Raw genomic sequence first — 54,963 nt, forward strand, 5'->3', positions numbered from 1 at the left:
CGCCCGAGTCCCGGCACCGCATTTTCTTCCAGGACTGCGACCAGCTCGGCCACCTCAACAACGCCCGCTACCTCGACTACTTCCTCAACGCCCGCGAGGAGCACACCCTCCAGCACTACGCCCTGAACCTGGGCCAGCTGGCCCGCGAGCAGCGCGCCGCCTGGGTTATCACCAAGCACCACATCAGCTACCTGAAGCCCGCCAACCACGCCGAGCAGGTGCTCATCCGCACCCAGCTGATCCACTTCGACAACTCGCGCCTGGTGGTGGAGATGCAGATGCTCGACGACGCCGGCCTGCGCCTGAAGTCTCTGCTGTGGTCGGAAATGGCCTACGTGAGCCTGACCACCGGCAAGCGCACTGAGCACACCGACGCCGTGATGGACATGCTGGAGCAGCTGGACGTGGACGACATCAACTACGACCCCGACGGCTTCGACGAGCGGACCCACGAGCTGCGCCGCCACTTCAAGCAGCTGCGCAAGGCCGCCGGCCACGAGGGCGACGAATAACCCCGGCTTCCCGTTTGCCGTTAAGCCCAAACCGGAGCTGCCCCACGCGGGGCGGCTCCGGTTTGCTTTTTTCTACCACACCAAACACCTGACTGACATGAGCATTTTTGGCACCGACCCGCTCAAGGGCAAGCGCGTCGCCTTCCTGGCCACCGACGGTTTTGAACAATCCGAACTGGAAAAACCCCTGAAAGCCCTCAAGGACGCCGGCGCCGACGTTGAGGTAGTGTCGCTGAAGAGCGGCTCCATCAAGGGCTGGGACGAGAAAGACTGGGGCGACAAGGTGAAAGTCGACAAAACCCTGGACGAGGTAAAGCCCGCCGACTACGACGCGCTGGTGCTGCCCGGCGGGCAGATGAACCCCGACGTGCTGCGCACCGAGCCCAAAGCCGTGGCGTTTGCGGCCGATTTCGTGCGCGCCGGCAAAGTGGTGGGCGCCATCTGCCACGGCCCCTGGACGCTGGTGGAAGCCGACGTGGTGCGCGGCAAGAAGCTCACCAGCTGGCCGAGCCTGAAGACCGATATCCGGAACGCCGGCGGCCAGTGGGAAGACGCCACCGTGGTGGTCGACGGCAACCTGATTACCAGCCGCAACCCCGACGATATTCCCGCGTTTAACGAAAAACTAATCGAGAAGATCGGGGCCCGCTAACGGCCCCCAACGCCTCACTCTGTACCCAGCCGCCCGGCCGCCTTCCCGCAGCCGGGCGGTTGTGTTTCGGGCGCCCACGGGCTACGGCACCAGCGCCAGCAGCTGGTCCGCGAAGCGGTGATACAGGCCGTAGAGGCCCGCATCGAAGAGCAGCAGGAACGCGCCCTGTACCGCCACCGACTGCCCAAAGCCCAGCAGCCGCTGCGGGCGCTCATCGGCCTCGGTAGCGGCGGCGCGGGCTCGCAGCCACGCGCCCACTACCAGGTAGGCCACGTCGAGCCCTACGTTGACCAGCAGCAGCTTCTCAAAATTGTACTGAGCCCGCAGGCTTTCGGCCAGCGTGAAGCCCGTGGCGTGCAGGGGCTGCGCCTGAATGATGCCCCAGGTAGCCAGGCACGCGTTGATGGCGCCCCAGCCGATGTTCATCTGGTGGAAATAATGCCGCGCCAGCTGGGGCGAAGTGCTTTTGACCAGCCAGCCGCTCAGCAGCAGGTTCAGCAGCGCCCACGTGCCGAGCACGCCCATGCCCTGCTGGGCCAGCAGTTCGCGGTGGTGGTTGATGGCATCGAGCGTGGTGGTAGCGGCAGAGTCGAGCATGGCGAAAGGTAATGGCCGGGACCAAAAAAGAAGCCGGCCCTTTGGGGTCGGCTTCCTGCGGAGCATGAAGGAGTAGTAGCGGCTATTGCGAGAAGCCGAAGCCTACGTACACCTGAATCAGGCTGTTCTTGATGTTGTTCAGGTGGCCATCCGGCGTGGCCATGCCGTTTTCCATCTTCGGGTCGTTGTAGATGTTGGCCAGGCTCAGCACGTAGCGGCCGCCCACGCGGGCCGGCCCTACGCGGGCCTCAATGCCGCCCACCGCACCGTAATCCAGCGAGTTGTAGTTGCGGTCTGAGACGTTTACCTGCTGGCCGTTTTCCTTGGCGTTGACCAGCAGCGACACCTGCGGGCCCACGTGCACGCTCACGTTATCCACGAAGTTGTATACGAACATCACCGGCACCTGAATGTAGTCGAGGTGCGTGGTGTAGGAGCCGGTGTTGGGGCGGTAAGCCGAGGCCGCCTTGAAGCCCTGACGGCTGTAAAGTGCCTCTACCTGAATGGAGGTTTGGGGCGAGAAGCCGAACTGCGCGTAGGCCCCGGCGTGGAATGCCTGGCGGTTGGCGTCGTCGGTGTAGTTTTTTTTGTCGTCTCCGCGGAAGTCCGAGGAGTTCCAGCCGCCCTTGATGCCGAAGCCGTTGTTGCGCGAGTCCGGTGTGGTTTGGTAGTCCGACGATTTGCGGATGCCTTCGACGCCGCGCTGGGCCAAGGCGCTGCCGCCGCACAGGGCGCACAGCGAAAGAATGAGTGCAATTTTTTTCATGGTGAAAGAGTCAGTAGGGAGTTTGGCGGACCGCATTAATTACAGCGGCATTAGCAGGGTTCTATACTTGGCAGGCCGTAAGCGGGTTACAGCCAAGCCCGGCAGTTTTAAAAATTTTCTTGCCGAGCCTCTTGCTACGCATTATATTGCTGGGTTATGTTTGCAGCTTCGAACAACACCCCGTTCGGAGCGTTAGCTCAGTTGGTTTAGAGCACCACCTTGACACGGTGGAGGTCACTGGTTCGAGTCCAGTACGCTTCACGAAAAAGCCCCCTCGGTTGCCGAGGGGGCTTTTTTATTGGAATGGGCTTAATCAAACAGCTTCGGTATCAGCCCATTACCACCAGCAATTCCACCCTTACAAATCTGTTATTGAGCAACTTATAGTTTTTAAAAACTAACCCACATGCGGAAGGCTAAAACGGTAAAAGGGGGTCGGTTATCGAACGGCTGGCTGTCACCCTTCTCCTGAATAACGTGGTAATGGTTGCCAGCTGTAGAAGTTGTTTTGGTTACCGTGGTGTCAAGCGTACGTCTTCTATTACCACCTGCGTCGGTTTCATTTTCTTCCGCGCCGAATCGGTCGGTATAAGTGTGAGTATGAGCACCGGCACTGTCCATTAGGTGGGTGTGCTTGGGCATTTGCTCTTCAGTCAGGGTGACTTCTCTGGCTCCGCCTGTCTTACGGGTGGCGTTGTAGTCGCTCCCGAGCGCACCGCCCGTGCCAAAGCCCACCGGAAATTGTCCCGCCATGTTAGGCGTGTTGTTGTTGCCGTTACAGAGTGCCCAACCATAAGCCGGGGTTCCGTACCTGCCCTTACCGGTGCTGTCGTAGTACGGGCCAAAATCAGCCATCAGGCCGATTTCGGCTACTTCGCGCCATTGCCGTTCGCGGGCTTTGTTTACGCGCAGTGCTCCATCAGCAGTGACTAGCACTTTTTCCCCGGGGGTGGCCGCGTCGTAGGCGCGGGCTAGCACCACGGCTTCGCCCATCGTGGCTTTACTGCCGCCCGTTTGGTAGGGACGTTGCTCGGTGGTTTGGTAAGCATCAGCGTATAATTCCTGCGGCAACGTCACGTTGCTTGCCCCGCTGAAGCGCTTGATTTCACCGTCAATGTAGACAAGCCCAGGGTTGATGTCGTACTGATTATTACCCCGCACACTCACTTCGCAGCCAGCCACCACGCACGCTAGCAAGCCTGTCAGCTGACCATTGACAGCGTCGTAGATTTCGTCCTGCAGGACGACCAAATCATCACTATTGAGAGGACGTCCACCGTCCAAAAATTCAAGCTGTTTCATTTTAAACGTACTGAATGCGGTATTTGACAAGAGCCAGTTTCAGTTGATCAATCCGGGCCTTCAAGGCCGGTTCTTGACCACTGAGAGTAGCAGGACAGCGCACCACAAAGCCAATCAGGCTGGCCTCTTCCGCTACCGAGTTAAGCACCAGATGCGGCCCGGCTTCGCGGGCTGATTTGATGTTCTTTGGGGACTCGGGCTCCCGAACGAAATTGATGTAGACAGGCACCGAAACCGCGTCAGAATTAATGATTCGGATACGGGCTAGTACTGGATCAAACCGGTCGTTCAAGGCACGCTGAAAGGCCAGCGTTTGGCCGTTGTAGCTCAGTTCGCGCCGGACTGTAGCTTGAAATTCGATGAAGACCTGGTACAGACTGGCTAGTGGTGCCAACAAGCTGTTTAGGTAGGCTAGCATCCGGGGCTTCCGCAGTGTGCGAGGCAGCAACCCAGCCACGAGCGTTGGCAGCGCAAAGCGGTAGCGCACGGGTACCTTTACCAGCAGCGAGACCAAGTGAGGTGGTATTACAACGGGCCTAGCCATAAGGGACGAATGAAATGGTGTCGACAAAAAGAGCCAAGGGGTCTTCCACGATGTAGCCTGCCTCGGTTTCGTAGACGCGCCGAATGTCAGTCAGAGCAGTCGAGCCATGAGCCCGTGCTTGCACGCTGGTTATCAGCAAATCTTTCACACCGGGCACACGCTGAATGGCGTCTTCTATTCTGGCTTTGAAAACCTGCCCATCAAATTCAAGAGCCAGGAGGTAGTCTTGAACGGCGGCCCTCACGCGCGTCTTAAGTGTGTTCAAATCCTGAAGCGGGTCGTAATACACTTCCCCTATTACTCTCAAGTAGTCTGGATTTAGTGTAACCACTTCAATCCGAGTTCCAGGATAGCGAATGGCATTTACGTAGCCGATGACCTGATTTTTCTCCGCAACGGTGAGCGGCTTTAAGCCACCAACCGACAAGGTATCCGCGGTGGCGACCTTGATGTAAAGCTTGCCCGTGCTGACGTTTTCCTTTGCCGTGGCCTGGCTGACGATTTTGTCCCCGGTAGAGCCGGCCGGGTAGTGGATACCGTCATCATCGACCAGCAGTGTATCACCAGCCTGAAATTTCTTCACCTGGTCAGCGTACCACTTGGCGGTACCGGGTTGTGCCCGGGCCAAGGCGGTTTCGACGTCGGCCCGATGCCGGTCGAAGATGGTTTCGTGTACCCATAAGGCCGCAGCCACCGCGGAAGCAAGCAGCTTGTAGATGGCCACTGCGGAAGGGCTGTTAAGCAGTACAAGCTCGGGCTTGGCCGCAATGGAATCCAGAATGGATTGGTAGATGGTTGGAATGGTGCGAGCCATTAGGAGAACATATTGAATTGGTCACGGATGAACAGGTCCACATCGTAGGCCACCGACACCGATTCGCCACCGAGAATCAGCAGAGTGGACAAGTAGGCTTCAGACGCGGGAATGATGGAACCGTAAGCGTAGCCGCCCAAATAGAGTGGGCCGGAAGAAGCCGGAAACGCGCCTTTGATGTAGTTCGCGTTTACAATGCACGGGAAGCCGTTGCCCAGCACAATGCATTCCGGGTCGCGGTTGGCCCGAAAGCGGGCAGCGCACCGGATTTCTTGCCCGACGTAGTTCGGTGTAGCACCTTCGCCACCGTAGGGCAAAATGGATTCGTGGCCTGAATAGTAGTTCGTATGCTGAAAACGCGGTGCGCCGTATTGCGATGCTACGGCCACATAAGAGGCACTAGGGCCACCGGGCGAGTAGCCCCACCAACACTGGTCAGCCGGAGTGCTGCGGCCCAGGCTGAAGGCCATATAGGTGGAGCCGACCGGAATATCCGGCACGTAGATTGGCGAAAGCAGAAACTTCAGTTCAGGATGGTTGGCGTAGCCTAGTTGCAGGATCGGACCGGGGTACCCATCAAGGCTCACCGCGTCACGCTGCACTGGGTCAATGGAAAACAACTGACTAACCCGGCTACTGTGATTCAGCTTGAAGCCGAAACGAGGGTCAAGCCATACCGCGCAATCCTGAAGAACGCCCCGCGTCTTCAGCAGCTTGTAACAGGCATCGACATAGCGCAAATCCAGCCCGATACCCCCAGCCGCCTGGACACGGGCCTGGTGGGTTATACTTTCCGGCTCCGGTGAGAAAACGGTGCTGGTGCGGTAGCCGGTAAGCTTCGGCAACGCGCCGCCGTTTTGGCCCTTCAAAGGGGTTTTAAAGATGCTTTGTGCAAGGTAGGACATGGCCACTTTTCACTACATATTGTGGGTACACTTCATTCTAACCACCTTGTTTCCAGGCAGGAACTTGATCCAGTAGCCGGGTTGCTGCGGGTCATCAAACGTGGGAAGAATGAAGTACTCTTTCAGGTCGAGGCCGTTGGGAATAGCCGGGCCGTTCCAGCGGTTTGATGCAGTCCAGTTATTGGGGTTAGCCACGTCGGATTTTGTCTGGGCTGGTATATCCTGCAGGTAAGTTTCCAGCCCAATGCTCCCGTCGTTTAGGGCTTTTGGCGTGATGTACCTACCATCTTCTACCCCGGCCTGCACTTCGATACCCGTAGCTTTGGCTATCTTATCAAGCTTTAGATTCAGCGCATCAGCGGTAGCCTTCACGCTCGGTGCGTTAGACGTGCTGTTGGAGGTGAAGTCCTGCTCCACGTTCACAGCCGCCCCGGTGCTGGCGCTAGTGGGCGGCGTTCGGTAGGTACCATCGTTGGACAGAAACTTGGTGCCATCCCCGAAACTGGTGAGCGTCACCCCGTTCAAGCTGCCCGACCCGCTAGAGCTACCACCATCCGGCGAGGTAAAGCGCAGACGCCAGTTCGTTTGAACGGTGGATAAGTTGCCTTCAGAGATAGGCATGGCGAAAATGGCCGGGCCAAGGCATTCGTAAATGGCTACTTTACTGGCGCTGATGGCGTGGAACCAGACATCACCCACCGTGCCATTTTCGGTAGTAGGCGCGTAGGATTCGTAACGGTTTTTGTTACCGATAACGCCGTTTGCGCCGTCGGCCCCTTTCAGGCTGGCCAGGAATTGCGCAGCAGAGCCGGTGTTGCCTTGATCAAGCCATATTTGGTAAGCGGATCTTCCGTCCGCTCCATTAGTCACGGTGTAATCGACGCCCAAAACCGGCGTTTTTCCATCCCGACCGTTTCGACCATCCTTGCCGTTTTGCCCACGCAGCACCACCCGTAGCCCCCAATCATCGGCTTGCTTTAGGTAAAAGTCGCCATTGGTCAGGTTTAGGTAGGCGTCCCCATTCAGCCCGTCAGCCGGGTTGGGCTCAGCATCTCCGTGCAGGATGCGCGCGCCCCGTTGAAGTCCCTCCAGGAACGCTACAGCGTCGGCAATACCCCCATAGATGATTCGCAGGTTGGCAGCCGTGTTTTTGCGGCCGCTGATCAGGTTTATCCCGACCAGATCCAAAATCTTATTAGACCAGTATCCCATTAGTGAAAGTCTGTTTCTAGGAAATCGTTTGGGCTGAAGTCATTCAGCTCATCTTCCTCCGGTGCGGGCGCCAGGAGGTAGTTATCGGTGTTGATCCGCACATTTCTGCTCTTCAGCAGCTTTACCAGTTCCACATCCGCCGTGTCACTGGCGGGCACCATGAGGAGTTGCCCCGGCACCAGGTCATCGGTAATAGTCAAGCCATTGGTGGCAGCTAGTTCAAATAGGCCATCCACGCAGCCCATTTCTTGTATCACTATATCGAGCAACGATTGCCCAGCTGACGCTTGAATCATTTCCGTTCGACGTTAAAAGAGGCCTGAGTAAGGTCATGCACATCCATCGCCAGGATTTGGTATCCGTCGCGTTCAAGTTGGATCGTCGCCTCGCGGCTCAGCTCCGAAGCCTGGGCCGGCCCGTACGGAGCCATCAGGTAGCGGGCAATGCCGATGCCGGCGAGTGGGTCGGCGCGCCAGTCGCCCGGGCGGGTACGCAGCAGCAGGTCCACGTGCTGTGCGTCGGCGGCGTCGATGACAAAGTCGTTCCGCTCTACGAGCAGGTCGTCGTCGGCATCGAGCAAAAGGTCGAAGGCTTTCATTGAATGGTTCCGGTTTGGGCAGTGGCGCTGCCGGTGGTCATGACTTGGCCGGTGCGCACGTAGGTATCGATGGCCGTGGCCAGCTGGCGGGCCGCATCGGCGCGGGCCTGCTCGGGATTGGTGGTGCGGGCAGCCAGATCGGTGAAAATGCCGAGGATGGCCGCCTCCAGGCCGGGTTTGTTCAGGGGCATGGCTTAGGCGCGTAACAGGTTATCGAGGCGGTTTTTCAGGACCGTGAGCGGGGCCGCGTTCAGCGGCGGTCCGCTTGGGCCCAGGGGCGTGCTCACCGTCAGGCGCAGCAGCTCGTCGAGAAAGTCCCGTGTCCAGGTCAGGAGGTTTTCCCGTTCGGTGGCCACGCGTAGGTGCGTCACGCGCTCGGCCGAGAGCAGAAAGGCGTCGGTGCGGCGGTTCTCAATCAGGCCCACCAAAACCGGGGAGCCCACGGCTGGGTACACCCCGCTCAGCAGGGCCACGTCCAGCAGTTCGGCATCGTCGTTGTCGGGCTGCACGTCGCACTCCCGGTCGGCGGGGCGCACGGCCGTTACGGTGCCGGCCAGCACGGCTACGGGCAGCATATTGCCCGTTAGTTGTTCGAGGGCTTCTTTGATGCTGCTCATGGCGTGGCTTTGTCGTTGGTGTCGATTTGCTCCTTGGGCCCGAGGGTGATGACGCGCCGGCTGCCGCTCACGCCGAAGGACTTGACCACCTTGTTCACGGAGTAATACCCGTCCCGGTCCGTGTAGTCCGGGTCCTGCACTTGCACCACGTGCCCGTGCTCCACCAGCGGCTCGCCGAATGTGGTGATGGTGCCGCGGTAGCCCGTGAAACGCAGGTGCGCTAGCTCAGCCTTGCCGCGCTTGATCAGCTCGTCGGCCGGCACGTCGGCGAAGTTGAAGGTGCGCAGCTCCCCGTCCTGGTCGCCGAACTCCTTCACGATGCGCTGGCGCCCTTTGCCCCGGCTGGCCAGGTGGCTGATGCAGCGCACTTTCAGCCGGATGTTTTCGGCGGCGGTGTACTGCAGGTCGTTGCTGATGACGTTGCGCCGAAACGCCAGTGTGTGCCTGGGCGCCGTTTTCAGGGCCTGGTACGGGTCGCCGGCCACCAGCACGCCGGCCCGGAAAAAGCAGAACAAGCCGAAGTCCTTGCGCAGGCGGTCCAGTAGCTGCGCGCCGGTTTCCTGATTGGCCGCGAACCGCCCCAGGTTGGTACTGCCCAGCGTCTGGATGGCGAAGTGCTGGCCGCTTTGGCTGCGCACGTACTCCAGCAGCTGCTGCAGCGTCACCTGCCGCCAGCTTTTGGTCAGGGGCTTGCGCTTGAGCAGCCACATGTCGTCCTCGCACTGGATTTCGCAGGGCGGCCCTTCCTTCACGCCCACCACGTAACCCGTGAATTCGGGGCGTACCGCGCCGTAGCCGTATTCCACCCGTACCCGTGCGCCTACTTTGATGGCGCCGGGCAGTTGTCCCTGGCGGTTGAGGTTGTGCACGTTGCGCGGCAGCTTGATGGTGCACGTATCGGTCAGCGTCTGCCAGCTGCTTTCGATGTCGATGGCGTGCACAAAGTCGACCGTCAACTTCTCGTCGAAGGTGATTTTGCAATCCAGGTGTAGCATATCAGAATTGCAGTTCGGGGGCTTCGTCGGAAAGGCAGGTCAGCTCGTAGGCTTGCAGGTTGGTGAAGCCCGGCAGCGTGGGCCAGTTCACGGCCTTGATGACCACGTTGTGAATGCCGAAGAGGGCAAACAGGCGGCCGGTGATGGGCAAGGCCGCGGGCGCGTCGCAAATGCGCTTCAGGGCTTTCACCTCGTCCTCGGGGTAGCGCCGGGCGTAGCGTCCGTTTTTGGGGTCGGAAGCCAGCACGCCCTTGATGGATATCTGGAAGTCGCCCTGGCTGATGTATTCTTTCACGGTGCCGTCGCGCCCCTGGATTTCCGTCGTCACGATGATCTTGTCGCGGTTAATTTCCACGATGGGCTCGTCCAGAATCAGCTGCTGGCCCTGGGGCCCGAGCTGCACCCGCTGAAACACGGGCAGCCCCAACAGCCCGGTGCCCTCCTGATCGGGCGGCAGCGGCAAGCCGTACAGGTCCTCCCGGCCGCGTTCTTGCAGGTAGCGGGTTTCGGTCTGCCCCAGGTTGTTGTGCGGCGGTGGGGCGTAGCGCAGCAGCGCGCTGTAGCCGAAAGCCTCGGCCGCCAGGGCGCGTAGATTGACGTTAAACTGCATGTTAGGAAGCGGTGGTCATGGCGTTGGCGTCGTTGAGCACCGAGAGCAAGGCGGCCTGCACGTAGGCCTTCATTTTCTGGGCGCCCTCCTGCACCGTGGCCGCGTGGATGGTAGTTTGGCCCAGCTGCTGCACGTTGATGGTGATGTTGGTGTGGCCGCTGGCCGCGGGCGTGGCGCTGCCCCGTCCCTTGGCGTCGGGCAGGCCGATGCTGGCCTTGGGTGCCGCGGCAGGCTTGGCGCCGGTGGCTGACCACAGCTGATCAGGCTTTTTGATGTCGCCCAGGGAGTTGGCGGGCTTTTGATCGGCCTGGAAGGAAGCCACGCCCTGCGCATACCCTTCCTTGGCCTTCTGACTGATGTTCATCAGCTGCGTCACACCTTGGGCCAGCTGCGCCGGATCCATCGTGAAAGCGCCGGCAATGACGTTGCCCAAGCCTTTGAATAGCTCCATAGCGCCGAAGGCAAACCCGTAGATGAAGCCACGGAAGCTTTCAAACTTGTTCCAGCAGTACAATACCGCCGCCCCCAGCGCTACCACGGCAGCCACGATGAGCCCCACCGGATTGAGGTTCATGACGACGTTGAGGATTTCCTGCACCGCTGTCCAGGCCTGAGTCAGCATCACGGCACCTTGCAACACGGCCAGAAAGCCGCCGATGGCCACCGCCACGATGCCGATAACGTTGCCCCATTCCTGAATGAACGGCCGGGCCTGATTGATCAGCTCCAGCAAGCCCCGGACCCAGCCCAACACCTCCACCACGACCGGAATTAGTGCCTCGGAGAGCATACTTTGGGTGGTGCTCCAAGCATTATCAAACCGTGCCAGATTGGCCGCGGCCGAAGTTTGCGCAGCCGCCAGATCCGGCCCGGCCACCTGCGCCAGCTGCGCCGCAAACCGGGGCAGAAAGTCCTCGGACGATACCTGGCCGGCGTCCAGCATCTTCTCGAACTGCTCGCGGCTCACGCCCATGGCGTCGGCGGCGATGTTCAGGGCGTTGGGCAACTGATTACCGATTTCCCCGCCGAAGTCGGCCATGGACACGGTCCCGTTGCCCACGACTTCGCCCAGCTGCTCGAACAGGGCCTTCACGTCGTCGCCGGGTGCGCCCATCACAGTGGTAGCGGCGGCCACCTGCTGAAAGATGTCGCGGGTGGCCTGGCCCTGCAGCCAGGTACCGTTCAGCGCCTTTTGCAGCGTGAGGAAGCTTTCTTTGGCCCCGCCAATGCCGAGCCCCAGCTCATTGCTGGCCTGGTCCAGAAACTGTAGGGTTTTGGTGCCCTCCTGCGCCGAGCCGGCGAGGTAGCTGATGGCTCCGTCCAGGCCCTGTTGCTCTACCACCTCGCGCACGCCCGAGAGCACCGAATCAAACTTGCCGGGCAAGTCCCAACCTTCCACCGTCTCGTGCAGGTCGAAGGGCTCTTTGTCCTTCGATTGCGGGAGGCCGCGCAGGGCGCGCTGCGCTTTGCCGATGCCTTTTACATCGATGTTGATGGTTCGTTTTTTCGTCAGGTCGTCGAGCGTCGTGTTGAGCGCCTCTACCTGTTTGGTAGCATCCGCCACGGCGCTGCCGATGTCGTCGGCCGCGCTTTTGACGTTGCCGGCCAGGGCCTCGAACTGCGCCGTGGCCCGCCGGGCGGCCGCCGTCAGCTTGCTAAGAGCCGCCGCGCCGGCGTCGCTGGCCTTGCGCAGCGGAACCGTCATCAGGTCCTGAAACTGCAGCGTGTAGTCAATTATCAGAGTAGCCATAGGAGAGAAAGAAAAAGGGGGAGCTTCCGTGCGGCCGCTCCCCCTCGTCACGCGGATTGGTGCAGCTGCCGGTGTAGCCACTGGGCTTGGCCGGCTTTGTCGCACCACACCTCGTCGGAAAGCGTCTCCGGATGTGGAATGTGCAGGTAGTGGCTGATCAGGGCATCGGCTTTGCGGATGCCGTCTTCGCCGTCCCGTTCATCCACGGGCAGCACGGTTAGAGCTTTTTTAGCGCGCCATCGAGCACTTTCACGGCCTGCACCGACTGCATGGCGGCGGCGCAACGGATTTCGTCGTCGGCCAGCAGGCGCGCATCGGAGCTATCCTGGATGAGCAGGTTTTCGAGCAGAAATTCGCCGGCTTCGAACACCTGGTGCTGGGCAATCAGCGACATGGAGCGGGCAATGTGGGCGCGTTGCGGCTTGCGCAGGTAGCCCGTCACCTGCCCGCCGCCTTCGGTGTCGACGACAAGCTGGTAGTGGGCGTCGGCGGGCTTGGGCGCCGCACCGACGGTCGAAATGGTCAGATCAGTCATGGTTCAGCGGGATTATTTCCACTCGATGTGGGAGATGATGAGCTCGTGCTCCACCTGGATGGCCGTGTCGCCCGACTTCACGTCGCGCTTGTTGCCCTTGAACTGGGCGTTCATCAGCTTGTGGGTCACCAGGCGGTTGGCCGCGTTCTGGTAGCTCACCACGATGGGAAAGGGTGGAATGTCCTGCAGGCGGCCCGAGCCGATGGCCTGCGCCAGGCGCTCCGATTCCTTGGCTTCCACGGTGATGCTGGCCTTGCACTCGTTTTTGCCGTAGCCGCGGCTGACGGGGAAGATGCCGGCGCCGAAGTTGTCGGTGATTTCCTGCGTGTCTTCGTAGGAAATGGCCGTGATGCCGAGGATGGTGCGGCCCAGGGCCTGGGCGTTGATGTCGGCCCAGCCGTAAGCCACGCCGTTGATGAGGGGTTGTGCCATGATGCTTAGGCCTGAATGGATTTGGTGAACCCGACGGTGCCTTTGATTTGCCGGGCCGTGCCCACGGGCACGATGGAGAAGTTGATTTCGACGGTGGAGGTGGCCAGCACGTCCTGGTCGGGGTTGACGTACACGTCTTCGGCCGATATTTCACCGGCGCGGGTCAGATTGGCCTGCAGGGCGGTTTTGCCCTTGGCTTCCAGCTCGCCCACCAGCTGCGGCTGCAGCTGGCCCTCGGGGGTGAGCAGCAGCGGCCCTTTCAGCCCCGGCAGCAGGGCCTGCCGGATGACGCGGGCAGCCTTGTTGATGGTGCGCACGTTTTCGATGTAGGCGTAGTCGCTGTCGACTTTGGCGCAGGTGTGCGAGTCGTTCCAGTAGAAGCCATCGAAGCCCGTGTGCTTCACCGCGAAGACGTAGCCCTTGTCATTAAGCGCGGTGATGTCTCCGTCGGCCAGCGCCGTAATCTTCTGCCCGTTGCAGAGGCCAGCAGCCAGGAACTTGCCGTCCGAAGCCAGGTTGAACTTGTCGAGCCAGCCGATGTTTTCGTGCACCTGCGCCACCGACAAATCGCCCAGCAGGGTGCCCACCGCGGGCACTGCCGGCCGCCCCGTTCCGGGCGTATGGTCCGAGCCAATGACCACCGACACGCCTTCGGCTTCGCCGCCGGTCATGTTGCGCAGATTCAGCAAGCCAGCCAACGAGGTGGCCAACCCATGCCCTCCCAGCAGCACAAACACGGGGCGGTGCTGCTTGAACTCTTCGTCGACCAGCTCGGCCGCTTTGGGGATGGCAGCCACCACGTCGGCGTTCAGCCCGTCGAGGGTGGTAGCGGTGTAGCCCGCGGCCGAATCCAGGCAGATTCCCAGCTGCTTGATAGCGCCACCGGCATCGAGCAGCAGCTGCTTGGCGTGGGAGTTGGCATGGTCGGCCATATCGGCCATCGACACGGTGCGAGACACTACGCGCAGCCACAGTACGCCGGCCGGGCTCTGGCGGAAAAACTCCGAGACGTGGTAGAAGAGCTCAGCGCTGTTGGCGGTGTCGTACACCGCATCGATGCCCAGGTCCTGCAACTGACGCAGGGAACGGATTTCCACGGAGGTGTTCAGCGGAAGGTCAGTAGTGCCTACGCCTTGGGTTACGAGCCCGCTTACACCGTCTTCGGTGGGGCGCTGACGGCCCAGGCCACCGCGGCCTTTGGTAATGATAACGTCTGGCTGTGCCATTAGTTAAAAGGGTAAGAAATGAGGGTTTGGGTATTGCCGCAGTTGTAGTCCGCCGCGGCCTGGCGGGTGGTGAAGTAGTTGCCGTCGCCGGTGCCGTAGAGTTCGGTTTTGCCCAGGCTGCGCATCAGCTGCTGGGCCATGGCACGGTCGGCGGCGGTGGGTTTGGGAGGTTTCGCGCGAGGCGTTTTCATGAGGTAAAGAGGGGGTTATGGGTACCGCCAAGCCAGAAAGTCAGGCCAAGGCTTCGCCCTCCAAGCCCTCGGCCAACCTTCGCTCGATGGACGGTCGGTGGGGAGCTGCTTGGCGCTTGGGGCGTGGGGACGAAGCGGAATGGGGCCCGGGCTGACCGGCTTAGTGGTCGTCGGTGGTGGGGCGGCGGGCGCGGCTCGCGTCGGCGCAGGTAAACTGAGCCGTGACGGTGATGGTGGTCAGCACCGTAAAGGCGTAGGGCAAGAGCGGCCGCCAAACGGCGGGCACGCTGTCGGCGTCGGCCTGCAGCACTTTGGTGGTGGCCAGCAGGCCCAGGCACAGCAGCTGTACCCGGCGCCAAAAGGCGGGCGTGGTGGCCCGCAGACGTTGCCAGAGGGTTTTCATCGGAGGGCGCGTAAGGAGAGGTTGAACAAAGCGTAGCTGCAGACCACGCCTGCCGCGGCACCCGCTACAAATACCCACCACCAGGGCCAGCCGGCCGGTTGGTACCACGCGTAGTGCGGGGCGGGTGGGCAGGGCCGCAGTTGCTGGCGCACCACCTGCGCCGGGGCCGTGGTGCGCAGAGCTTTGCGCACGAGCTGCAGTTGGTAGCCGCCGGACTGGTACCACACCCGCCCACGCACGCCCAGCGTGTCGAAGCAAAGCGTATCCAGGGGGACGGGCCGGCTGTGCACCCACTCCCGCACGCGGCGGGTGGCGGCACGGCGCTGCACGCTGTCGAGCGACACTTCTGCCTGGCGCAGCAGGGAGTCGAGGCGGCGCACGTCGAGCACATGGCGGGCCGAATCGGCCGGGCTGGGGCGGTACACCACCCGCGCTTCGGCGGCGGGTAGCACCACCGGCACCTGCACCCGCACGGTTTCGGGCACCGTCAGCTCAGGGTGCTCGGCCAGCAACTCGGCCACTTGCTGCTGAGGCGTCGGGCGCTCCAGCAAGCGGCAGCCCGTGAGCACCGCCAGCAGTATGAGGGTATGGGTGGGTTTCATTTGGCGGAGGGTTTGGGAATGCCGAGGGCGCCGCGGATGGCGGCCATGTCTACTTTCACGTCGTTGACGGCCTGCAGCACCTCTTTCTGGGTCTGGTCCTGGGCGTTGAGGCGCTGGTACACGTCGGCCTTGGTTTCCTTGGCTTCGGCCAGGTGCTGGGCCACGGTGGTTTCGGTATTGGTGAGGCGGTGCTCGGTGCTGATGGCGTAGCCGAAGGCGCTGGCGCTGAGTAGCATGCAGATGCCAGCGGCCCACTTCACCCAATCCGCCGTTTGCTGTTGCGTACTCATGCTGCGCGGGCGTTTATCAGGGCGTAAAAAACAGCTTGGCTTCTTGGCGGCGGCGCTTGAGCAGGCCCGCCAGGATGCGCTTTTCGCCGGCCTCATCCACCAGCCCGTCGCCGTCGTTGTCCACGCCGTCGCGGGTGCCATCGGCCTTGCACCACTGCTCGAAGGCCCAGCGGATTTGGGCTGATGGGCGGCCGTTGTTCACCAGCCAGATCAGGGAGTTCTTGGTCTTGGCCGACTTGCTGCAGGCTCCGGTGCCCACGTTGAAGCACCACGACACCAAAGCATCGAACTGGTTCTGGGTGTAGGGCACCCGCAGGGCCGCGGCCACGGCGGCTTCGTAGCGCACCAGGTCTTTGGCCAGCAACTCGGCGGCTTCTTTTTCGGTGAGCACCGCCTTGCGCAGCGCCGCCTCCGCTTCCTGAATCACGTGGCCGTACCCGATGGTGGGCTGGTAGGCGGCGCAGTAGTACAGGCGGGGCATGAAGGTTTCAAACCCTTTGATGAGGCGGATACCGTTGGGGGAAGTTTTCATAGCAGAAAGGCTGAGTGGAAGAGGAATGGTGAGCGGTTCCCGGTCCGGTGGTGGGCCATCTGCGGCCGGCCGAAGCGGCGAGCAGTGCAGTGGCGCCGATACCGGGGTGGTTGTGCCGGATTGGTGACCCAAAACTCCTTCCCGGCGGCGCCAACGGCAAATCGGCCTCCGTAGTCGTGGGAGATTTTGCCACAACTAATGGCAAAATCTCCCACGACTACCAAAGCAAAATAGGCCAAATGGACGCCTGCAACGCAGATTTGCAGCAGTTACACCGCCACAGCCTCACGCAAACCGCCGCCGCACCCGGCTAAAACCATTAGCAAGACCAACTCCTGGTCCGGCGGCTACCCAGTGCCCGGCGTTCCTCACCTTTTTTCGACATCCTTTTCACCCGGCAACAGCCACTTTTTTCTTACCTGTACATGTTACACACCCTTCTCCCCCATTTGGCCGATCATCTGCTGGCCGCCGTACCGGCCCTGGCCACCGTGGACCTGGATCGGGCGCAGCTGGACCGCTCCGACCTGCCGACGCCGCTGGCCTACCCCGCCGTGTTCCTCGATCTGGAAGATGCGCCGTGGACGGATCTAGCCGCCGGCATCCAAACCAGCCGCGCGACGTTGCGCCTCACTGTAGCCCTGGCCTTGGACAGCCTGGCTACCGATGGCAGCACTGAGCGCAGCACCGCCGTGGCGCAGTTGGAACTGCCGCAGCTGATTCACCAGGCGCTGCAGCACTACCAGGGCCCTGGCTTTGGCCCGCTGAGCCGAGTGAGCTACCGCCGCGACCGGCCCCAACACCCACAGGCGTACTGCCTGACGGTGACGTACGCCACCCAATTGCTCGATCAGGCGGCAGCGCCCGACTACCGTCCCATCAGCAACGTGGAATTGCAGCCGCAACTGGCCAGCCGCCCCCTGCCGTTGCCCGAAGCCGAACCGTACGTGCTGCCGCAGTAAAACACCAGCGCCCCGCCGTGTGGTGACGGCGGGGCGCTGGTGCGTGGCGTGGGCGTTTGGCGGCCGCGCTGCCTCGGCATGGCGACGGGTGCTCAGACGGCTCCTTTGGCGTAGGTAATGTTCTCGACGGTGCCTATCGACAGGCAAAATTCTTCGGCCAGCTGGGCCAGCACAAATTCACGGCTGAGCTTGCGCGGCCGGGGTGCATCCAAGTAGCGGGCTTTGAACAGGGCGCGAATTCGCTCGTCGCGCTTGGTTCGGTTTTGTTGGCGGGTGGTCACGCGTGTAGGTAGGTGGAGTGCTGGCCACTAAAGAACCCAGGGACTCACCGCGGCCAGAACGGTGCGCTCCAATCAAACAAGTAGAAAATACGGCTCCCTCACGCGCCGGCGCACCCACCATCCCGACGGTGGTCCGGCGTACAATTGAGCACCTGAACGGTCGGCCTAGCCGGCTGGCTCCGCAAGCATGCTGCCCGCCGCAGGCCGCGACGTTTGCACGACGCGCGCCGTGTACGCAGCATTAAAAGCCGCTACGATAACGCCTTCTATCTGCTTGCGGGGCGCCGAAGCGGGTAAATTGGTGACGGCCGCCAGTACGTCGGCAATGGCGCCGATCCGGGCGGCGTGTTCGGCGGGGGTAAGTGGAATGATGAGGGATGAATGGCACATGGCAGTCAACTACAGGGGTGGAATGGGGGTCAATCAGGCCAGCGCCCGAGGCCGCTTCCGCTTTACCTCACCAAGGCATGGCCTACAACTCAGCAAAAAATCGTTACAATATTTTACATAACGTTAAAAAGCGTTAAGCAGTTGCCAAAAAATAGGCTAACATTCTACTCCCAGCGGAGGTGAACAAACATGAAGTTGCCTAAGAAAGCAAATTTTGTCGATTCCACGAACTGCTCCAAGTACAACAGCGAAGAATAAAACGATGCAAGTTTAAGTTAAATTCAGTTACTTATCAATAATTTTTAACACATTTAGTTAATTAACGTTAAAACATCATGTACCTTCGTTCCCAGGCCTTAGCACCTACCCCCATGTCTGATCCTGCCACACCTAACAAAGCCACCCGCCTGGAGCGGCTCCGGCGCGAATCCGGAATGAGTTTGTACGAAGTAGGCGCTATAGTGGGCAAAAGCCACACGACCATCGCCCGCTACGAGTCCGACCCCCGAGCCGGCATAAAGCAACCCACCTTACAGGCGCTGGCCCGGGTGTACAAGACTACCCCCGAGTTTATCGAGACCGGCCAGTCGCCGGAAAGCAACATTGCCATTCCCGACACCAACTACGTAGAATTGCCCTTTTTCACGCATACTGCCTACGGCACGTTCGCCGCCAACTGCCTCGACGACCTGCCCGAGGACTACACCACCATGTGGGTACTGCGCCGCGAGGGCCGCGACTACCGCAATGCCCGCGTGCTGGAAGTACGCGGCAACAGCATGGCCCCGCGCTACCCCCACGGCTGCTGCGTGGCCGTACGCCCCGTGCAGGACGGCGACTGGCAGTATGCCACCGGCGTGCACGCCATTTCGCTGCGCAATCAGATGTTCATCATCAAGCGCATTACCAGCAACCAGAATGGCATTTTGCAGCTCAGCAGTGACAGCAACGGCGAGGTGATGACCATCGAGCTGGGCGACATCAACTGCATGTGGAAGGTGGGCGAGAAGGTGTACGAGCCGGGCGAAGACTAGGCCGCCGAGGTTGCGGGCCCTAGTGGCTGTGCAGCTCCAGGAAGCGGCGCAGGCTTTCCTGGTCCTCAAACTCGCCGCGGCCGAACACGCGCGGGTGCGGGCCGGAGCCAAACACGACTTCGGCCGAATGCCCGTCGTCGGCGAGGAATACGCACAGCAGCTCGGGCCCGAGGTGTTGCTCGAACTGATTGCCGCCCGGGCGGCTACGGCTGGCTTTGATGCGCTTGGTTCGCTTCAGGCCGAGGCCTTGGAGTAAGGATGTAAGCATACGCGGGCGGCAGGGTGCCAGTGCGCGCGTAACTCCCCTCCCAATCCGGGAAGTTCCGGCCGCCGATGAATTAATTGTTAACTGTGCTACCCGCAGCCACAACTCCTTGTAGCTCAGCACAGCGGCGGTGCCGCCCGTAACCCGCAGGCAGGTTTTGCGGTTGGGAAGTTCTGTGACGCCTCCCGCCGCCTTTCCCTTCCACCACGCCCTGCCCGTAGCCTGGGCGCCGCTGTACGCCCACCCGCTGCCCGCCGGGCACCGCTTTCCCATGCTCAAGTACGAGCTGCTGCCCGAGCAGCTGGTGCGCGAGGGGACCATCCCGGAGGAGAGCCTCTTCGTGCCCATTCCACTGCCCGAAAAGTTCACGCTCGAAACGCACGACGCGCAGTACTACCAGCGCCTCAGCCAGGGCCAGCTCACGCGGCAGGAAGAGCGCGCCACGGGCTTTCCGTGGTCGGAGCAGCTCGTGCAGCGCGAAATCACCATCCTAGGCGGCACGGTGCAGTGCGCCCGTCTGGCCCGCCACACCGGCGTGGCCCTGAACGTGGCCGGCGGCACGCACCACGCCTTTGCGGCCCGCGGCGAGGGGTTTTGCCTGCTCAACGATCAGGCCGTAGCGGCCAACTACCTGCTGAACCACGAGGGCATCGGCCGCATCCTGATTGTGGACCTCGACGTGCACCAGGGCAATGGCACGGCCGCACTTTTTACTCACGAGCCGCGCGTGTTCACGTTTTCCATGCACGGCGGCCGCAATTACCCCGCCCGCAAGGAACAGTCCGACCTGGACCTGCCCCTACCCGATGGCACCGACGACGCGGCGTACCTGCGCCTGCTCACCGACACGCTGCCGCGCCTGTTCGACGAAGTACAGCCCGAGTTTGTGTTTTACCTCGCGGGCGTGGATGTGCTGGCCACCGATAAACTCGGGCACCTGGGCCTCAGCCGCGAAGGCTGCCGGCAACGCGACCAGCACGTGCTCGGGCTCTGCCACCGCCACCGCGTGCCCGTAGTAGTGTGCATGGGCGGTGGCTACTCCGAGCGCGTTGCCGACATCGTGGAAGCCCACGCCAATACCTTCCGCGTAGCCGCCGACCTGTGGAGCTAGCCCGCGGGCTTACTGCACAATAACCACCATGCGGCGGTTTTGCTCGCGGCCGGCGGGGTTGTCCGTACCGTCGGGCTGGGCGTTGGGCGCTATGGGGTCGGCTTCGCCGAGGCCCTGCAACTCGGCCGGCAGCGTTATCTGGTGGTCCTTCAGCCAGTCGGCTATGGCCTGCGCCCGGCGCTGCGACAGAATGAGGTTTTGGTTGTCGTCGCCTTGGGCATCGGCGTACACTCGGATGAGCAGCTGCCGGCCGCTGCTTTGCTGAATGGCCCGCGCCAGTTGCAGCAGCTGCCCGGTGGCCTGCTCCTTAATCAGGGCATCGGTTGGGCCGAACACCGCGTCGGTCGGCAACGTGAAAGCCGTGCCGTCGGCCGTTTGCTGGCCGTGCAGCTCGGTGGGAGCCGGGGCGGCAGCAGTCGTTGGCTGGTCTTGCTGGCAGGCGCTCAGCAGCAAGGCCAGGCCGATAACCGGGAGAGGAAGCTTCATAACGGGCGTGGGTGAACCCAAAAATACGCGTCGCCGGCCCACCGCCTACGCCTGTCCCGCCAGGATTAATTGCCAGCGAAACGCCCAGCGCCAGCGCAGCTGGTAGTTCTGCACGCCGGCCCGGCTCAGCAGCCGCTGCCAGTCGTGGCGCTGGAAGCCGCGCAGCACCGATAGCGGCGCGTCGTTCTGTACCAAATACGAGCCGCCCAGCAGCCGCGTCAGCCAGCGGATGCTGTGGTAGGCCAGCGGGTGCCGGTGCAAATCGTTGATGACGACGGCCACGCGGGCCTGCTGCTGCCACTGCCTTAGCATCTGCGTCAGCTGCTCGTCGTCGAAGTGGTGGCAAAACAGGCTGCACATGATGATGTCGGGCCGAAGGGCGGCGAAATCCGGCGCGAAGATGTTCTGCTGCACGTAATGGATTTCGGGGTACTGCGCACTGCGCCCGGCGGCGTATTCCACCATGAAAGCGTTGGCATCGACGCCGATTAGCGCTACCGGCAAGCCGCGGCTCCGGGCCCAGCGCGCTACGTGCCGGAGCGTGTCGCCGCCGCCGCTACCTACGTCCACTATCTGCACGGGGCGCTCGGGCGCAAACTGCGGCTGCAGCCCGGCCAGCGCGTGCGTTATCACCCCGTAGCCGCCCAGCCGGGTGTTGATGACTTCCAGCTCGTCGAGGTTCTGCCGCAGCGCCTCAGAAGCCAGCGTCAGGTCGTCCATCAACTCCGCTTCGGCCGAGCGGGAGGCAAAGTTGGGCATTGGAGATAAATCAAGAAGCCGGAGAAACGAGGAAAAAGAAATGAAGAAGCTGTTTGAGAACGGTCATGTCGAGCTTGCCGAGACATCTCGCGTGCTGATGCCGGATAGTAACCCGATTCGTTCACCGAGAAGAATAGTACGCGAGCGAGATGTCTCACAGGGCTCGACATGACGGGCCAAGGACTTCCCGAAAAGCTTCGAAAGGCAGAATGTGGTAATCAGGCATTCTTCCTTCATCATTCCTCCTTCTTTCTTACTGATAGGCCACGCGCAGCAGCATGGCTTCCAGGGTCAGCCCCGGCCCGAAGGCGAAGCTGAGCACCGGGGCGCCGTCGTCGGCTTTGAGCAGGTGGCGCTGCAGCTCGCGCAGCACAAACAGCACCGTGGCCGACGAGAGGTTGCCGACTTCGTGCAGCACGCGGTAGGCGTGGCGGTTGTCGGCAGGGGCCAGGCCCAATTCCTGCTCAATGGCTTCCAGAATGCGCCGCCCGCCGGGGTGAATGGCAAAGTGGCGCACATCGGGCAGGCGCACGGGCAGGTGGCGCAGCAGGCCCTCGGTGAGCTTGCGGATGCCCTGCTTCACCAGCCGCGGCACGTAGCTCGACAGGGTCATTTCAAAACCAAAGTCGTTCACGTGCCAGGCCATGTCGGCCTGCCCGTCGGGCTCCAGGCCGCAGTGAAAAGCCGTCAGCTCCAGATTGGGGCGCCCGGGCACGGGCTGGCTGGTCACCAGCGCAGCGGAGGCCCCGTCGCCAAACAGCGCGTTGGCCACCAGATGGTCTTCTTCGGTACGCTTCTGAAAGTGCAGCGTGCAGAGCTCGGTGCACACCACCAGCACCCGCGCGCGGGCATCGGCGCGGCAGAAGGCGTCGGCCAGCTTCAGGGCGTTGAAGGCCGCGTAGCAGCCCATAAAGTTCACGCAGGTGCGCTGCACATCGGGCCGCAGCCCCAGGTGCTGCACCAATTCGATGTCGAGCCCCGGCGCGTACATGCCCGTGCAGCTCACCGACACCAGGTGGGTGATGCTCTGTGCATCTACCTCCGGCGCCTGGCGCAGGCAATCCAGGGCGGCTTCGGCGGCCAGCGGCAGGGCTTCGCGCCGGTACACGCGCATGCGGGCGCCTACCGTGGGAAAGGGCTCCAGATCAGCCGTGTTCGGAAAGAAGGTATACGCCCCCAGGTCGCGGCCATAATCGGGCAGCACCGTGTGGCGGTAGCCGATGCCCGACATGCGGTAAATGGCCCGCAGCTTACGCGTACCAGCCTCGTCCATACCGTGGGCGCGGGCCATAAATTCGGCAATCTGCGGCTGCGGCAGCCGGTGCGCCGGCGTTGCCGTTCCGATGGCGCTGAGGTAACTGGTGGTCATGCAGGGGCAGTATACGGGAATTACGCAGGAATGAAGAAAGCGCCGCAAAAAGCCCGGCACCACACGCGCCGGGCCTTGCCTGCTGCTGCCGCCCTGCTCATCAAAACGCGCTTCCGTGCGTCTGACGCACCAAGGCGCGCACCACGCCCGGCGCGTAACGCAGCGTACCGATAACGGCATCGGTGAGGCGCGGCCCGCCGAACAAGCTCTGCACCCAGCGCCCGACCTGCAGGCGCTGGGCAAAGGTGCGCTGCCAGTCGCGGGTATAGCCCGTTTCCAGCGCGGGCCGGACCACTTGCCCGCGCAAAAAGCCATCGGTGTGCCCGGCAGCCAGGGTGGCCCCGTGCATGGCCATGGCCATGCCGTTGCCGCACAGGGGCGTAATCAGGCCGGCCGCGTCGCCGCACATCAGCACGTGCTGCTCCACGCAGGTTTTGGGCGCGAAGGAAATTTCGTTGATGACTTCGGGCGCCGTGTACAGCCGCTCGCTCTCGGCAAACACGCGCTGCAGGTGCGGGTTGCGGCCGAGTACTTCCGCCTCCAGCGCCGGAATGCTGCCATGGCGGCGCAGCTGTTCGCGGGTGGTCAGGTAGCAGAAGCAGTAGCGGCCGTCTTCTATTGCCGAGAGGCCCGCGTAGCCGTCTTCGAAGTTGTGCAGGGCGATGAGGTCGGCGGGGAAATCCAGCCGCAGGTGGTATTTGACGCCGACAAAGGGCGAGCGTTGCCGGAAAAAGGCGCGGTCGAGCTGCCGGTCCAGCGTGGCGCGCTTGCCGTAGGCGCCCAGCACCACCCGCGCCGCGAGCTGTTCGCCCCCGGCCAGCGCCACCCGAAACTCATCCGCCGCAGCGTCGAACTGCACATCGGTAACAGTAGCGCCCAGCCGGAATGTTACGCCCCGGGCCGTAGCCCGCTGGTACAGAAACTCATCCAAGGCGTAGCGGCTGATGCCGAAGCCGCCCAGAGCCAGCGCGGCCGTGAGTGTGCGCCCGCCCGGCGCCGACACCAGCAGCCGGCTGATAGCGGCCGGGTTCAGCGGAGCCGGGTCGGCGCCGAGCCGCTGCAGGTAGGGCCGCACTTCATTCGACACGTACTCGCCGCACACGCGGTGAAAGGGGTAGTGTCGCCGTTCCACCAGCGTCACCTGCCAGCCCCGTTGCGCTAGGTCCAGGGCTGCCGTCAGGCCGGCCAGGCCGCCGCCTACAATTACGACATCGGAACGGTCGACCACGGAATAATTCAAGGAGAGTAAGCCAATAATCGGTGGGCAACGCCGATTGGTCGGGAAATATTGTGCGATTATAGGAAAGCTACCACAAGAGCCCTATATTTTGATAACTTATTTCAAAATAAGCCGTTACTTTTGCGGATGATTTGCGCTGACCGCGCGGCGTCATTCAGTTTCCCCAACCCCTGACGCACTACTCGCTTACCTTTTTTTATGCCCAAACGACTACTTTACGGTGTACTGGTGACTGCTTTTAGCGTGTGCTGTTTGCAGAGCAGCTTGCCAGTAGTAGCCGCCCAGAGCCAGTCTGCTCCGCGGGCTGTTGCAGCTTCTTCTCCGGACGAGAAGAACATCGTGGTGTACCCCAACCCCAGCTCCGGCGTAGTGCACATCTCCGTCACCGGCTTCGAAGGCCGCAAAACGGAAATGCGCGTGCTGAACGTCATCGGCACGGTAGTGTACCGTGAAACCATTACCGAACTCGACAACCGCTTTACGCGCACGCTCGATCTGAGCCGCTTTGCCAGCGGCCTGTATTACGTCAAAATTGACGCAGACAACAACAGCGTGATGCGCAAACTGGTGATTCGCTAGGTACCTGTTTTCCTTAAGATCCGCGCGGGCGGCCTTCCTTCGGGAAGGCCGCCCGCGCTTCTTTTGCCCCGTGGCAACCCGTTACCGGTGGCTAGCCGCAGCGCCCAACAAAAAAGCCCTTCCGCCGGGGCGGAAGGGCTGATGATGCAAACAGAAGAACCCGAGTTAGCGGCGATTATTGGCGCGAACCGGTACCGGCTGGAGCTGAGGTTTCCGGCCACCCAAAAGGCGGTTCAGCAGCGCGGCCAGTTGTTCGGCGAGCGAATTCAGCGTCATGGAAAAGTACAGAAAAAGTGAAAGCCTACACACCAAAGTACGTAGATTAACCATACCGGGCTAACTCTAGTTTCCTTTTTTTCGCTCAACGGCCGATTCTGCTCGCAGAAGCTGCTTTACCACTCGCCGGGCATCGTGAGCCACACCGCCCATCAGGGCCGAGCCGCGGCTGTCGAGCCACGGCAGCCCGAGGAAGGCCAGGCCCGCCGGCTCGCTGAGGCCGCGGTGGTGCCGGGGCAGCCCGTCAGCTTGTATGATGGGTAGCTCAATCCAGCTATAGTCGGGGCGGAAGCCAGTGGCCCACACCACGGCCCGCAGGGGCGGCGTGGCCCGGCGCTGGCCTTCGATGCTGGCACCCGCCACCCCGGTTGCCCGCCCGATAAAGTGTGCGTTAGTGAAACGGCGCAGCGTGCGCAGGGCATCGGCTACCACCGGCTCGGGCTGGCCGTGCATAAAGCCGCCTACCAAGCCGTGGCGCGAAGCCTGCAGCAGGCCCAGGCTCTGCAGCGTTACCCACATCAGCGTGTTGTTGGGCATGGCTTTGGTACGCTCGTCGTAGGCTATGTACACGGGGCGGCCGGTAGCGGCCACATCGGCGGCAATCTGCACGGCGGAGTTGCCGCTGCCTACTACGGCCACGGGACCCGTACCCGGCAGCTGGCCCGGGCGCTGGTAGGCGCTGCTGTGTAGCTGCAACACGTCGGGGGCCAGCGCAGAGGCCCAGGCGGGAATTTTGGGTGTGGCCAGCCCCCCGGTGCACACGATTACCCGCTGCGCGGCGTAGCGCGTGCCGCTGGCGGCCGTCACCTCGAAAGCGTACGGCCCGGCGGCCCTGAGGCGCACCACCTGCTCGTTCAGGCGCACATCGAAGCCGAAGTGCGCGGCGTACCGGCGTAGGTAGGCAGCCGCTTCGTCTTTGGTGGGGTAGCGCCGCTGGCTACCGGGCCAGGGCAGCCCGGGCAGGCCGCTGGCCCAGGCTGGCGAAAACAGCCGCAGCGAATCGTAGCGGCTCGCCCATTGTGCCCCGATGGTTGGAGCCTGCTCCAGCAAAATGCTTGATACCTGCGCCTGCTGCAGAAAGTAAGCCGCTGCCAACCCAGCCTGGCCTGCGCCAATTATCAGCGTATCGGTGTGAACGAAGGAATCGGGAGCGAGCATACGACAGCGGAAAGTGGCGCAAATAACGGACCGCGCGCCGACTTAGAGCCGTGCTGGGATTTTCGTTTTAGGTCATGCTAAGCGAGGTCGAAGCATCTCTACCGAACAACGAAGCGGTAGAGATGCTTCGACTTCGCTTAGCATAACGGGCTTTGACCAAATCCAAACACGCTCTTAATCATGCTTTGACAGGCGCGCGGCAAATGAGGCATGACGGCCTGAAGCTCTTTGGGGCACAACCCAAGCCCCACTCTCTTACCCGGCCGCAACTGCCACGCGCGGAACAGCCGTGGCCAGATCAGCTTTCAAGTGCTGGGCCGTGTAGTGCGCCAGGGCCATAATGGTGAGCATGGGGTTGACGCCGCTGCACGCCGGGAAGGCCGAGCCGTCGGCTACGTATAGCCCGCGCAGCTCGTAGGTTTCGCCGGTGGGGCTGACGGGGTGCGTGGCGCGCTGCCCGCCCATGCGACAGGTGCTCATCTGGTGGGCGCTGTAGAGCCCGAAGCGGTTCGGGGACCAGTCGAGCTGCGGCAGGCCGTCGAGCACCGCGGGGTTTTGGATGCGGCCGTCCTGCACCTGTAGCGTGGGCAGGGTGCCGTGGGGCAGGAACACGGTATGGGCGCCGGCGGCCACGTGGATTTCGGCGGCGGTGCGCACGGCGGCGAGCATGCTGCGCCGGTCGAAGTCCGAGAGGCGGTAGCTGATGAGGGGCTGGCCGTGGCGGTCGGTGCGCACGCGGCCCCCGTCCCGGTCGCGCGTCAGCACGATGAAGGAGCCTAGGTGAGCCGCCTGCTGCATCAGCTGCTTGTGCTGCGCCCCCGAAAGCCACGGCAGCGTCATAGCCATCAGCCCCAGGTGCGCGGGCGGCGTCTCGATTTTGGCGCCAAAGTTGGTTCCGTCGAGGCGGGTGCACGAGTCGTTGACTACCGACATGCTGGGCCCGTACCACGGCTCTATTGGCCAGGGGTACGCGCCTGACACGGCCACCGTGGGGTGCAGGTGCAGGTGCTGCCCCAGGTGCGGGTGATGCAGGCCGGAGCGCAGCAGCAAGGCCGGCGTCTGGATGGCGCCGCCGGCTACCACCACGCGTTTGGCGCGCACCGTCACACGCACGGCCTGGCCCGCGGCCGTGGTGTGCAAGGCCTCGGCACCGGTGGCGCGGCCGGCCTCCTGGGTGATGCGCGCCACCCGGGTATCGGGCAGCAGGCGGGCACCGTGCGCGGCGGCGGTTTTCAGGTAGGTATTGAGCGTGCCCTGCTTGATGCCGTACCGGTCGCCGAAGGTGCTGAAGCCCAGCCCGCGGAAGTGCTGGTCGGAGTCGTCGAGGCCCAGTTCGTTGCGCGGAATCAGGCGCGTGGGCTGGCCGAGGCGCTGGGAGCCGTCGAGCAGGGCCTGGTTCTGGCCGTTGTGGCGCGCATAATCGGTGTTGACGTGCAGAGCGGCCGTTACGGCATCGAGGCTGGCCTGGAAGGACGGCTGCGTGAAATGCGGCGCCTGATGCTCGCGCGCCCACTCCTCCAGCACGTAATCGGGGGTGCGGAAGGAGCCAGCCCAGTTGACGGTGGTGCCGCCGCCCAGACAGGAGCCGGCCAGCAGGGTCACACCGCCGTCGGTGGTGCTCAGGGTGCCGCGCCCGTCGTAGAGCTTGCCGATCATTTCGGCCTCGCGCTGGTTGAAGTCGCAGCCGTGGCAGTAGGGGCCTTTGTCGAGCACCAGCACGTCGTGGCCGGCGGCAGCCAGCTCGCCGGCCACCACTCCCCCACCGGCCCCGCTGCCGATAACCAGCACTTCGCAGCTGTACGTCACGTCGCGGTCGGGCTGGAGCGTGGGCAGGGGGCGTGGGGTATCCACCAGCCCATCGGTGAGGGCCAGCGGGCCGGGGTAGCCGGCGGCGGCCCAGGCGGCATTGGGCGCGGTAGCCACCGAATCGGCATAGTACAAAAACGTCAGCAGCTTGCGCAGGGCCTGAAAGCCCTGGCGCAGCGGCGGCAGCGGGCTCTGAGCCCAGCACTGCAGCAGCCGCTCGCGCTCCGCCGCCGTGAGCTGCCCAAATGGCCGTAGCGGCCCGCCCCAGCTCAGTCCCAGCAGGCGGCTATCGAGCAACGCGAGCAGTTGGCGAAACTGGCGCTGCGCCCGCTCTGGCTGGGCCTCGATGGCTGCGGCAACCAACTCCAGGCGGATGCGCTCGGCGCCGTGGCCTTGCAAGAACCCGGCGTGGGCGTCGGCAGCAGGCAACGACGGAATAAAGGTATCGGCAAGGACCAGCAGAAGTTGCTGATGGGCAGCGGTAAACATGATATAAGCGAGAAGCGGCGCGGGCACGGCCGGGGCCATACCAGTGGCGGTGGGATGGCACAAAAGATACGCATTCCGACCGAAAAGCTCGGCATGCCGACTATCAATCAGCGCTGTTCAGTAGGCTTATTGACAAAGGACTTCGTCAGGATGAGAGGCGGTTTTGTTCGCTTTGTCGCGCCTTCACAGGCCCATATCGGTCCAAGTGTCACTCCACCCACCTCAGCCCAGGTACTTCAGCAGCATATCCACCATATGACGCACTTTGGGCGTGTAGGGCGGGTAGAAGAACTTGATGCCCGTGGCCCCAATGCGCTGGCGCAGCACCGCTTTTTCGTTGGAAAAGGCCACAAAGCCGTAGTGGCCGTGCGCCCGCCCGATGCCGCTGTTGCCGCTGCCGCCGAAGGGCAGTTCGGGGTGGCCCAGGTGCACGAGGGTTTCGTTGATGCAGGCGCCGCCGGCGGGCACGCGGCCGAGCAGGTAGCGTTGGTTTTCGTCGTGGCCGGAAAAGAGGTACAGCGCCAGCGGCCGGGGGCGGGCGTTGATGAAGTCGGCGGCTTCCATGAGCGTGCTGAACGTGCACACGGGCAGCAGCGGGCCGAAGATTTCCTCCTGCATCACGGCGCTGTCCAGGGGCACGTCGAGGAGCACGGTGGGCTCGATGAAGCACTGCGTCTGGTCCACGCTGCCGCCCACGGCCACGGTGGCGCCGCGCCGTTGCGCGTCTTCGAGCAGGCGGGCCACGCGCTGGAAGTGGTGCCCGTTGACGATGCGCGCCAAAGAAGCCGACTCGCTCACGCTGCCGCCTTCGGGCTGGTAAAAGCGGGCCAGCACGCCGCGGATTTCGGCCACCAGCGCGTCGCGCACGCTCTCGTGCACCAGCAGGTAGTCGGGCGCCACGCAGGTCTGACCGGCATTCACGCACTTGCCCCACACGATTTTCTCGGCGGCGTCGCGCAGGTTGGCGGTGGCGTCCACCACGGCCGGGCTTTTGCCGCCCAGCTCCAGCGTCACGCTGGCCAGGTGCTCGGCGGCGGCGCGCATCACCACCTTGCCTACCTGCGGCGAGCCGGTGAAAAAGATGTGGTCGAAGGGCAGGCTGAGCAGCTCGGTGGCTACGTCCTTGCCGCCTTCCACCACGCTCACCTCGGCCGGCTCAAACACCTCTCCCACCAAGCGCGCCAGCAGGGCCGATACGCCCGGCGTCATTTCGGAAGGCTTGAGCACGCAGCAGTTGCCGGCGGCCAGGGCCGAGGCCAGCGGCCCCACGGCGAGGTAAAACGGGTAGTTCCAGGGGGCGATGATCAGCGCCACGCCCTTGGGCTCGTACTGCACCCAGGAGCGCGTGCCGAGCAGGGCCAGTGGCACACCCACCCGCCGCGGGGCCATCCACTGCCGCAGGTGCTTCAGGGCGTGGCTGATTTCGGCCTGCGTAGCGTAGATTTCCGTGACGTCGGTTTCGGTGGCGGGCTTGCGAAAATCCTGGTACAAGGCCTGCTGAATGGCTTCGCGGTTGCGGGTAATCCAGTCGTGCAGGCGCTGCAGGCGGGCGGCGCGGGCGGTAGCGTCCTCGCGGCGCAGCACGGCGCTACGGGCCTGCTGCTGGGCCAGCAGCACTGGTAACGTGCCGACGGCTGGCGGCGGTAGAAGCGTAGGAGCGGTGGGCGAGGCAGTGGTAGCGGACATAGCAGCGCGGCCCCAAGCGGGGCCCTGGCCTAAAGTACGCGGAAATATTGGCGGCGCTAAACCGGCGGCTACGTATAGGGCCCTTATCTTAGCCCACTTACGATTTGTCTCGCTCTGCTTGCATGGATACTGTCCCTTCCCAGCTTCAAGGTGCTGTGGTAACGCTGCGGCCCCTGACCCCGGCCGACAAGGAGTCGTTTTACCAATGGGCAGTACGCTCCGACGCCACGCCGTACATCTTCGGGCCGCAGGGCACTGAGCAGCTGCCTACTTGGGAGGAGCTGTTTACCGATTACCAGCCGCACTACTTCGACAGCTCCGACCCGCTGCAGGGCCAGTCATTCGGCATTCTGGTCGACGGGCGCCTAATCGGGCAGATCAACTACGACGGCATCGAGTCGCTGGACAACTCCACCGAGCTGGACATCTGGATTGCCAGCAGCCCCGACACCAGCCGCGGCTACGGCACCGACGCGCTCAATACGCTGGTGGATTACCTGTTCGCGCACCTGGGCGTGGAAGTGTGCACCATCGTGCCGGCCGCGTCCAATACCCGCGCCGTGCGCACCTACGAAAAGGCCGGCTTCCGGCTGGCCCGCGAGGTAACGCACAACCAGGTGCGCTGGCTGCACATGGAGCGGCAGCGCCCCAGCTGACGACCGGCCTAAATATTAGACCAGTCAGTTATACACAGAGTTATCCACAGCCTGTGTATTACCGCAGTTACGGTCGGCAAGCCGCTTGCTGCCTGCATTTTGCTAAACAATTGTTGGCGGCAATAATTTAGCTTTCCGCCTGACCCAGCGGGGGATTATGCACGCTACCGAGCTTAGGATACCCTCGTGGCGCGGCGGCAAAATATCCAGGTGCTAACGCCATGAGCATAGCTTTAGTCCAAGCGCCTCATCGTAACTTTGATGCCGCCGACGCCAGTCCCAAACCAGCCGCCGAAACCCCGGCTTGCTCTTCTTCGTGGTGACGAAACCCGCCGGCTAACGCTTACCAGATGGCTGCACTCCTACCCGATCGGGAAACTGTTTACTTCCGCAACGCTGCCGGCCGCGTCGTGTTCCACGCGGCGGGGTTTGTGCGTTTGGCGTGGTCAGCAGAGCGCATCGAGCTGGCCGACCTGCAGGCGTTTTACGAACAGGCCCTCACGCTGCTTGTTGGGGTGGGCGTAGGGCGCATACTTTCCGACCACGGCCAGCGGCAGCCCCTGCCCGCCGCGGCCCAGCAGTGGCTGATCGATAACTGGATTCCGCGCGCCATCCGGCAGGCCCACGTCTACTACTGCGCCATCGTGGAAGGCAACGACCCGGTGCACCGCCTTTCCACCCAGGGCGTGGTGGGCCGCGCGCCGTCGGACATGCAGTTCAAGCGCTTCAGCAACCGCGCCGAAGCCGAGGCGTGGCTGCTGAGCCAGGGCGAGTAGCACCAGCGCGACAGCGAAAAAAACGTGCGGCCAGCCCCCGCGCCTGACCTTTCTGCCGCCGGGCGTTGTTAGGCCGACAGTCTGCCGGCAAGCCGCCGTGGCCGTTGCCACCGGGTGCTGCCGCGGCAAGCCTGCTCTGTGTTTTCCTTGCTGTTTTCTTCCTTTTCCGTTTCGGGGCGTCGCGGCTGGCGCCCAGCCCTGGGGCTGCTTCTGTTAGCTACGGCGGTGCTGCTGGTGGGGCGCGTAGCGGCGCAGCGTCCGGCCCCCGTTGAGCCGCCCTTTGCGCTGCAGCCTGTGCCCAGCGCCATCGTACCCACGCAGTTTTACGTGGCCGCCGTGCGCGACGAGCGGTCCGACCGCCAGGCCGTGGCTTACCTGCTGGCGCACCCCGCCAAGCCAGGAACCACCGCTCCAGTGAGTGTCTTGCCACTCGATTTGCAGGGCGGTGGCCTCAACGGCCTGCGCCAGTTCTTCAGCCTGAGCGTGCCGCGCAACGCGGCTCTGCGCCCCGTCACCATCCGGGTGCGGGAGTGCCGCCTCAACGAGAAACCCGGCACGCCGGGCTATTCCGTCGGCTCGCTCACCCTCAGCCTGAGCTTCGACTGGCAGCGCGACGGGAAGGTGATTCACCTGACCGATTACCGCGGCACGGCCCGGTTTGCGCGGCCGCTGCGCAGCACTTACGCCTCGGCCGAGCCGGTGCTGCGGCAGGCCTTGGTGGAAGGGCTGAAGTATTTCGACCAGTGGATGAACCGCGAGGCTGTGCTCAACAGCAAGCTGGCCGGCCGCCTGCAGGTGCACCGCACCGATGCGCCCTACGCGGCCGACGGCGGGGATACGCTGTTTTACTCCGTGGCCCACCCGCTCACGCTCGAGGACTTCCGGGGCGTGCCGCGGCCCAACGGGCGCTACGGCGGGGCGGTGTTTCCGAGCTTTTCCTACACCGCCGAGGCCCAGACGCGCAACGGCGTACTGCACCTGAACCTGAACACCAAGGTCTTCGTGGTGCGCAGCGGCTCCTGGATTTCGCCGACCTCGCGCGACGCCTATACGCTCAACCACGAGCAGCGCCACTTCGATCTGGTGAAGCTGGTGGCCGAACGTTTCAAGCGCAAGGTGACGCCCGACAGCCTCACGCTCGATAACTACAACGCCCGCATGCAGTACCAGTATTTGCAGTCGTGGTGGGAGATGAACCGCCTGCAGGAGCGCTACGACGGCGAAACCGGCGGCGGCCAGAACCAGGCCGCGCAGCAGCGCTGGGATGTGCGCATCGAGGCGGAGCTGCGGCAGTACGGCGTAAAACGCTAAGCGCTGGTCTGCGTACTGGCCTACTTTTGCGCGTCCGCGGTGGGGCGGGCCTTTTGCACTGGTTTCAGGTTATGACGACGGCGGCTTCGGGGCCGGCCGTGGCCCCGGCGCGGGCCCGGCTGGCTACCACGGTATTTTTTCTGGTATCCGGGTTTGGGTTTTCCACGTGGGCCTCGCGCATTCCCACCATTCAGCAGCAACTCGGGCTGAGCGAAGCCGAGCTGGGCAGTGTGCTGCTGGCCCTGCCCGCCGGGCTGATGCTGACTTTGCCCGTAACGGGTGCCCTGCTGCAACGCTTCAGCAGCCGGCAGATCATGCTGGTGGGCGCCGTGCTCTACAACTTGGCGCTGGCCCTGCTCGGCCTAGCGACGCACACCTGGCAGCTGGTGGTGCTGTTGTTCTGCTTCGGCTCCTCGCGCAACCTGCTCAATATCTCCGTCAACGCGCAATCGGTGGGCGTGCAGGCCCTGTACCCGCGCTCTATCATTGCCACCTTTCACGGCATGTGGAGCGTGGCCGGCTTCGCGGCCGCGGCCGTGGGCGCCGGCCTGATTGGGCTGCGCATCGGCCCGGGCTACCACTTTCTGGCGGCCGCCGTGGTGCTGACGGGCCTCGCGCTGGCCTTTTACCCGGGCACGCTGGCTTTGCCCCCTACCCCTACGGCGGAGCGCCGCCCGGCCTTCGCCCTGCCCGACAAAACGCTGCTGAAATTCGGCGTCATGGCTTTTGCCTCCATGGCCTGCGAGGGCACCATGTATGACTGGAGCGCCATTTACTTCGCCAAAGCGGCCCATGCTCCCGTCGGCACGGTGGGTTTTGTGACGTACATGGTGGCCATGACGCTGGGCCGCTTTCTGGGCGACGCACTGGTGAGCCGCTACGGCGTGCGCACCATGCTGCGCGGCAGCGGTCTGCTGATGACGGCCGGGCTCTTGCTGGCCGCGCTGGTGCCGCAGCCGCTGGTAGCAGGTGCGGGCTTTGTGCTGGTGGGCCTGGGCGTGTCGTGCGTGATTCCGTTGGTGTTCGGCATGGCCGGACGCTCAGCCACGCTGGGCAGCGGCTCGGCCATAGCGGCGGTGTCTACGGTGGGCTACTTCGGCTTTTTACTGGTGCCCCCGGTGGTGGGCTTCGTGGCCCAGGCAGCTAATCTGCGCTGGGCGTTCGGGCTGATGGCATGCCTGGGCGTGGTGCTGTACGCGCTGGTCAGCCGCCTACGCGAGCCAGACAACGTAGCGGCGCCAACCGCGGCTACGCCGGTGCTCGAATAAGCTTGCTGCTGACAAGAGGCCACGTTTTTCGAGCGGCTTCGTCTAGGTCCAACAGCGGGCTGCGCTTTTGTAGCCGGACCTGAACGCCCCGAAAACACGGCGGCCCGACTTCCAGCAGGAAATCGGGCCGCGGGTCTTTCAAAGACGGGGCAGGCTAGTTCTTAACTTTCACCTGGCCGTCATCGGCGTCGCGCTTGACTTTGGTGCCGTTGGCGTACTCCACCTTCCGGTCACCGTCCTTGTCAATCTTGACGGTGGTGCCGTTCGAGTACACGATTTTCACCTCGCCACCCTTGTTCTCGTACTTCACGATGCGCGGCCGGCGCCGGCGCGGACGGCTGGCCGTTTCGGTGGTCGTGGTAGTGGTGGTCGTCGTGACGGAGCCGCCGTCGCCGTAGTAGCGGCTGCGGTTGGTTTCGTAGGTGCGGTACTTCGCATCGTCGCCCACGATGGTGCGGACTTCGGTGTCCGTATCGGTGTTGATCTGGCGGGTGGCGGCGTAGCGGCCGGCGGTGTCGTCGGCGTACTGCGCATCCAGGTCGCCCACGCGCTCGGCGCGGGTGTAGTAGGTCGTGCGCAGGCGCCGTACGCGGGCCGTGTCGTTGGTCAGGCTCAGGTCGGCGGCCACTTGGTCGGCGGTGCGGTAGGCCTGGTCCTGGTACACGAGGGTATCGGAGTCGTTGCGGACCACCACGGCCGTGTCGGCCGAGGGCGTTTGGGCCGCGTCGACGGCGGCGGGCTTATCGCGGTTGCAGGCGGTGGCCAGCGCGAGGCTGGCGGCACCGGTAAGCAACAAGAAGGTGCGTTTCATGGGGAGTAAATTCAGGAGGGGGATGCCACATAGCCGGACGGCTATGTTGGGCGTTGGTACGCGCCCTTCCCGGTTGAGGTTACTCCCCGCCCCTGCCGCTTACTTCACCAGGCCGTTCAGATACACTTCCAGCATGGTGTAGCCGTCGGGCCCGGTTTTGCTGCGGTCGGCGGCGTCTTTGGGGTTGAGCTTGCGGCTTTTCTCCCAGGCATCGGGCATGCCGTCGTGGTCGGCGTCAGCAGGCGCCGGGGCCGATTTTAGCTCGGGCCAGGCCTTCTGCGTGGTGGTGTAGGGCGTGCCGTGCGCGTAGTGGCCCTGCACGTCGATGATGCCGCCGGTGCGCTGCTGCACCTGCCGCACGATGCGCTGGTCCATGGTGTCGCGGGCGGGCAGGATGGCGCCGGCACCCTTGAGCACGGCGTTGTAGGCCTGCTCGGCGGTTTGCGTAGTCACGGCGCCGAGGTCGAAGGGCTGCTCGGCACGGGCCTGGGCCCGGTCGCCACCGCCCTGCAGGTCCACGCCGCGCCAGTTGTCGGCGGTGCGCTCGGGCGAGCCGTCCACGTAGTTGCCGGCCACGTAGTACTTGCCGAAGGGCAGCGCGTCGGATTTGTAGGGGTTCAGTACGCGGTAGCGCACCGATTCCTTGGTGCTCGGGCCGTACTTGTAGTAGTTATTCACCACGTTGTAGTTGCCGCCCTCGCCGCCGTACACGTTGTTTTCGCCCCAGTTGTAGAACACGTTGTTGCGCAGGTCGCAGTTTTCCCAGCCGTTCTGCTTGGCCTGGCGGCTGCCGTTGAAGCGCGGCGTGCGGGAGTTGCAGTGGGCCAGCAGGTTGTGGTGAAACGAAGCGTGGTGCCCGCCCCAGATGCCGCCGTAGCCGTGGCGCTCAAAGTCCTTGTCGCCCTGCTCGAAGTGGTAGGAGTAGTTCAGCGGCTCGGTGATGAGGTTCCACTGCAGCGTGAGCGAGTCGCCGTTGTAGAACGAGAAGGCCTCGTCGGTACTCCAGCTCATGGAGCAATGGTCGATGATGATGCGCTTCTTGCCGAAGCCCCCGCCGAAGGCGTCGTCGCCGCCGGCCCCGTCCACGAAGCCCTTGTTCTGGTTTTTGTCGCCCATGCGGAAGCGCAGGAAGCGCACGATGACGTTGTCGGCCTTCACGCTCACCGGGAAATCGGCCAGGCAGATACCGTCGCCGGGCGCCGTCTGGCCGGCCACGGTGGTGTTGGGCTTGCTGATGACCAGCGGCTCGCTGAGGTGAATGGTGCCCGACACGCGAAATATCACCGTGCGGGCGGCGGCTGGCTGCGTGAGGGCGTAGCGCAGCGAGCCGGGCTGGTTGTCGTCGTTGAGGCTGGTGACTTCAAACACCGTGGCGGGCGCCGCAGCCGTGCCGCGCCCGCCGCTGGTGAAGCGCCCAGCGCCTTCGGCCCCGGGAAACGCCAGCTGCTGGGCAGCGGCCGGTGCGGCGGGCGCAACCAGGCCCAGCAGGGTGCAAATGGCAAAAGCACGCCCCGCAGGCCGCGCGTCAGACAAGGAAAACCGGTGGTATTGCAAAGGAAGTAGCAGCAAAGGAGAAACGGCGCGCCAGCCGACGTGGCCGGACTGCCCGGATTGATATTACCGAAATACCCTGCCAAAGACGGCCGCGGCCCAACCGTTTTTTTGCGCAATCGATGTCGGCAACGTTGCCAGCCAGGCTGCCCGGAAGCGGATACCCAGCGGCGGCAGCGAGCAAGTAAGTGGGCGGCAGATGTGCGGCGCATGAACGGGCAGCGCGGACGGAATTCCGCGCTCTAGTAGTTTGCCAGCTGTATATTTGATTTTTACAGCCCGCCCACATGCCCAGCAACGCCCTCGAAGAGTTTTACACCAAACTAGCCATAGAACCAGGCGCGGCCGGGCCGCCGGACCAGCAGCGCGAAATCGGGCATTTCAACGTGTTTGACGTGGCCGTGCTGATGCACCGCCGCCAAGAGCGCCCGCCGATGACCTTCGACCGGCGGCCGTTCGTCAAAATCAGCCTGGTGGCGGGGCGCAGCCGCATCGAGTACGCCGACCAGCACGTGGAGGTAACGCGGTATGCCCTGTGGTTTGCCACCTCGCGCGTGCCCTACCGGTGGCAGCCCCATGACCAGGAGCAGCGCGGCTACTTCTGCATCTTCACCGAAGAGTTTTTGCGACCCGGCCAGGGCAGCGCGCTGCTGGAAGAACTACCGGTGCTGCAGCCCGGCGCCTGCCCGGTGCTGCTGCTCACCCCGGTTCAGTACACGGCCATCGAAGTGATTTTCGAAAAGATGACGCGGGAAATGGCCTCCGGCTACGCCTACAAATACGACCTGCTGCGCAATTACCTCTGGGAGCTGATTCACGCCGGGCAGAAGCTGCAGCCCGCCCCGGTGCCGGCCGCCGCGCACAACGCCTCGGCCCGCCTCTCGGCGCAGTTTGCCGAGCTGCTGGAGCGGCAGTTTCCGCTGGCCACTCCGCAGCAGCAGCTGGGCCTGCGCACGGCCCGCGACTACGCCGATGCGCTGGCCGTGCACGTGAACCACCTCAACCGCGTGCTCAAAGAAACCACCGGCCACACCACCACCGCGCTCATCGGCAGCCGGGTGGCGCAAGAAGCCAAGATGCTCCTGAAGCAAACTACCTGGACCGTCTCGGAAATTGCCGACAGCCTGGGCTACGCCGATACGGCCCATTTCTGCAACTTCTTCAAGCGGCAGACCGGCGTGGCACCGGGTAGCTTCCGCGACTAAAGCCGGTTGTTTGAATTGCGCAGCAGATGGTTTGAGCCGCGCAAAGCCGCCGCGCCCGGCCGCCTTCACCTTTGCGGAGTAGTCCATTACCACACCCTCAAAGGATCAACCATGCGAATTTTCGTTACCGGCGCCACGGGCTTTGTCGGCTCGGCCGTCGTTCAGGAACTACTCGGCGCGGGCCACCAAGTGCTCGGCCTGGCCCGCTTGGAGGCAGGAGCCCAGGCCCTGGCAGCGGCCGGGGCCGAGGTGCATCGCGGCACACTCGAAGACCTCGACAGCCTGCAGCGCGGTGCCGCCGGCGCCGACGGCGTCATCCACACCGCTTTCATCCACGACTTCACCCGCTACGCCGCCGCGGCCGAGGCCGACCGCCGCGCCATTGAGGCCCTTGGGGCCGTTTTGGCCGGTTCCGACCGCCCACTGCTCGTCACTTCCGGTTTTGCCGGTTTGCAGAAGTCGGGGCCGCTGGCTACTGAAGACGACGCGCTCGACCCCAACGTGCCGGCCATGCGCCATTCGGAGGGCGCGGCCCAGGCCCTGGCCGCGCAGGGCGTGCGCGCCATGGTGATACGCCTGGCCGCCTCGGTGCACGACGCGGGCGACCATGGCTTCGTGCCGTACCTGATCAGCACAGCGCAGGAGAAAGGCGCCGCGGCCTACGTGGGCGACGGCCACAACCGCTGGCCCGCCGTGCACCGTCAGGATGCGGCCCGGCTCTACCGCCTCGCGCTGGAGCAGGGCACGGCCGGCGCCCGCTACCACGCCGTCGGCGACGAGGGCGTGCCCATACGCGACATTACCGAAGTCATCGGCCGCCACCTACAGGTTCCCGTCGTGTCCAAGACGCCTGCGGAGGCCGCCGACCACCTGGGCTGGATGGCCCACTTCGTGGCGCTCGACATCCCGGCGTCGAGCACGCTCACGCAGCAGCGGCTGGGCTGGCAGCCCACCGGCATCGGCCTGCTCGCCGACCTGGAGCAAGGGCATTATTTCGTCAGCTAATCGGCGCAGCAGGGCGGCCCCGCGCAGCATACAATACACCAACAAGCCGCCCCGGCAGGTAGTCAGCACCTTGCCGGGGCGGCTTGTTTTTATCGAATCGTACTCAGCCCTTAAGCATTGACGACCGAGCCGCCGTTGGGGTGCAGCGTCTGGCCAGTGAAGTAGGAGCCGTCTTCGGAGGCCAGAAACACATACGCCGGGGCTACTTCCGAGGGCTGGCCGGCGCGGCCCATGGTGGTGTCGCGGCCGAAGGTAGCCGTCTGCAGGGCGCTGGCCGTGCTGGGGATAAAGGGCGTCCAGATGGGCCCCGGCGCCACGGAGTTGACGCGGATGCCCTTGCTGCCCAGCTGCAAAGCCAGCGAGCGGGTAAAGGCAGTGATGGCGCCCTTGGTGGCGCTGTAGTCGAGCAGGCTTTCGTTGCCGCGGAAGGCGTTGACCGACGACGTGTTGATGATGCTGTCCCCCTCGTTCAGGTGCTTCATCGCCGCGCGGGTCAGGCGAAACTGGGCCAGGATGTTGACCTGAAACACCGATTCCAGCTCCTCGTCGGGCAGTTCCTCCAGGCTTTTGTGGAAGTGCTGCTCGGCGGCGTTATTCACCACGATGTTCAGCCGGCCGAATTCCTGCACCGTGCGCTCCACGACCTGCTGGCAGAACTCGGGCTGGCGCAGGTCGCCGGCGAGCAGCAGGCAGCGGCGGCCGGCACCCTCCACCAACTCCCGCACCTTGTCGGCGTCTTCCTGCTCCGATGGCATGTACACGATGGCCACATCGGCCCCCTCGCGGGCGAAGTGCACGGCCACGGCCCGGCCGATGCCGGAGTCGCCCCCGGTGATGAGGGCCACTTTGTCGAGCAGCTTGTCGGCGCCTTTGTAGTTGGGGCGGATGTATTCGGGCTGGGGCGTCATCTCGCTTTCCAGGCCCGGCTGCTGGTCCTGGTGCTGGGGCGGAAAGAGCGTGGGCTTGTCAGACATAGCTTCAACAGGTTGGTTGTGAGTTAGTGCCTAACGGGCATGCGGCAAGCGGGGTTATGGTCGACGGCGGGGCAGCTAGCGCAGCCGGCGCAGGGCGGCGGCCAGGGCGACATCGTGCGTGGAGCTACTGGCGGCGGGCGGCACCGGCACTTTGGGCACGTAGTTTTCGCGGGGTGTGCCGTCGACGTGGTACAGCTTTTCGGTGGGTATACTAAAGCCGATGCGCGAGTTGGGCAGGCGGAAGGAATAGATGGCGCCGTTGAGCCGGGCCAGCTCGGTGCCGAGCACGGTGGCCCTCTTCATGCCATCAAAGGCAATGGCAAGCCCCTCGCCCATGCTGCCGGTCCAGCGCCCGGCCAGCAGCACCACGGGCCGGGTGTACGGCTGACCACGGGGCGTCACGAGCTCCACCCACTTGCGCTTCACCCCGAAGGCTCGCTCCTCGCCTACCAGCTCGTGCTGTTGGTAGTATTGCTCGCGGGTGATGAAGCGGCTCAGGATGGCGCGGGCCACGGTGGTGTTGCCGCCGCTGGGCGTTTCGCGCAGGTCCAGAATCAGGGCTTTGGTGTCTTGCAGCGCAGTCAGGGCGCTGTCGAAGGCCGGAATAAGCGCGTTGTCGCCCAGGGAATTGTTGATTTTGAGGTAGCCGGTGCTGCCGATGCGGCGGCTTTCAAGGCTGCGGGCAAAGCGAATGTTTTCCAGCAAGGGCTGCGGACGGTCGGGCAGTACCTCCGCTTCGGTGCCGGCGGTGCGCACGAGCCAGCGCCGCTCGGCGTTGTGGGCCCCGGCCAGCAGCAGGTTTAGGGCGTAGTTGCGGGCGGCTTCGTCCGGGCTTTTCAGGTTTTGGGCGAGGTAGGGCCGGATGGCTTGCTCCACTAGTACCCCCTCCACTTGCACTATTTCGGCGCCCGGCCGCACCCCTACCCGCTCTGCTCCAAAGCCGCGGCGCACATCCACCACTACGGCGCGGCCGCCCTGCCACTGGGCGTATACATCGGTGGCCGAGGGCACGAGGCGGCGCGAGTCGGGCTGATTGGTACCGAGGCCGGCGTGGTGGTCGTACAGCTCGCCGAGCATGGTTTCGAGCAGCCGCACGAGCGAGCGGCGGGAGCTGAGGGTATCGGCCTGGGGGCGGTACACGGCGTGCACGCGGGCCCAGTCGGTCTGCTTTTGGTCGAAGTAGGCGTAGTTGTCGTTGACGGTTTGCCAGAAATATTCCACGTCCTGCGCGTACTGCGCGGGTGTCAGTTTGGTCTGAGCGGCGGCCGAAAGAGACAGAACCAGCAACGAAGCGGCAAGCAAGTGCGCAATAGCCTTCATAAATAGGTATCAGCTAAGGCCGCAACCTACAACAACGCCCACGGACTCAAAGCGTGTTGGGAGTTCGTTTTAGGTCAGGTTGAGTCCCGTTGAAGCGTCTCTACCGCTTGGTTGCCCAGCATCAATAGAACGTCATGTCGAGCTTGCCGAGACATTTCGCGGGCTGACGTCAGGTACTATCCTATTCGGTGGGGTTATTCTAGGACGTCAGCCCGCGAAATGTCTCGACAAGCTCGACATGACGGCCTTGCGAAGCGGCATAGCTGCTTGGCTTGCGCCTTCCTCTGCCCCTTGAGTCATCTGGCGGCAGAGGGGACTCGACTCATAATGCCAGCCCGAAGCTTGGTCTGACGCCGCGGGAAAAATACAGGCAGCCCGGCGGCAAAAGAAAATTTCTTCGCTTCAGGCAACGCTGCCCGCGGCGGCGGCATCTACCGCTTCGAACCCAGCCACTCAACTCCTTTTCCAAGCTATGAATACGTTTCGCTACTCCCTGGCCGCGGCCGCGCTTGTTGTTTGTTCGTCGGTAGCGGCCCTGGCCCAGCAGGTACGCCCGGTTTCCTCCTTCGAGCAGGTGCACGCCAGCGGCGCCGTGAATGTGGTGCTGCAGCAGGGTGCCGCCACCGAAGTAAAAGTGGACGGCCCGACCGATGAGGTGGCCCACATCATCACCGAAGTGCAGGACGGCAAGCTGCGCATCCGCCACGACGGGCACGACCATAGCGTCTTCTCCAAGAAGGATAAGGTGACCGTGTACGTGAGCTGCCCGCGCCTCACCGGCGTGCAGCTCAGCGGCGCCAGCGACCTGAAGAGCGTGGGCGCCTTCACCGCCGACAACTTCCAACTGCAAGTGAGCGGCGCCAGCGACGTGACTATGCAACTCAACGCCAAGCAGCTGACGGCCTCGGCCAGCGGCGCCAGCGACATCCGCCTCACCGGCCGCGTGGAGCAGCAGCAGGTGCACGTGAGCGGCGCCAGCGACTACCGCGCCTACGACCTGCACAGCCAGCAGGCCACCGTGCAAGCCTCCGGCGCCAGCGACGCCTACGTGTACGTGGACCAGGAGTTGAGCGCGCGCAGCTCCGGCGCCAGCGACGTGCACTACAAGGGCAAAGGTCGGCTGGTGCGCTAGTCGCTACTCCGCTCCAAAGTACTGACCGCCCGGCCCCGCAGCCGGGCGGTTTTTGCTTGCCCCGCGGCTGCCAGCCCGGCCGTTCGCGCCGGCGGGGCTATTTTTGCGTTTCAGCTGAGTCCACGTTCCGCATGGCGCACCGTCATTTCATCCTGCACAAGCCCTGCGGCTACCTCAGCCAGTTTGTGAGCGAAGACGCCCGCGAGGCGCGCAAAAAACGCTTCCTGGGCGAGCTGTACGACTTTCCGGCGGGCACCATGGCCATCGGGCGGCTAGATGAGGAAAGCGAAGGACTGCTGCTGCTCACCACCAACGGCCGCGTGAGCGAGCAAATCCGCAACGGTGGGGTGGAAAAGGAGTACTACGCGCAGGTCGACGGGCTCATCACCGACGAGGCTGTGGCCCGGCTGCAGCAGGGCGTGGAAATCGGCGTGCGCGACGTGAAATACCAGACCTCCAGCTGCCGCGCCCGCCGCCTGGAATCAGCCCCGGCGCTGGGCCCGCGCGGCAAGCGCATCCGCGACGAGCGGCACGGCCCCACCAGCTGGGTCAGCCTGACGCTGACGGAAGGCAAGTTTCGGCAGGTGCGCAAGATGACGGCGGCCGTGGGCTTTCCCACGCTGCGGCTGGTGCGGGTGCGTATCGGCGGGCTGTGGCTGGGCGGGATGGCCGCCGGGGAAGTGCGGGAAGTAGCCGATCTGGATGCAGCCGGCCCGGCAGCGGACTACCGCCCGGGGCGGTAATACAGGCGCCTGCCGTGGTAGCGGTAGTGGCCGGCGCGCAGGCCCGGCAGCTGGCAGCGTTTGCCGGTATCGTTCACGTCGTAGCCCCCGCTGATAAGCACCTCGCGGCCGCGTACCTGCACGGTCCGCTCGCAGCCTTCCGTTATTTCCTCGGGCGCGAGGGTGTCGCCGTGCAGCAGCGCGTAGTCGGGAAAGGCTTCGGTGAAGTCGGCCAGGGTCGTGTGCAGCAGCAGTTGCTGCCGCGCCACGTCGATAACGTTGAGGGTGCGCCAACGGCTGCCCCCACCCGATCCATTGACTTCGCTGTGAATTTCCACGACGGCTTCGGGCGCGCCGCGGCCGTCCAAGTTGACCTCTGCGAGGGTAATATCGCCCCGCTCACCGGAGGCCTTGTCGTCGTCAAATGTCAGCTCAAAGGACAGCCAGGCCGTGTCGCGTGGCGACGCCCGATACAGCAGATACTGGTCATCAAACGCCAGCCAGCGGCCTTTGACTAGCTCAGTGGGCTCCCCAAGTTTCTCCCGCATATTGCGCAGCTCCGTGGCGCCTACCGTCTCGACGGCCAGCGGCCGGGGCCCCACCCGCTCGCCCATGGGCAGCAGCTGCCAGGGCTGGCCGGCAGCCGTTGGCGGAAGTGTTGACGGGAAGGTGTCGGTGGGCGGCGCGGGGGCTGGCGCGGCAACGGTGGCGGCGGGGCTTTCGGGCGCCTTGTTAGTGGCGCGTTCCGCAGTTTGGCCGCAGGCGCTCAGCAGCGCGGCGGCGCACAATGCACGGTATTTCACTAGCGGATAGGTAACGGCCCGGAACGAGGCTTAGCAAAGATGCAGCTGGTCGTTTTATCTTCCGGCATGTTATCCGTGCTATTCCGCGTTCCAGCCTTATTTATCCTGCTGAACCTGCTGACTGCGCCGCTACGGCTGGCGGCCCAGTCCTCCGACGCCTACCTCACGCGCATTCCCGACCCCAAACGCCTGGGCGAAACCTACGTCAGCAACCCCGACGGCATCCTGGCGGCCGCGACCGTGGCCGAACTCAACACCACGCTGCGGGCCCTGGACCAGAGCGGCCGCGCGCACATCGACGTAGTGGTGGCGCAGAGCATCGGCGAGGCCGTGCCCAAAACGGCGGCCACGGCGCTGTTTAACCGCTGGAAAATCGGTGACCCGACCAAGAACAACGGCCTGCTGATGCTGCTGGTGATGGACCAGCGGCGGGTGGAGTTCGAAACCGGCTACGGTCTGGAAGCCGATGTGCCCGACGTGGTGTGCTACCGCATTCAGCAGCGCTACATGGTGCCCGCCCTGCGCGCCGGCCAGCCCGACGAAGCCGTGCGCCAGGGCGTGGCGGCCCTCATTCGCCAGCTCGGCACCGGCTCCTTCGAGGAGGAAGCGGCCTCGGGCGTGACCCTGGGCCTGACTGAGGACACGGCGGAGGCGGGCAGTACCGACGCGGAACTTTACCCCGAAGCCCCGACAAGCTCCCCGCTGCTGCCTGTGTTCGGCACGCTGCTTATCGGGCTGGCGGCCCTGGTGCTCTACAGCACGCTGTGGTACCGCACCACGCAGGGGCACCCGCACCGGGAGGCACTGGCTTTGGTTATCCTGCTGCCGTTTGGCCTGATTCTGCTGGCGTTTTTCTCAACGGGTGGCCTGAATGGCTGGCTGCTGCTGGTGGTGGCATACCTGCTACCAGGGGCGTATTTGTGGGCCTATTTTCGCCGTGTGGGGCGCACGTTGATCCAGCAATACGCCGGCCGCAGCCGCCACGCCCAATACACCTATCTGCGGCAGGCCCACCACGGGCTGGGCTTTGCGCCCTACGTGTTTCCGCTGCCGCTGGTGTGGTACTGGGCCCGGCACCAGCAGCAGCTACAAGCCCTACGCGAAACGCCGTATAGCTGTCCGAGCTGCAGCCGGCCCATGCGCCGCCTGGGCGAAGACGAGGAAGATGCGTTTCTGCAGGCGGGTGAGCAGGTGGAGGAAAAGCTCCGCTCCGTGGACCACGACGTGTGGCACTGCGACGCCTGCCAGCACACCCTCAAGCTCAACTACCCCGACCCCGGCACCGAGGCGCAGCCCTGCCCGGCGTGCCACTACCGCACGCTGCTGGATGCCGGCCGGCAGGTGGTGACGCACGCCACTTACGAGGCCGGCGGCTGGGGCTGGGACATGACCCGCTGCCGCCATTGCGGCCACGAGCAGAAAACCCGCTTCACCACGCCGCGCCTGACCCGTAGCTCGTCGGGCGGCTCGTCTTTCTCAAGCGGGTCCTCGTCCTCGTCAGGCGGCTCGTGGTCCAGCAGCAGCGGGGGCTCGTCGGGTGGCGGCGGGGCGGGCAGCAGCTGGTAACGGCGCCGCAGCCCAAAACGGTGCCGGGGTGGGCGAAGCAGTACCGGCTGCCTCGCCCACCCCAGCGGAATCATCGTACGGGAATCAGGTCACTAAGAATAAAAAAGCGGCAGCGCACCGGACTTAGTTCAGATCCATGCGGCCTTTTTCGCCTTCCACGCCCGTGTCGCGGCGCTTGCTGGGCTTCACCGTCTTCTTGCCGAATTTGTAGTTGAAGCTCAGGCGCACGAAGCGGCTTTCGGCCTTGCCCACGTTCATGGAGCGCACGCCGGCGTTCAGCACCTCGTAGCGGTTGCGCTGGGTGTTCAGCACGTCCGAGACGTTGAGCGCGAAAGTGCCCGCGCCCTGCAACACCGACTTGGACACGCCCAGGTCCAGGCCATAGCGCGACTTGAAGGCCAGCCCCCCGAACGTCATCGGCGACATGTACATGCCCGACACTTCGGCCTTGAAGCCCTTAGGCAGGGTGATGGTGTGATTGGAGGACAGGAACACCGAGGGCCGGGCGCCGCCGAGGCCGCTGCTGGCGCTCAGCTTGGCGTACGACACGCCCAGCGTGGTCACCGTCGCCCATTTGTTGTTCAGCAGCGGCTTCACCAGCGTTACCGAGCCGTCCAGGCTTTCGGCGCTGCGAAAGTTCTGGTAGGAGTTGATAACCACGTTCGTCGCCTCGTCTTTGCGGTAGGTTTCCATCAGCACGTTGGTGTGGTGGCCGTAGCTGATGGCGGTGCTCAGCAGCCCCTGGCGCACCGCTCCTTTATCGTGGCCGCCGCCCACATCAAGCTGCTGCAGGCCGAGCACGTCATCCTCAACGACAACACCTACATTCCCATCGGCAGCTCCTACAAGCCGGAGCTGCTGGCTTATTGCAAGAAGTAGCGCCGACTGTGAGGCCTGAAATCGTCCGTCATCCTGAGGCGCAGCCGAAGGCCCTTCTTGCCCTGAACGAGTCGTTTGGACGATGGTCGGTCGGCAGTGAGAAGGGCCTTCCTGCGTCAGGGTGACGGGGTAAACAACGACTTAGGTCGTCCACATAGCTGGTGTCGTTGCTGGCCCGCTTTGGTATCTTTGCTCGCTTCCCACGGCGTATGCGGCGCTTTTACCCCAGCCTTTACATGGAAACCAAAGACAGCAACGGCAACCTGCTCAACGACGGCGACGCCGTCACGCTCATCAAGGACCTGAAAGTGAAAGGCTCCTCGCAGACGCTCAAGCGCGGCACCGTGGTCAAGAACATCCGCCTCACCAACAGCCCGGCCGAAGTGGAAGGCCGCGCCGGCGGCTCGATGATGGTGCTGCGCACGGAGTTCCTGAAGAAAGCCTAAGCCGCCGTGGCCGCCCCCACCCTTTCCGTGCGCGAGCTGCAGCCGGCCGACATCGAGCCGCTGGCCGACTACTGGCTGAACTCCTCGCCGGCGCACCTGACGGGCATGGGCGTGGATCTGGCCAAGATGCCCGGCCGCGCCGAGTGGATAGCCATGCTCACCGAGCAACTGCACACGCCGGGGCCGGCCAAACAGTCGTACTGCCTGATTTTCGAGGTAGACGGCCGGGCGGTGGGCCACACCAACATCAACCAGATCCGGCCTGGCGAGCAGGCCCACATGCACCTGCATTTATGGGACGCCGAAGTGCGCCGCCAGGGCCTGGGCAGCGCCTTGGTGCGGCTGGCGCTGCCGCGCTTTTTTGCCGCCTACGAGCTGCAGCGGCTGTACTGCGAGCCGTACGCGCTGAACCCCGCGCCCAACCGCACCCTGGCCCGGCTGGGCTTCGCCTTTGAGCGGGAGTACGTGACCACGCCCGGCTGGCTGAATTTTGAGCAGCCGGTGAAGCGCTGGATGCTCACGCGCGAGCAATTGGCTCAGCTACCAGCCTAAACCCGGCGCCCAGCCTCCGTATAAACCCTTAAAGCAGTGCTGTCGAGCCGGCTCACAGCTTAACACCCACCCGCGCATTGCGTAGAGCCAACAGCGGCGCCCCGCGCCGGCCTGTTACTCCTGTTGACTACGCGATGAAACACCTGCTTGCTCTTGGCCTTGGCCTGCTTCTGCTGCTTACCGGCTGCAACAACGATGACGACGACGCGACAACGCCAGGCGTCACGTCGCTGAATGTGACGCCCACGCTGGTAGCCACTTCCGCCAACGTGCTCTGGACCGGCGTAGCCGTGACGCCGCAGGGCCGGGTGTTTGCCAATTTCCCGCGCATGGATACCGACACCATCCCGTACTCGGTGGCGGAAGTGAGCGGCAGCCAGGCCACGCCTTTCCCCGACGCGGGCTGGAACACCTGGAGCCGGGGCATGGCGCCGCAAAACAAGTTTGTGTGCGTGCAGAGCGTGTACACCGACGCCTCCGGCGCGCTGTGGGTGCTGGATGCGGCCTCGCCGCAGATGCGCGGCGTGGTGCCGGGCGGGGCCAAGCTGCTGAAGTTTGACCCCGTTAGCCGACAGCTGCTGCAACGCGTCGATTTCGACGAGACGGTGGTGTACCCCACGAGCTACCTCAACGACGTGCGCATTGATACGCAGCTCAACTACGCCTACATCACCGACTCCGGGGCGGGCGCCATCATCGTGGTAAACCTGGGCACCGGCCGGTCCCGGCGCCTCCTGGGCACGCACCCTTCTACCAAGTCGGAAAACCTGATTCTGACGGTGGAAAACCGTGTGTGGCGCAACGCCAGCGGCGAACTGCCCTCCATCGATGCCGACGGCATTGCTCTGTCGCCCAGCCGCGAGTACCTCTACTTTCACGCCCTGACGGCCCGCGCCCTTTACCGCATTGCTACTGCCGCCCTACGCGACGAAACCCTGTCGGCCGCGCAGCTGGGCCAGCGCGTGGAGTACCTCGGCGACACCAACGCGCCCGACGGTATGATCTTCGATGCCGCCGGCAACCTCTACCTGACCGACGTCCAAAACAATGCCGTGACGCGCATCACGCCGGGCGGCGAGCTGCAGCTGGTGGCCCAGGACGCCCAGCTGAAGTGGCCTGACAGCTTCTCCGTGGGCCCCGACGGCGCCCTTTACGTCACGACTTCGCAACTGCACATTCCCCGCGCCCAGCGCACCGAGCCGTTCCGCATCTTCAAGCTGGTGCTGCCGCAATAACGCGCGGCAGGCCTCAGCTGACCAACCGCCAGGCGGCGGGCGTTTCTTATCTGGAGAAGCGCCCGCCGCTTGGTGGTTGGTCAGCCCTGCCGAGCCGCTTCCAGAATCTTGGCGGCCGTGTGCACGAAGCGCGTGGTCGTTTGCTTGCCGAACAGCTTGTCCAGAAACGCTGTGGACGCGGGCGGCCGCCCGCCGATAAGGTGCCAGATGACGAAGGCCTCGCGCTCGGTCAGGTACACAATTTCGTAGTCGCCCTTGGGTGAGCGGTGTGGCAAGGCCAGCTCGGCGGGCGCTGGCTGCGCTAACAGCATCAGGCACAGCCGCATGTCGTCGGTGACGGTATACTGCCGGAAGGGCTCCAGGGCCAGCACCTGCGCCAGCTCGTCGGTAGTGCGCAGAAACACGGGTACAGCGTAGCCCAGGCGCTGCTGCAGATGGGCTTCGAGCCGGGCGGCCAGGACGGCCCGGTCCGTATCGGCGGGTGCGTCGAAGAACACATTGCCCGTCTGGATGTAGGTGCGCACGCGCGGCAGGCCGAGGTCGGTGAAGTGCTGACGCAGCGCCTCCATACTCACGCGGTGCCCGCCCACGTTGATGCCGCGCAGCAGGGCAATGTAGGTTGTCATGACTCGAAGCGGTAAAGGGAATGGTCCGGCAAGATAGATGCTGCCACCCGGCAGAGCGGCGCACTCAGCCAGTGGCGGCCCGCTGAAACGCCAGCCCGGCGCTGAGCTCGACACCGCCCGCAAAAAAATCCCGGCACCGCAATTGTTTTTTATCCGGACCTGGCGTGTGGCGTAAGCGCGCGGAGCACCGGGCCGTGGGGGTGAGCAGCGCGCAATCAGCGCCAAGGCCCGCGCGGCAGTGCGTGCGAAGCGTACGCCTCCATGCGTGTGCATTAAGCGTTCAGTGGCAAAGCAAAATAGTATTTTGCCCGGTTTATTAGTTTTTATTTCTGCACAAAAGGCATTTAGCTTAGGCAGCTGATTCGTCGGTTTCCCAGCGCCTTTTCCCTCGCCCGCGCCCGACGACGCCCTGCTTCCTGCCATCTGGCGCCCCGGCCCCGCTGCTACCAGTGGAGCCCTCCGGCGCATGCCTACACCGGGCCGGCCCTACGCCAGCCCGGCCGCTGCCACTTCCATTTCCCACCACAACCAATTCTCCTATGAAAAAGCGTACGCTCTATTCCCTGCTTACCCTGCTGCTCGGCGCGCTGCTGCCGCTGAGCAGCTGGGCCCAGACCAGCATTCCGTTTACCATTGCCAACAATTCGCCCTACCCCGACTCGGACCTGTACGTGGCCATCGTGGGTAAGGACGCGGCCGGCAACCACCTCTGGATCAACGCCGCCACCAGCCAGGTGCTGCCCATGTCCTCCTCGTACAACACGGTGACCGGGCCGACCTACAACGGCAACACCGGCCCGGGCCTGAACTCGAAGTACGCCGCCTGCTTTACACGGCTGAGCAACATCCCGAACAAGACCTTCACCCTGCCTGGTATTGTCGGCTGCCGGGTGTTCATCGCGCAGGGCCAGCAGCTATACCTGTACTTCTTCGGGCCGTCGGGGGCGCCTTCGGGCTACGCCGCGCCCGACTTCCAGAACCCCAGCGACCCGAACAAGGGTATCCGCTACGAGTTCATTGAGCTGACCAACGACCAGTACGGCTTCTTCGGCAACCACACCCGCGTGGACTCCTACCACTACCCGATGGGCCTGGAGCTGTGGGGCAATGGCGGCTACTACAAGCGCGCCGGCGAGGTGAAAAGCCACGCCGACATTCTGGCCGCCTACCAGAGCTTTGCGCCCACGGCGTTTCAGAGCCTGCTAAATACCTCGGCCGGTACCATCACCTGCCCCGGCAAGTCGCCGGCATTTCAGGCCGGTGGGGCGCAGGCCAACTACTTCGGCGCGTACATCGATGCCATCTGGAGCAAGTACGTCAACGAGGACTTGATCTTTAATGCCGGCGACGCGGGCGTGTTCAAGGGCCGTGTCAGCAACGGACGGCTGACGTTGGTGGGCCAGTCGGGCGGCTTCGCCGGGCGCACGGGCATCGTGACGCGCAAGCCCACGACGCAGGAAGTGCTGGAAGGCAAAGGCGTGCTGGACAACCGCGTGGGCGACGGGCCCTGCGACCTAGCGGTGCAGGCGCAGCTGTGCGCGGCCATCAACCGCCACGTGGTGAACACCACTACCACTAACCCCGGCCAGCAGAACTGGTACGACGCCACCAAGTACTACCTGACGGCTCCGGCCAACTATTACGCCCGCTTCTGGCACCAGGGCGGCATCAGCGTGGACAACCTCAACTACGGCTTTGCCTACGACGACGTGAACGACCAGTCTTCGAGCCTGCTCACCCCGCAGCCGACGAAAGTAGTGGCTACGTTTGGGGGCTTCTTCGGCCTCGGCGGCACTACGCCGCCCCTGGCTACGGGCGTGGCTACCATGTACAAAGACTGCAACTACACCGGCACGGCCGTAAACCTGCCCGTGGGCGACTACAACCTGGCGGCTTTGCAGAGCCGGGGCATTCTGAACGACGACGTTTCCTCGCTCAAAGTCAATGCCGGTTACGAAGTAGTGCTCTACGAAAACGACAACTTCGCGGGCTCCTCGCTCACGGTGGGCAGCGCCGGCAATAGCTGCCTGGTGAACAACGTGCTGGGCACGGGCAACTGGAACGACAAGGCCACCTCGCTGCGGGTGCGCGCGGCCACTACCTCAACCTTCAGCGTGCAGCTGGAAGCCGAAGCGGCCAACGTGAACAACGGCATGACCGTGGAAACGTGCTCGGAAGGCGGGCAGGACATGGGCTTCGTGGACGCGGGCGACTACCTGGTGTGGAACAACGTTACCTTCCCCACTACGGGCAGCTACACCATCGAATACCGCGTGGCCAGCGGGGCCAGCGGCGGCACCATCTCGGCCGATTTGAACGCGGGCGCCACCCAGCTGGGCAGCACCACCATCCCCGGCACGGGCAGCTGGCAGACCTGGACCACCGTTTCCAGAACCGTCACCCTGAACGCCGGCACCTACAACTTCGGCATCTACGCTCAGTCCGCTGGCTGGAACCTCAACTGGGTGCGCATCTCCAAGGCCGGCGCCGCCCGCATGGCTTCGGCACCGGATCAGTCGCTGGAAAAGGCCAGAACCGCTGACCTGCAAGCCACGACGCTGTACCCCAACCCAGCCGTGGACCAGCTGCACCTGAATGGCCCGGCCGCGCTGCGCGGCAGCCAGTACCGCATCCTGAACCAGTTTGGGCGGCCCGTGGCCAGCGGCACGCTCACGCAGCAGCCCTTGGCCGTGCGCCACTTGCCCGCCGGCGTATACACGCTGGTGGTAGTGAGCAAAGACGGCCAAACGGTTACGCGCCGGTTTATGAAATAACGGCGCGGCAACCAGAGCCACTATGATTTAAAGCCCGCCCATCGGCGGCTGCCTGCTCGGGCAGCCGCCGATGGGCGGGCTTTGCCGTTATGCGCCGGTCTAGCAGCAAGAGGCATTAAACTCTGATTAAAATTGGCCGGAGCTAATAAAAACATATAGCAATAACAGGATAGTACAACAGTTAACCGCTATTACAGCAAGCCCTTCACTAGATTTTCATACTTTGCCTTTCCACCCACCTCATCTGTAAGCACCGGTGCTTTTCCCGTGCCGAATGCATCCTTCGTTGGTCCTGTTAGCCCCCGGCACCCCGCCGATTGGGCCGGGCACGGCCGGCGGGGCAGCTGAGCGGCGGCTTCTTTTCCACCCATTTACCCCTTACATGCAACAACCTCTACTAAGCCTGCTCAAGCGCACCCTGCAGCCGCGCCTGGCGGGCGCTCTGCTGGCGGCCCTGCTAGCCGGCAGCCCCGCCGCCGGCTGGGCCCAGACGGCCTCTGCCCTCAGCGGTGCCTACACCATCAACAGCGCCCAGCCCACGGGCGGTACCAACTTCGCCACCTTCGCGGCGGCGGCGGCGGCCCTGAACACCAACGGCGTGAGCGGCCCGGTGACGTTTACCGTCAGCGGCGGTCCGTTCAACGAGCAGTTCAGCCTCAGCGCCATTGCCGGCACCAGCGCCACCAACCGCGTGACCATCAACGGCGGCGGGCGCACGATTCAGTTCGGGTCGAGTACTTCCGCGCAGCGCGCCGTCATCACCCTGAGCGGCGCCGACTACGTGACCATCGACAACCTGCTGGTAGACGCCACGGTGGGCGGTACCTCCACGGCCACCTACGGCTGGGGCATTCAGCTGCTGGGCGGGGCCGACAACAACACCATCAGCAACTGCACCGTCACGAGCAGCCTCACCTCTACGTCGACGACGAACTTCGCCGGCATCGTGGCCAACAACTCGACCACCTCGCCAACCACGGGCGGCAACGCGGGCAGCAACCTGACGCTGGAAAACAACACCATCGTCGGGGGCTACTACGGCATCAAGATTGTCGGCACCTCCTCGGCCGTGCTTGGCGGCTACCGCGTGCGCGGCAACACCGTGCGCGACTTTTACAGCTACGGCCTGGATGCGGACTACACCAGCAGCCTGCAGCTGATCGGCAACGATATCCACCGCGCCACCCGCCCCACCGTCAGCACGTTCTACGGCATGTCGCTGGGCACCGGCAACGTGCGGCTGGCCATCGAGAAGAACCGCATTCACAACCCCTTCACGGGCAACCCCAGCTCCACCAGCGCGGCCTACGGCGTGTACCTGAGCGGCTCGGATGCGCCGAGCGGCTCGGAAAATGAGCTGATCAACAACGCCATCTACAACTTCGACGGCTTCGGCACCGAGTACGGCTTCTACAACTCGTCGTCGGACAACGCGCGCTACTACCACAACACCGTGGCGCTGGACAATGCCGCCTCGGCCAGTGGCTCGAACTCCTACGGCTTCTACCAAACCACCTCGGCCACGGGCATCCAGCTGCGCAACAACGTGTTTACCGTGCGCCGCGGCGGCAGCGGCAGCCGTTACGCGCTGTACTTCAGCACCGCGGCCAGCACCATTTCCTCCGACTACAACGACCTGCTGGTCGACGCGGGCCCGAACTACTTCACGGGCTACGCCGCCAGCACCGGCTACGCCACGCTGGCCAACTGGAAAACCGCCGTTTCCGGCGCCTATGACCAGAACAGCGTCGCCGCCGACCCGGCCTACACCGCTCCGGCTACCGGCAACCTGCAGCCCACGGCCGCCAGCCTCAACAACGTGGGCACGCCCCTGACCCGCGTAACCGATGACATCACCGGCGCTGCGCGTAGCGCCACGCCGGACCTGGGCGCCTACGAGTTTGTGCCCGGCGCCGACGACGCGGCCGTGGTCAGCATCGATTCGCCGGCTTCGCCGGTGGTAGCCGGCCCTGGCACTGTGACGGTAACCGTGCTCAACAACGGCCTGACGCCGCTGACCTCAGTGCAGCTGAGCTACGTGCTGAACGGCGGCGCCGCGGTGACGCAGACCTTCACGCTGAGCACCCCGCTGGCCGCCGGCGCCACCCGCGCCCTCACCTTCAGCACCACGGGCACGCTGGTGGCCGGCACCAACACGTTGACCGTGACGGCCGCACTGCCCAACGGCCAGCCCGACGCCAACGCCAGCAACAACACGCAGTCGATTAACCTGTACACGCCGCTGGCGGGCACCTACACCATCGACCACACCCAGCCAGCCAGCCTGCGCAACTTTACCACCGTGGCTGCTGCCGCTGCCCACCTGTCGGGCGGCGGGGTATCGGCCCCGGTGCGCATCAACGTGCTGAACGGCCCCTACACCGACCAGTTTGCCGTGGGCGTGATTCCCGGCGTCAGCGCTGCCGATACGGTGGTGATTGACGGCGGCGCCAACAAGGAGCGCATTTCCTACAGCGGCGCGGCCGGCCAAGCCGCCGTGGTGCTGCTCAACGGCTCCGACTACGTGACCCTGCAGAACCTGACCCTCGACGCCTCGGCCGGCACCACGGCCGGCATCGGCGTGCAGCTGGTGGGCCAGGCCGACCACAACCGCATCCGCAACTGCGTCATCTCGGGCTCGGCAGCGGCTACCTCCAGCTCGACGGCCGCGGGCATCGCCGCCAGCGGCAGCATTGCCTCTGTTTCCACGGCCGGCAACGCCAACGACCTGCGCATCGAGAACAACGTCATCAGCGGCGGCTACTACGGCGTGGTACTGACCGGCGCCAGCACTACCAACCGCGCCACCGGCAACCGCATTATCGGCAACGAAATCCGCGACTTCTACACCTACGGCGTGGACGTGGAGAGCAACAACGGCGCCCGGATCGTTGGCAACAACATCCACCGCAGCACCCGCACGGGCGTGACGACCTTCTACGGCGTGTACCTGGTGGGCGACGTGGCCACGGCCGTGGAAGGCAACCGCATCCACGAACCGTTCACGGGCAACACGGCCAGCACCAGCTCGGCCTACGGCGTGTACCTGAGCGGCGACGCGACGGCCGGTGCCGAAAACGACGTGGTGAACAACCTCATCTACGACTTCAACGGCTCGGGCATCGAGTACGGGCTTTACAACACGACGGCCGACAACGCGCGCTACTACCACAACACGGTGGTGCTCAGCAACGCGGCCACCAGCACGTCGTCGTCGTCGTACGGCTTCTACCAGTCGTCGCAGTCGCTGAACCTGGACGTGCGCAACAACATCTTCGTGGTGACGCGCGGCGGCAGCGGCACCCGCTACGCGCTGTACTACAGCACCACGACGAGCACCATCACCTCGGACTACAACGACCTGGTGGTGGGCAC

At 64.0% G+C, this 54,963-nt stretch carries 61 protein-coding genes and 1 tRNA gene (2 of these 62 cut by a window edge); 22 read left to right on the forward strand and 40 right to left on the reverse strand.

From position 1 onward, the window contains the following. Positions 1-512, forward strand: the 3' portion of a protein-coding gene (locus tag B0919_RS16495) for an acyl-CoA thioesterase (protein ID WP_078013377.1). It extends 25 nt beyond the left edge of the window; the window shows 512 of its 537 coding nt (coding positions 26-537); its start codon lies off the left edge, out of view; the stop codon is at positions 510-512. A gap of 97 nt (positions 513-609) precedes the next feature. Then, positions 610-1,164 carry a type 1 glutamine amidotransferase domain-containing protein gene (locus tag B0919_RS16500; protein WP_078013378.1) on the forward strand — a complete coding sequence of 185 codons (555 nt, stop codon included), beginning with the start codon at positions 610-612 and terminating at the stop codon, positions 1,162-1,164. An 81-nt stretch (positions 1,165-1,245) separates the two neighbouring features. Here the strand turns inward: B0919_RS16500 and B0919_RS16505 are convergent, their stop codons facing one another. Both B0919_RS16505 and B0919_RS16510 read right to left on the reverse strand, forming a co-directional pair. Then, a complete protein-coding gene (locus B0919_RS16505; protein ID WP_078013379.1) occupies positions 1,246-1,761 on the reverse strand; it encodes a DUF6992 family protein in 516 nt (171 codons plus the stop codon). A gap of 82 nt (positions 1,762-1,843) precedes the next feature. Then, positions 1,844-2,527: a porin family protein gene (locus B0919_RS16510; protein ID WP_176133088.1), complete on the reverse strand. Its 684-nt coding sequence runs from the start codon at positions 2,525-2,527 to the stop codon at positions 1,844-1,846. A gap of 186 nt (positions 2,528-2,713) precedes the next feature. Here B0919_RS16510 and B0919_RS16515 point away from each other — a divergent pair. Then, positions 2,714-2,788 (forward strand) — tRNA-Val (locus B0919_RS16515). Positions 2,789-2,917: 129 nt separating this feature from the next. Here B0919_RS16515 and B0919_RS16520 read toward each other — a convergent pair. The 21 genes from B0919_RS16520 to B0919_RS16615 all read right to left on the reverse strand — a co-directional run bounded on the left by B0919_RS16520 (position 2,918) and on the right by B0919_RS16615 (position 16,085). Then, on the reverse strand, positions 2,918-3,829 hold the full coding sequence (locus B0919_RS16520; RefSeq protein ID WP_078013381.1) for a hypothetical protein: 912 nt from the start codon (positions 3,827-3,829) through the stop codon (positions 2,918-2,920). Between the two features lies 1 nt (position 3,830). Next, positions 3,831-4,343 (reverse strand): hypothetical protein, encoded by a 513-nt coding sequence (locus B0919_RS16525; protein WP_139362187.1) that lies wholly within the window; start codon positions 4,341-4,343, stop codon positions 3,831-3,833. A gap of 22 nt (positions 4,344-4,365) precedes the next feature. Continuing rightward, entirely contained in the window at positions 4,366-5,187 is an 822-nt protein-coding gene (locus B0919_RS16530) for a hypothetical protein (protein WP_078013383.1), read from the reverse strand. Then, positions 5,187-6,092, reverse strand: coding sequence for a hypothetical protein (locus B0919_RS16535; RefSeq protein ID WP_139362188.1), 906 nt, complete (start codon positions 6,090-6,092; stop codon positions 5,187-5,189). Before B0919_RS16535 ends, B0919_RS16530 begins: the two co-directional genes overlap by 1 nt. 12 nt (positions 6,093-6,104) lie before the next feature. Continuing rightward, positions 6,105-7,304 (reverse strand): hypothetical protein, encoded by a 1,200-nt coding sequence (locus B0919_RS25345; RefSeq protein WP_078013385.1) that lies wholly within the window; start codon positions 7,302-7,304, stop codon positions 6,105-6,107. Next, on the reverse strand, positions 7,304-7,600 hold the full coding sequence (locus B0919_RS16545) for a hypothetical protein (RefSeq protein WP_078013386.1): 297 nt from the start codon (positions 7,598-7,600) through the stop codon (positions 7,304-7,306). Before B0919_RS16545 ends, B0919_RS25345 begins: the two co-directional genes overlap by 1 nt. Further along, complete coding sequence (locus tag B0919_RS16550; RefSeq protein ID WP_078013387.1) at positions 7,597-7,902, reverse strand: hypothetical protein; 306 nt, start codon at positions 7,900-7,902, stop codon at positions 7,597-7,599. The genes B0919_RS16545 and B0919_RS16550 overlap by 4 nt, the downstream gene beginning before the upstream one ends. Then, positions 7,899-8,093, reverse strand: a complete 195-nt coding sequence (locus B0919_RS16555; protein WP_078013388.1) for a hypothetical protein — start codon at positions 8,091-8,093, stop codon at positions 7,899-7,901. Before B0919_RS16555 ends, B0919_RS16550 begins: the two co-directional genes overlap by 4 nt. 3 nt (positions 8,094-8,096) lie before the next feature. Beyond that, positions 8,097-8,519: a hypothetical protein gene (locus B0919_RS16560; protein WP_078013389.1), complete on the reverse strand. Its 423-nt coding sequence runs from the start codon at positions 8,517-8,519 to the stop codon at positions 8,097-8,099. Beyond that, complete coding sequence (locus tag B0919_RS16565; protein WP_078013390.1) at positions 8,516-9,514, reverse strand: hypothetical protein; 999 nt, start codon at positions 9,512-9,514, stop codon at positions 8,516-8,518. Before B0919_RS16565 ends, B0919_RS16560 begins: the two co-directional genes overlap by 4 nt. 1 nt (position 9,515) lies before the next feature. Beyond that, complete coding sequence (locus B0919_RS16570) at positions 9,516-10,124, reverse strand: DUF6046 domain-containing protein (RefSeq protein ID WP_078013391.1); 609 nt, start codon at positions 10,122-10,124, stop codon at positions 9,516-9,518. 1 nt (position 10,125) lies between these two features. Beyond that, positions 10,126-11,874, reverse strand: coding sequence for a tape measure protein (locus tag B0919_RS16575; RefSeq protein ID WP_078013392.1), 1,749 nt, complete (start codon positions 11,872-11,874; stop codon positions 10,126-10,128). Between the two features lie 47 nt (positions 11,875-11,921). Then, positions 11,922-12,080: a hypothetical protein gene (locus B0919_RS25350; RefSeq protein ID WP_176133089.1), complete on the reverse strand. Its 159-nt coding sequence runs from the start codon at positions 12,078-12,080 to the stop codon at positions 11,922-11,924. 11 nt (positions 12,081-12,091) lie between these two features. Then, entirely contained in the window at positions 12,092-12,409 is a 318-nt protein-coding gene (locus tag B0919_RS16580; RefSeq protein WP_078013393.1) for a hypothetical protein, read from the reverse strand. 12 nt (positions 12,410-12,421) lie between these two features. Next, positions 12,422-12,841, reverse strand: coding sequence for a hypothetical protein (locus B0919_RS16585; RefSeq protein ID WP_078013394.1), 420 nt, complete (start codon positions 12,839-12,841; stop codon positions 12,422-12,424). A 5-nt stretch (positions 12,842-12,846) separates the two neighbouring features. Next, positions 12,847-14,067, reverse strand: coding sequence for a DUF2586 family protein (locus tag B0919_RS16590; RefSeq protein WP_078013395.1), 1,221 nt, complete (start codon positions 14,065-14,067; stop codon positions 12,847-12,849). Beyond that, complete coding sequence (locus tag B0919_RS16595; protein ID WP_078013396.1) at positions 14,067-14,258, reverse strand: hypothetical protein; 192 nt, start codon at positions 14,256-14,258, stop codon at positions 14,067-14,069. The genes B0919_RS16590 and B0919_RS16595 overlap by 1 nt, the downstream gene beginning before the upstream one ends. A 160-nt stretch (positions 14,259-14,418) precedes the next feature. Next, entirely contained in the window at positions 14,419-14,661 is a 243-nt protein-coding gene (locus B0919_RS16600) for a hypothetical protein (protein WP_078013397.1), read from the reverse strand. After that, positions 14,658-15,263 (reverse strand): hypothetical protein, encoded by a 606-nt coding sequence (locus B0919_RS16605; protein ID WP_078013398.1) that lies wholly within the window; start codon positions 15,261-15,263, stop codon positions 14,658-14,660. Before B0919_RS16605 ends, B0919_RS16600 begins: the two co-directional genes overlap by 4 nt. Beyond that, a complete protein-coding gene (locus B0919_RS16610; RefSeq protein WP_078013399.1) occupies positions 15,260-15,553 on the reverse strand; it encodes a hypothetical protein in 294 nt (97 codons plus the stop codon). Before B0919_RS16610 ends, B0919_RS16605 begins: the two co-directional genes overlap by 4 nt. Before the next feature lie 16 nt (positions 15,554-15,569). After that, complete coding sequence (locus B0919_RS16615; RefSeq protein ID WP_078013400.1) at positions 15,570-16,085, reverse strand: lysozyme; 516 nt, start codon at positions 16,083-16,085, stop codon at positions 15,570-15,572. 425 nt (positions 16,086-16,510) lie between these two features. Here B0919_RS16615 and B0919_RS16620 point away from each other — a divergent pair, with 425 nt between their 5' ends. Beyond that, the gene (locus B0919_RS16620) at positions 16,511-17,047 is read left to right on the forward strand and encodes a hypothetical protein (protein WP_139362189.1); all 537 of its coding nucleotides are present in this window, start codon (positions 16,511-16,513) and stop codon (positions 17,045-17,047) included. Positions 17,048-17,139: 92 nt separating this feature from the next. Here the strand turns inward: B0919_RS16620 and B0919_RS16625 are convergent, their stop codons facing one another. Both B0919_RS16625 and B0919_RS16630 read right to left on the reverse strand, forming a co-directional pair. Beyond that, entirely contained in the window at positions 17,140-17,328 is a 189-nt protein-coding gene (locus tag B0919_RS16625) for a hypothetical protein (RefSeq protein ID WP_078013402.1), read from the reverse strand. A 165-nt stretch (positions 17,329-17,493) separates the two neighbouring features. Continuing rightward, positions 17,494-17,718, reverse strand: a complete 225-nt coding sequence (locus B0919_RS16630) for a hypothetical protein (RefSeq protein ID WP_078013403.1) — start codon at positions 17,716-17,718, stop codon at positions 17,494-17,496. A 371-nt stretch (positions 17,719-18,089) separates the two neighbouring features. Here B0919_RS16630 and B0919_RS16635 point away from each other — a divergent pair, with 371 nt between their 5' ends. Beyond that, entirely contained in the window at positions 18,090-18,752 is a 663-nt protein-coding gene (locus tag B0919_RS16635) for a helix-turn-helix domain-containing protein (protein WP_176133090.1), read from the forward strand. A 19-nt stretch (positions 18,753-18,771) separates the two neighbouring features. Here the strand turns inward: B0919_RS16635 and B0919_RS16640 are convergent, their stop codons facing one another. After that, complete coding sequence (locus tag B0919_RS16640; protein ID WP_078013405.1) at positions 18,772-19,020, reverse strand: hypothetical protein; 249 nt, start codon at positions 19,018-19,020, stop codon at positions 18,772-18,774. 172 nt (positions 19,021-19,192) lie between these two features. On the opposite strand from B0919_RS16640, the gene B0919_RS16645 reads away from it, so the two are divergent. Beyond that, a complete protein-coding gene (locus B0919_RS16645) occupies positions 19,193-20,128 on the forward strand; it encodes a histone deacetylase (RefSeq protein WP_254846598.1) in 936 nt (311 codons plus the stop codon). A 9-nt stretch (positions 20,129-20,137) separates the two neighbouring features. On the opposite strand, the gene B0919_RS16650 is transcribed toward B0919_RS16645, so the two are convergent. The 4 genes from B0919_RS16650 to B0919_RS16665 all read right to left on the reverse strand — a co-directional run bounded on the left by B0919_RS16650 (position 20,138) and on the right by B0919_RS16665 (position 23,970). Further along, the gene (locus B0919_RS16650) at positions 20,138-20,614 is read right to left on the reverse strand and encodes an OmpA family protein (RefSeq protein ID WP_078013406.1); all 477 of its coding nucleotides are present in this window, start codon (positions 20,612-20,614) and stop codon (positions 20,138-20,140) included. A 45-nt stretch (positions 20,615-20,659) separates the two neighbouring features. Then, a complete protein-coding gene (locus B0919_RS16655; RefSeq protein WP_078013407.1) occupies positions 20,660-21,373 on the reverse strand; it encodes a methyltransferase domain-containing protein in 714 nt (237 codons plus the stop codon). A gap of 253 nt (positions 21,374-21,626) precedes the next feature. Further along, positions 21,627-22,742, reverse strand: coding sequence for a type III polyketide synthase (locus B0919_RS16660; protein WP_078013408.1), 1,116 nt, complete (start codon positions 22,740-22,742; stop codon positions 21,627-21,629). 100 nt (positions 22,743-22,842) lie between these two features. Further along, complete coding sequence (locus B0919_RS16665; protein WP_078013457.1) at positions 22,843-23,970, reverse strand: NAD(P)/FAD-dependent oxidoreductase; 1,128 nt, start codon at positions 23,968-23,970, stop codon at positions 22,843-22,845. Positions 23,971-24,180: 210 nt separating this feature from the next. Between B0919_RS16665 and B0919_RS16670 the strand changes: the two genes are divergently transcribed. Continuing rightward, positions 24,181-24,561 (forward strand): T9SS type A sorting domain-containing protein, encoded by a 381-nt coding sequence (locus B0919_RS16670; RefSeq protein WP_078013409.1) that lies wholly within the window; start codon positions 24,181-24,183, stop codon positions 24,559-24,561. 342 nt (positions 24,562-24,903) lie between these two features. Here B0919_RS16670 and B0919_RS16680 read toward each other — a convergent pair whose 3' ends face one another. The 3 genes from B0919_RS16680 to B0919_RS16690 all read right to left on the reverse strand — a co-directional run bounded on the left by B0919_RS16680 (position 24,904) and on the right by B0919_RS16690 (position 29,976). Continuing rightward, entirely contained in the window at positions 24,904-25,995 is a 1,092-nt protein-coding gene (locus B0919_RS16680) for a flavin-containing monooxygenase (protein ID WP_078013411.1), read from the reverse strand. A 255-nt stretch (positions 25,996-26,250) separates the two neighbouring features. Beyond that, positions 26,251-28,290 carry a GMC family oxidoreductase gene (locus B0919_RS16685; protein ID WP_176133091.1) on the reverse strand — a complete coding sequence of 680 codons (2,040 nt, stop codon included), beginning with the start codon at positions 28,288-28,290 and terminating at the stop codon, positions 26,251-26,253. A gap of 222 nt (positions 28,291-28,512) precedes the next feature. Then, positions 28,513-29,976 carry an aldehyde dehydrogenase family protein gene (locus B0919_RS16690; RefSeq protein ID WP_078013413.1) on the reverse strand — a complete coding sequence of 488 codons (1,464 nt, stop codon included), beginning with the start codon at positions 29,974-29,976 and terminating at the stop codon, positions 28,513-28,515. Between the two features lie 122 nt (positions 29,977-30,098). Here B0919_RS16690 and B0919_RS16695 point away from each other — a divergent pair, with 122 nt between their 5' ends. The 4 genes from B0919_RS16695 to B0919_RS16710 all read left to right on the forward strand — a co-directional run bounded on the left by B0919_RS16695 (position 30,099) and on the right by B0919_RS16710 (position 33,987). Next, entirely contained in the window at positions 30,099-30,632 is a 534-nt protein-coding gene (locus tag B0919_RS16695) for a GNAT family N-acetyltransferase (RefSeq protein ID WP_078013414.1), read from the forward strand. A gap of 350 nt (positions 30,633-30,982) precedes the next feature. Beyond that, positions 30,983-31,408, forward strand: a complete 426-nt coding sequence (locus B0919_RS16700) for a hypothetical protein (RefSeq protein WP_078013415.1) — start codon at positions 30,983-30,985, stop codon at positions 31,406-31,408. Between the two features lie 147 nt (positions 31,409-31,555). After that, positions 31,556-32,719: a hypothetical protein gene (locus B0919_RS16705; RefSeq protein WP_078013416.1), complete on the forward strand. Its 1,164-nt coding sequence runs from the start codon at positions 31,556-31,558 to the stop codon at positions 32,717-32,719. 71 nt (positions 32,720-32,790) lie between these two features. Continuing rightward, positions 32,791-33,987: an MFS transporter gene (locus tag B0919_RS16710; protein ID WP_078013417.1), complete on the forward strand. Its 1,197-nt coding sequence runs from the start codon at positions 32,791-32,793 to the stop codon at positions 33,985-33,987. A 154-nt stretch (positions 33,988-34,141) separates the two neighbouring features. On the opposite strand, the gene B0919_RS16715 is transcribed toward B0919_RS16710, so the two are convergent. Both B0919_RS16715 and B0919_RS16720 read right to left on the reverse strand, forming a co-directional pair. Beyond that, the gene (locus B0919_RS16715; protein ID WP_078013418.1) at positions 34,142-34,798 is read right to left on the reverse strand and encodes a T-complex 10 C-terminal domain-containing protein; all 657 of its coding nucleotides are present in this window, start codon (positions 34,796-34,798) and stop codon (positions 34,142-34,144) included. A gap of 99 nt (positions 34,799-34,897) precedes the next feature. Further along, complete coding sequence (locus B0919_RS16720; RefSeq protein WP_254846599.1) at positions 34,898-36,331, reverse strand: polysaccharide lyase family 1 protein; 1,434 nt, start codon at positions 36,329-36,331, stop codon at positions 34,898-34,900. 305 nt (positions 36,332-36,636) lie between these two features. Here B0919_RS16720 and B0919_RS16725 point away from each other — a divergent pair, with 305 nt between their 5' ends. Further along, positions 36,637-37,554, forward strand: coding sequence for a helix-turn-helix domain-containing protein (locus tag B0919_RS16725; RefSeq protein WP_078013419.1), 918 nt, complete (start codon positions 36,637-36,639; stop codon positions 37,552-37,554). A gap of 111 nt (positions 37,555-37,665) precedes the next feature. Further along, positions 37,666-38,559, forward strand: a complete 894-nt coding sequence (locus B0919_RS16730) for an SDR family oxidoreductase (protein WP_078013420.1) — start codon at positions 37,666-37,668, stop codon at positions 38,557-38,559. Positions 38,560-38,669: 110 nt separating this feature from the next. Here B0919_RS16730 and B0919_RS16735 read toward each other — a convergent pair whose 3' ends face one another. Next, positions 38,670-39,533: an SDR family oxidoreductase gene (locus B0919_RS16735; RefSeq protein ID WP_078013421.1), complete on the reverse strand. Its 864-nt coding sequence runs from the start codon at positions 39,531-39,533 to the stop codon at positions 38,670-38,672. A 75-nt stretch (positions 39,534-39,608) separates the two neighbouring features. After that, complete coding sequence (locus tag B0919_RS16740) at positions 39,609-40,853, reverse strand: S41 family peptidase (protein WP_078013422.1); 1,245 nt, start codon at positions 40,851-40,853, stop codon at positions 39,609-39,611. A gap of 472 nt (positions 40,854-41,325) precedes the next feature. Between B0919_RS16740 and B0919_RS16745 the strand changes: the two genes are divergently transcribed. Next, positions 41,326-41,985 (forward strand): head GIN domain-containing protein, encoded by a 660-nt coding sequence (locus tag B0919_RS16745; RefSeq protein WP_078013423.1) that lies wholly within the window; start codon positions 41,326-41,328, stop codon positions 41,983-41,985. A 131-nt stretch (positions 41,986-42,116) separates the two neighbouring features. Next, entirely contained in the window at positions 42,117-42,728 is a 612-nt protein-coding gene (locus B0919_RS16750; RefSeq protein ID WP_078013424.1) for a pseudouridine synthase, read from the forward strand. Here B0919_RS16750 and B0919_RS16755 read toward each other — a convergent pair. Then, positions 42,710-43,510, reverse strand: a complete 801-nt coding sequence (locus tag B0919_RS16755) for a hypothetical protein (RefSeq protein WP_139362190.1) — start codon at positions 43,508-43,510, stop codon at positions 42,710-42,712. The two genes, B0919_RS16750 and B0919_RS16755, sit on opposite strands and share 19 nt — an antisense overlap. A gap of 66 nt (positions 43,511-43,576) precedes the next feature. Between B0919_RS16755 and B0919_RS16760 the strand changes: the two genes are divergently transcribed. Then, positions 43,577-45,076, forward strand: a complete 1,500-nt coding sequence (locus B0919_RS16760; protein WP_176133092.1) for a TPM domain-containing protein — start codon at positions 43,577-43,579, stop codon at positions 45,074-45,076. A 123-nt stretch (positions 45,077-45,199) separates the two neighbouring features. On the opposite strand, the gene B0919_RS16765 is transcribed toward B0919_RS16760, so the two are convergent. Further along, the gene (locus B0919_RS16765) at positions 45,200-45,769 is read right to left on the reverse strand and encodes an outer membrane beta-barrel protein (protein ID WP_139362191.1); all 570 of its coding nucleotides are present in this window, start codon (positions 45,767-45,769) and stop codon (positions 45,200-45,202) included. 15 nt (positions 45,770-45,784) lie between these two features. On the opposite strand from B0919_RS16765, the gene B0919_RS24840 reads away from it, so the two are divergent. The 4 genes from B0919_RS24840 (at position 45,785) to B0919_RS16780 (ending at position 48,188) form a co-directional block, all read left to right on the forward strand. Next, complete coding sequence (locus tag B0919_RS24840) at positions 45,785-45,955, forward strand: LytTR family transcriptional regulator (protein ID WP_139362192.1); 171 nt, start codon at positions 45,785-45,787, stop codon at positions 45,953-45,955. A gap of 236 nt (positions 45,956-46,191) precedes the next feature. Further along, positions 46,192-46,401 (forward strand): zinc ribbon domain-containing protein YjdM, encoded by a 210-nt coding sequence (locus B0919_RS16770; protein WP_078013459.1) that lies wholly within the window; start codon positions 46,192-46,194, stop codon positions 46,399-46,401. Positions 46,402-46,407: 6 nt separating this feature from the next. Then, positions 46,408-46,953, forward strand: coding sequence for a GNAT family N-acetyltransferase (locus B0919_RS16775; RefSeq protein ID WP_078013428.1), 546 nt, complete (start codon positions 46,408-46,410; stop codon positions 46,951-46,953). 134 nt (positions 46,954-47,087) lie between these two features. Next, positions 47,088-48,188: an L-dopachrome tautomerase-related protein gene (locus tag B0919_RS16780; RefSeq protein WP_078013429.1), complete on the forward strand. Its 1,101-nt coding sequence runs from the start codon at positions 47,088-47,090 to the stop codon at positions 48,186-48,188. Between the two features lie 80 nt (positions 48,189-48,268). Here the strand turns inward: B0919_RS16780 and B0919_RS16785 are convergent, their stop codons facing one another. Further along, complete coding sequence (locus tag B0919_RS16785; RefSeq protein ID WP_078013430.1) at positions 48,269-48,814, reverse strand: DUF1697 domain-containing protein; 546 nt, start codon at positions 48,812-48,814, stop codon at positions 48,269-48,271. Positions 48,815-49,353: 539 nt separating this feature from the next. Between B0919_RS16785 and B0919_RS16790 the strand changes: the two genes are divergently transcribed. Both B0919_RS16790 and B0919_RS16795 read left to right on the forward strand, forming a co-directional pair. After that, positions 49,354-51,588 (forward strand): beta-1,3-glucanase family protein, encoded by a 2,235-nt coding sequence (locus B0919_RS16790; protein WP_078013431.1) that lies wholly within the window; start codon positions 49,354-49,356, stop codon positions 51,586-51,588. A 382-nt stretch (positions 51,589-51,970) separates the two neighbouring features. Continuing rightward, positions 51,971-54,963, forward strand: partial view of a beta strand repeat-containing protein gene (locus B0919_RS16795; protein ID WP_176133094.1) — the 5' portion only. It continues 1,261 nt past the right edge of the window; only the first 2,993 of its 4,254 coding nucleotides appear in the window; its start codon is at positions 51,971-51,973; the stop codon falls past the right edge of the window.

This window comes from Hymenobacter sp. CRA2 (assembly GCF_002007105.1).
Lineage (GTDB): Bacteria > Bacteroidota > Bacteroidia > Cytophagales > Hymenobacteraceae > Solirubrum.

Bases quoted from the DNA above. Each gene is read 5' to 3' on its own strand.
- B0919_RS16740 (WP_078013422.1), bottom strand. From the start codon at position 40,853: ATGAAGGCTATTGCGCACTTGCTTGCCGCTTCGTTGCTGGTTCTGTCT.
- B0919_RS16590 (WP_078013395.1), bottom strand. From the start codon at position 14,067: ATGGCACAGCCAGACGTTATCATTACCAAAGGCCGCGGTGGCCTGGGC.
- B0919_RS16520 (WP_078013381.1), bottom strand. From the start codon at position 3,829: ATGAAACAGCTTGAATTTTTGGACGGTGGACGTCCTCTCAATAGTGAT.
- B0919_RS16600 (WP_078013397.1), bottom strand. From the start codon at position 14,661: ATGAAAACCCTCTGGCAACGTCTGCGGGCCACCACGCCCGCCTTTTGG.
- B0919_RS16760 (WP_176133092.1), top strand. From the start codon at position 43,577: ATGTTATCCGTGCTATTCCGCGTTCCAGCCTTATTTATCCTGCTGAAC.
- B0919_RS16610 (WP_078013399.1), bottom strand. From the start codon at position 15,553: ATGAGTACGCAACAGCAAACGGCGGATTGGGTGAAGTGGGCCGCTGGC.
- B0919_RS16580 (WP_078013393.1), bottom strand. From the start codon at position 12,409: ATGACTGATCTGACCATTTCGACCGTCGGTGCGGCGCCCAAGCCCGCC.
- B0919_RS16650 (WP_078013406.1), bottom strand. From the start codon at position 20,614: ATGAAGCTTCCTCTCCCGGTTATCGGCCTGGCCTTGCTGCTGAGCGCC.
- B0919_RS16770 (WP_078013459.1), top strand. From the start codon at position 46,192: ATGGAAACCAAAGACAGCAACGGCAACCTGCTCAACGACGGCGACGCC.
- B0919_RS16670 (WP_078013409.1), top strand. From the start codon at position 24,181: ATGCCCAAACGACTACTTTACGGTGTACTGGTGACTGCTTTTAGCGTG.
- B0919_RS16790 (WP_078013431.1), top strand. From the start codon at position 49,354: ATGAAAAAGCGTACGCTCTATTCCCTGCTTACCCTGCTGCTCGGCGCG.
- B0919_RS16655 (WP_078013407.1), bottom strand. From the start codon at position 21,373: ATGCCCAACTTTGCCTCCCGCTCGGCCGAAGCGGAGTTGATGGACGAC.
- B0919_RS16550 (WP_078013387.1), bottom strand. From the start codon at position 7,902: ATGAAAGCCTTCGACCTTTTGCTCGATGCCGACGACGACCTGCTCGTA.
- B0919_RS16685 (WP_176133091.1), bottom strand. From the start codon at position 28,290: ATGTTTACCGCTGCCCATCAGCAACTTCTGCTGGTCCTTGCCGATACC.
- B0919_RS16605 (WP_078013398.1), bottom strand. From the start codon at position 15,263: ATGAAACCCACCCATACCCTCATACTGCTGGCGGTGCTCACGGGCTGC.
- B0919_RS16785 (WP_078013430.1), bottom strand. From the start codon at position 48,814: ATGACAACCTACATTGCCCTGCTGCGCGGCATCAACGTGGGCGGGCAC.
- B0919_RS16780 (WP_078013429.1), top strand. From the start codon at position 47,088: ATGAAACACCTGCTTGCTCTTGGCCTTGGCCTGCTTCTGCTGCTTACC.
- B0919_RS16615 (WP_078013400.1), bottom strand. From the start codon at position 16,085: ATGAAAACTTCCCCCAACGGTATCCGCCTCATCAAAGGGTTTGAAACC.
- B0919_RS16530 (WP_078013383.1), bottom strand. From the start codon at position 5,187: ATGGCTCGCACCATTCCAACCATCTACCAATCCATTCTGGATTCCATT.
- B0919_RS16660 (WP_078013408.1), bottom strand. From the start codon at position 22,742: ATGACCACCAGTTACCTCAGCGCCATCGGAACGGCAACGCCGGCGCAC.
- B0919_RS16585 (WP_078013394.1), bottom strand. From the start codon at position 12,841: ATGGCACAACCCCTCATCAACGGCGTGGCTTACGGCTGGGCCGACATC.
- B0919_RS16575 (WP_078013392.1), bottom strand. From the start codon at position 11,874: ATGGCTACTCTGATAATTGACTACACGCTGCAGTTTCAGGACCTGATG.
- B0919_RS16680 (WP_078013411.1), bottom strand. From the start codon at position 25,995: ATGCTCGCTCCCGATTCCTTCGTTCACACCGATACGCTGATAATTGGC.
- B0919_RS16500 (WP_078013378.1), top strand. From the start codon at position 610: ATGAGCATTTTTGGCACCGACCCGCTCAAGGGCAAGCGCGTCGCCTTC.
- B0919_RS16505 (WP_078013379.1), bottom strand. From the start codon at position 1,761: ATGCTCGACTCTGCCGCTACCACCACGCTCGATGCCATCAACCACCAC.
- B0919_RS16630 (WP_078013403.1), bottom strand. From the start codon at position 17,718: ATGTGCCATTCATCCCTCATCATTCCACTTACCCCCGCCGAACACGCC.
- B0919_RS16635 (WP_176133090.1), top strand. From the start codon at position 18,090: ATGTCTGATCCTGCCACACCTAACAAAGCCACCCGCCTGGAGCGGCTC.
- B0919_RS16560 (WP_078013389.1), bottom strand. From the start codon at position 8,519: ATGAGCAGCATCAAAGAAGCCCTCGAACAACTAACGGGCAATATGCTG.
- B0919_RS16640 (WP_078013405.1), bottom strand. From the start codon at position 19,020: ATGCTTACATCCTTACTCCAAGGCCTCGGCCTGAAGCGAACCAAGCGC.
- B0919_RS25345 (WP_078013385.1), bottom strand. From the start codon at position 7,304: ATGGGATACTGGTCTAATAAGATTTTGGATCTGGTCGGGATAAACCTG.
- B0919_RS16730 (WP_078013420.1), top strand. From the start codon at position 37,666: ATGCGAATTTTCGTTACCGGCGCCACGGGCTTTGTCGGCTCGGCCGTC.
- B0919_RS16750 (WP_078013424.1), top strand. From the start codon at position 42,117: ATGGCGCACCGTCATTTCATCCTGCACAAGCCCTGCGGCTACCTCAGC.
- B0919_RS16555 (WP_078013388.1), bottom strand. From the start codon at position 8,093: ATGCCCCTGAACAAACCCGGCCTGGAGGCGGCCATCCTCGGCATTTTC.
- B0919_RS16700 (WP_078013415.1), top strand. From the start codon at position 30,983: ATGGCTGCACTCCTACCCGATCGGGAAACTGTTTACTTCCGCAACGCT.
- B0919_RS16745 (WP_078013423.1), top strand. From the start codon at position 41,326: ATGAATACGTTTCGCTACTCCCTGGCCGCGGCCGCGCTTGTTGTTTGT.
- B0919_RS16765 (WP_139362191.1), bottom strand. From the start codon at position 45,769: ATGGAAACCTACCGCAAAGACGAGGCGACGAACGTGGTTATCAACTCC.
- B0919_RS16690 (WP_078013413.1), bottom strand. From the start codon at position 29,976: ATGTCCGCTACCACTGCCTCGCCCACCGCTCCTACGCTTCTACCGCCG.
- B0919_RS16715 (WP_078013418.1), bottom strand. From the start codon at position 34,798: ATGAAACGCACCTTCTTGTTGCTTACCGGTGCCGCCAGCCTCGCGCTG.
- B0919_RS16595 (WP_078013396.1), bottom strand. From the start codon at position 14,258: ATGAAAACGCCTCGCGCGAAACCTCCCAAACCCACCGCCGCCGACCGT.
- B0919_RS16725 (WP_078013419.1), top strand. From the start codon at position 36,637: ATGCCCAGCAACGCCCTCGAAGAGTTTTACACCAAACTAGCCATAGAA.
- B0919_RS16735 (WP_078013421.1), bottom strand. From the start codon at position 39,533: ATGTCTGACAAGCCCACGCTCTTTCCGCCCCAGCACCAGGACCAGCAG.
- B0919_RS16570 (WP_078013391.1), bottom strand. From the start codon at position 10,124: ATGCAGTTTAACGTCAATCTACGCGCCCTGGCGGCCGAGGCTTTCGGC.
- B0919_RS16535 (WP_139362188.1), bottom strand. From the start codon at position 6,092: ATGTCCTACCTTGCACAAAGCATCTTTAAAACCCCTTTGAAGGGCCAA.
- B0919_RS16620 (WP_139362189.1), top strand. From the start codon at position 16,511: ATGTTACACACCCTTCTCCCCCATTTGGCCGATCATCTGCTGGCCGCC.
- B0919_RS16545 (WP_078013386.1), bottom strand. From the start codon at position 7,600: ATGATTCAAGCGTCAGCTGGGCAATCGTTGCTCGATATAGTGATACAA.
- B0919_RS16695 (WP_078013414.1), top strand. From the start codon at position 30,099: ATGGATACTGTCCCTTCCCAGCTTCAAGGTGCTGTGGTAACGCTGCGG.
- B0919_RS16710 (WP_078013417.1), top strand. From the start codon at position 32,791: ATGACGACGGCGGCTTCGGGGCCGGCCGTGGCCCCGGCGCGGGCCCGG.
- B0919_RS16510 (WP_176133088.1), bottom strand. From the start codon at position 2,527: ATGAAAAAAATTGCACTCATTCTTTCGCTGTGCGCCCTGTGCGGCGGC.
- B0919_RS16565 (WP_078013390.1), bottom strand. From the start codon at position 9,514: ATGCTACACCTGGATTGCAAAATCACCTTCGACGAGAAGTTGACGGTC.